The 57671-nt window shown below is 39.8% G+C and carries 53 protein-coding genes and 1 tRNA gene (1 of these 54 only partly in view); 36 read left to right on the top strand and 18 right to left on the bottom strand.

Going from position 1 to position 57671, the window contains the following annotated elements; translation table 11 throughout:
- Both BM015_RS14145 and BM015_RS14140 read right to left on the bottom strand, forming a co-directional pair.
- Nucleotides 1-656: the beginning of a SusC/RagA family TonB-linked outer membrane protein gene (locus BM015_RS14145; protein ID WP_090659661.1), read on the bottom strand. Its footprint begins 2917 nt before the window's first position; the window shows 656 of its 3573 coding nt (coding positions 1-656); the start codon lies at nucleotides 654-656; its stop codon lies beyond the left edge, outside the window.
- Nucleotides 657-695: 39 nt separating this feature from the next.
- Nucleotides 696-1898, bottom strand: a complete 1203-nt coding sequence (locus BM015_RS14140) for a FecR family protein (RefSeq protein ID WP_090659658.1) — start codon at nucleotides 1896-1898, stop codon at nucleotides 696-698.
- 433 nt (nucleotides 1899-2331) lie between these two features.
- On the opposite strand from BM015_RS14140, the gene BM015_RS14135 reads away from it, so the two are divergent.
- The 4 genes from BM015_RS14135 to BM015_RS21875 all read left to right on the top strand — a co-directional run bounded on the left by BM015_RS14135 (nucleotide 2332) and on the right by BM015_RS21875 (nucleotide 4105).
- Nucleotides 2332-2622, top strand: a complete 291-nt coding sequence (locus tag BM015_RS14135) for an RNA recognition motif domain-containing protein (RefSeq protein WP_090659775.1) — start codon at nucleotides 2332-2334, stop codon at nucleotides 2620-2622.
- 161 nt (nucleotides 2623-2783) lie between these two features.
- Complete coding sequence (locus tag BM015_RS14130) at nucleotides 2784-3002, top strand: fatty acid desaturase family protein (protein WP_090659655.1); 219 nt, start codon at nucleotides 2784-2786, stop codon at nucleotides 3000-3002.
- 544 nt (nucleotides 3003-3546) lie between these two features.
- Nucleotides 3547-3933: a DUF892 family protein gene (locus tag BM015_RS14120; RefSeq protein ID WP_245751430.1), complete on the top strand. Its 387-nt coding sequence runs from the start codon at nucleotides 3547-3549 to the stop codon at nucleotides 3931-3933.
- Complete coding sequence (locus tag BM015_RS21875) at nucleotides 3905-4105, top strand: YciE/YciF ferroxidase family protein (RefSeq protein ID WP_245751428.1); 201 nt, start codon at nucleotides 3905-3907, stop codon at nucleotides 4103-4105. Before BM015_RS14120 ends, BM015_RS21875 begins: the two co-directional genes overlap by 29 nt.
- Before the next feature lie 553 nt (nucleotides 4106-4658).
- Here BM015_RS21875 and BM015_RS14110 read toward each other — a convergent pair.
- Entirely contained in the window at nucleotides 4659-5033 is a 375-nt protein-coding gene (locus tag BM015_RS14110) for a hypothetical protein (protein ID WP_090659644.1), read from the bottom strand.
- 186 nt (nucleotides 5034-5219) lie between these two features.
- On the opposite strand from BM015_RS14110, the gene BM015_RS21410 reads away from it, so the two are divergent.
- Nucleotides 5220-5414 carry a hypothetical protein gene (locus BM015_RS21410; protein ID WP_143075873.1) on the top strand — a complete coding sequence of 65 codons (195 nt, stop codon included), beginning with the start codon at nucleotides 5220-5222 and terminating at the stop codon, nucleotides 5412-5414.
- Nucleotides 5415-5439: 25 nt separating this feature from the next.
- The gene (locus BM015_RS14100) at nucleotides 5440-6060 is read left to right on the top strand and encodes a hypothetical protein (RefSeq protein WP_143075872.1); all 621 of its coding nucleotides are present in this window, start codon (nucleotides 5440-5442) and stop codon (nucleotides 6058-6060) included.
- Between the two features lie 645 nt (nucleotides 6061-6705).
- On the opposite strand, the gene BM015_RS14095 is transcribed toward BM015_RS14100, so the two are convergent.
- Entirely contained in the window at nucleotides 6706-7233 is a 528-nt protein-coding gene (locus BM015_RS14095; protein ID WP_177191911.1) for an RNA polymerase sigma-70 factor, read from the bottom strand.
- 205 nt (nucleotides 7234-7438) lie between these two features.
- Between BM015_RS14095 and BM015_RS14090 the strand changes: the two genes are divergently transcribed.
- A complete protein-coding gene (locus BM015_RS14090) occupies nucleotides 7439-7759 on the top strand; it encodes a helix-turn-helix transcriptional regulator (RefSeq protein ID WP_090659632.1) in 321 nt (106 codons plus the stop codon).
- Nucleotides 7756-8145: a helix-turn-helix domain-containing protein gene (locus tag BM015_RS14085; RefSeq protein WP_090659629.1), complete on the top strand. Its 390-nt coding sequence runs from the start codon at nucleotides 7756-7758 to the stop codon at nucleotides 8143-8145. The genes BM015_RS14090 and BM015_RS14085 overlap by 4 nt, the downstream gene beginning before the upstream one ends.
- An 11-nt stretch (nucleotides 8146-8156) precedes the next feature.
- On the opposite strand, the gene BM015_RS14080 is transcribed toward BM015_RS14085, so the two are convergent.
- The 7 genes from BM015_RS14080 to BM015_RS14050 form a co-directional block, all read right to left on the bottom strand.
- Nucleotides 8157-8552 (bottom strand): helix-turn-helix domain-containing protein, encoded by a 396-nt coding sequence (locus BM015_RS14080; RefSeq protein ID WP_090659626.1) that lies wholly within the window; start codon nucleotides 8550-8552, stop codon nucleotides 8157-8159.
- An 84-nt stretch (nucleotides 8553-8636) separates the two neighbouring features.
- Nucleotides 8637-11150: an HD domain-containing protein gene (locus BM015_RS14075; RefSeq protein WP_090659624.1), complete on the bottom strand. Its 2514-nt coding sequence runs from the start codon at nucleotides 11148-11150 to the stop codon at nucleotides 8637-8639.
- 94 nt (nucleotides 11151-11244) lie between these two features.
- The gene (locus BM015_RS14070) at nucleotides 11245-12042 is read right to left on the bottom strand and encodes a GIY-YIG nuclease family protein (protein ID WP_090659621.1); all 798 of its coding nucleotides are present in this window, start codon (nucleotides 12040-12042) and stop codon (nucleotides 11245-11247) included.
- Between the two features lie 34 nt (nucleotides 12043-12076).
- Nucleotides 12077-14017: an ATP-dependent nuclease gene (locus BM015_RS14065; protein WP_090659618.1), complete on the bottom strand. Its 1941-nt coding sequence runs from the start codon at nucleotides 14015-14017 to the stop codon at nucleotides 12077-12079.
- A gap of 22 nt (nucleotides 14018-14039) precedes the next feature.
- Nucleotides 14040-14330, bottom strand: coding sequence for a WYL domain-containing protein (locus BM015_RS14060; RefSeq protein WP_090659615.1), 291 nt, complete (start codon nucleotides 14328-14330; stop codon nucleotides 14040-14042).
- Between the two features lie 129 nt (nucleotides 14331-14459).
- Nucleotides 14460-15140, bottom strand: coding sequence for a hypothetical protein (locus BM015_RS14055; RefSeq protein ID WP_143075871.1), 681 nt, complete (start codon nucleotides 15138-15140; stop codon nucleotides 14460-14462).
- Nucleotides 15141-15353: 213 nt separating this feature from the next.
- The gene (locus BM015_RS14050) at nucleotides 15354-17405 is read right to left on the bottom strand and encodes a TIR domain-containing protein (RefSeq protein ID WP_143075870.1); all 2052 of its coding nucleotides are present in this window, start codon (nucleotides 17403-17405) and stop codon (nucleotides 15354-15356) included.
- Between the two features lie 149 nt (nucleotides 17406-17554).
- Here BM015_RS14050 and BM015_RS14045 point away from each other — a divergent pair, with 149 nt between their 5' ends.
- From BM015_RS14045 to BM015_RS13920, 23 genes are all read left to right on the top strand, one after another.
- Nucleotides 17555-18847, top strand: coding sequence for a DUF3738 domain-containing protein (locus BM015_RS14045; RefSeq protein ID WP_090659606.1), 1293 nt, complete (start codon nucleotides 17555-17557; stop codon nucleotides 18845-18847).
- Between the two features lie 985 nt (nucleotides 18848-19832).
- Nucleotides 19833-21287: an alpha/beta hydrolase gene (locus BM015_RS14030; protein ID WP_143075869.1), complete on the top strand. Its 1455-nt coding sequence runs from the start codon at nucleotides 19833-19835 to the stop codon at nucleotides 21285-21287.
- A 56-nt stretch (nucleotides 21288-21343) separates the two neighbouring features.
- Nucleotides 21344-23224, top strand: a complete 1881-nt coding sequence (locus BM015_RS14025; protein ID WP_090659591.1) for a T9SS type A sorting domain-containing protein — start codon at nucleotides 21344-21346, stop codon at nucleotides 23222-23224.
- A gap of 347 nt (nucleotides 23225-23571) precedes the next feature.
- On the top strand, nucleotides 23572-24879 hold the full coding sequence (locus tag BM015_RS14020) for a hypothetical protein (RefSeq protein WP_090659589.1): 1308 nt from the start codon (nucleotides 23572-23574) through the stop codon (nucleotides 24877-24879).
- A gap of 404 nt (nucleotides 24880-25283) precedes the next feature.
- Nucleotides 25284-25853 carry a Crp/Fnr family transcriptional regulator gene (locus BM015_RS14010; protein WP_090659582.1) on the top strand — a complete coding sequence of 190 codons (570 nt, stop codon included), beginning with the start codon at nucleotides 25284-25286 and terminating at the stop codon, nucleotides 25851-25853.
- Between the two features lie 167 nt (nucleotides 25854-26020).
- Nucleotides 26021-27214: a hypothetical protein gene (locus tag BM015_RS14005; protein WP_090659579.1), complete on the top strand. Its 1194-nt coding sequence runs from the start codon at nucleotides 26021-26023 to the stop codon at nucleotides 27212-27214.
- Between the two features lie 1035 nt (nucleotides 27215-28249).
- Nucleotides 28250-28726 (top strand): hypothetical protein, encoded by a 477-nt coding sequence (locus tag BM015_RS14000; protein ID WP_090659576.1) that lies wholly within the window; start codon nucleotides 28250-28252, stop codon nucleotides 28724-28726.
- 136 nt (nucleotides 28727-28862) lie between these two features.
- A complete protein-coding gene (locus BM015_RS13995; RefSeq protein ID WP_090659573.1) occupies nucleotides 28863-29201 on the top strand; it encodes a DUF4134 domain-containing protein in 339 nt (112 codons plus the stop codon).
- Nucleotides 29202-29211: 10 nt separating this feature from the next.
- Nucleotides 29212-29640, top strand: a complete 429-nt coding sequence (locus BM015_RS13990) for a DUF1896 family protein (RefSeq protein ID WP_090659570.1) — start codon at nucleotides 29212-29214, stop codon at nucleotides 29638-29640.
- Nucleotides 29641-29674: 34 nt separating this feature from the next.
- Nucleotides 29675-35215 carry a helicase-related protein gene (locus tag BM015_RS13985; protein ID WP_090659567.1) on the top strand — a complete coding sequence of 1847 codons (5541 nt, stop codon included), beginning with the start codon at nucleotides 29675-29677 and terminating at the stop codon, nucleotides 35213-35215.
- A gap of 20 nt (nucleotides 35216-35235) precedes the next feature.
- On the top strand, nucleotides 35236-35553 hold the full coding sequence (locus BM015_RS13980; protein ID WP_090659564.1) for a DUF4133 domain-containing protein: 318 nt from the start codon (nucleotides 35236-35238) through the stop codon (nucleotides 35551-35553).
- A gap of 26 nt (nucleotides 35554-35579) precedes the next feature.
- Nucleotides 35580-38048: a TraG family conjugative transposon ATPase gene (locus tag BM015_RS13975; RefSeq protein ID WP_090659561.1), complete on the top strand. Its 2469-nt coding sequence runs from the start codon at nucleotides 35580-35582 to the stop codon at nucleotides 38046-38048.
- 11 nt (nucleotides 38049-38059) lie between these two features.
- Nucleotides 38060-38446, top strand: coding sequence for a hypothetical protein (locus BM015_RS13970; RefSeq protein ID WP_090659558.1), 387 nt, complete (start codon nucleotides 38060-38062; stop codon nucleotides 38444-38446).
- Nucleotides 38447-38449: 3 nt separating this feature from the next.
- Nucleotides 38450-39124, top strand: a complete 675-nt coding sequence (locus tag BM015_RS13965; protein WP_090659555.1) for a conjugal transfer protein TraI — start codon at nucleotides 38450-38452, stop codon at nucleotides 39122-39124.
- Between the two features lie 7 nt (nucleotides 39125-39131).
- The gene (locus tag BM015_RS13960; protein ID WP_090659552.1) at nucleotides 39132-39779 is read left to right on the top strand and encodes a hypothetical protein; all 648 of its coding nucleotides are present in this window, start codon (nucleotides 39132-39134) and stop codon (nucleotides 39777-39779) included.
- A gap of 6 nt (nucleotides 39780-39785) precedes the next feature.
- A complete protein-coding gene (locus BM015_RS13955; RefSeq protein ID WP_090659549.1) occupies nucleotides 39786-40424 on the top strand; it encodes a hypothetical protein in 639 nt (212 codons plus the stop codon).
- An 11-nt stretch (nucleotides 40425-40435) separates the two neighbouring features.
- On the top strand, nucleotides 40436-41644 hold the full coding sequence (gene traJ, locus BM015_RS13950) for a conjugative transposon protein TraJ (RefSeq protein WP_090659546.1): 1209 nt from the start codon (nucleotides 40436-40438) through the stop codon (nucleotides 41642-41644).
- Nucleotides 41645-41675: 31 nt separating this feature from the next.
- Nucleotides 41676-42287, top strand: coding sequence for a conjugative transposon protein TraK (gene traK / locus BM015_RS13945; protein WP_245751426.1), 612 nt, complete (start codon nucleotides 41676-41678; stop codon nucleotides 42285-42287).
- A 10-nt stretch (nucleotides 42288-42297) separates the two neighbouring features.
- Nucleotides 42298-42777 (top strand): hypothetical protein, encoded by a 480-nt coding sequence (locus BM015_RS13940; protein WP_090659540.1) that lies wholly within the window; start codon nucleotides 42298-42300, stop codon nucleotides 42775-42777.
- A 2-nt stretch (nucleotides 42778-42779) separates the two neighbouring features.
- Entirely contained in the window at nucleotides 42780-44090 is a 1311-nt protein-coding gene (gene traM / locus BM015_RS13935) for a conjugative transposon protein TraM (protein WP_090659537.1), read from the top strand.
- Nucleotides 44091-44116: 26 nt separating this feature from the next.
- Nucleotides 44117-44956 (top strand): conjugative transposon protein TraN, encoded by an 840-nt coding sequence (gene traN / locus BM015_RS13930; protein ID WP_090659534.1) that lies wholly within the window; start codon nucleotides 44117-44119, stop codon nucleotides 44954-44956.
- A 59-nt stretch (nucleotides 44957-45015) separates the two neighbouring features.
- Nucleotides 45016-45819, top strand: a complete 804-nt coding sequence (locus BM015_RS13925) for a hypothetical protein (protein ID WP_090659530.1) — start codon at nucleotides 45016-45018, stop codon at nucleotides 45817-45819.
- 76 nt (nucleotides 45820-45895) lie between these two features.
- Nucleotides 45896-46645, top strand: a complete 750-nt coding sequence (locus tag BM015_RS13920) for a hypothetical protein (protein WP_143075868.1) — start codon at nucleotides 45896-45898, stop codon at nucleotides 46643-46645.
- A 32-nt stretch (nucleotides 46646-46677) separates the two neighbouring features.
- Here the strand turns inward: BM015_RS13920 and BM015_RS21600 are convergent, their stop codons facing one another.
- Nucleotides 46678-46851, bottom strand: a complete 174-nt coding sequence (locus tag BM015_RS21600; RefSeq protein ID WP_177191910.1) for a hypothetical protein — start codon at nucleotides 46849-46851, stop codon at nucleotides 46678-46680.
- Nucleotides 46852-46985: 134 nt separating this feature from the next.
- Here BM015_RS21600 and BM015_RS13910 point away from each other — a divergent pair, with 134 nt between their 5' ends.
- Nucleotides 46986-47249 carry a DNA-binding protein gene (locus BM015_RS13910; protein ID WP_090659521.1) on the top strand — a complete coding sequence of 88 codons (264 nt, stop codon included), beginning with the start codon at nucleotides 46986-46988 and terminating at the stop codon, nucleotides 47247-47249.
- 332 nt (nucleotides 47250-47581) lie between these two features.
- Here the strand turns inward: BM015_RS13910 and BM015_RS13900 are convergent, their stop codons facing one another.
- Nucleotides 47582-48856 (bottom strand): site-specific integrase, encoded by a 1275-nt coding sequence (locus BM015_RS13900; protein WP_218148501.1) that lies wholly within the window; start codon nucleotides 48854-48856, stop codon nucleotides 47582-47584.
- A 507-nt stretch (nucleotides 48857-49363) separates the two neighbouring features.
- Nucleotides 49364-49448: transfer RNA gene (locus BM015_RS13895), tRNA-Ser, on the bottom strand.
- Between the two features lie 127 nt (nucleotides 49449-49575).
- Here BM015_RS13895 and BM015_RS13890 point away from each other — a divergent pair.
- The 4 genes from BM015_RS13890 (at nucleotide 49576) to BM015_RS13875 (ending at nucleotide 55152) form a co-directional block, all read left to right on the top strand.
- Complete coding sequence (locus BM015_RS13890; RefSeq protein ID WP_090659513.1) at nucleotides 49576-51396, top strand: ABC transporter ATP-binding protein; 1821 nt, start codon at nucleotides 49576-49578, stop codon at nucleotides 51394-51396.
- Between the two features lie 124 nt (nucleotides 51397-51520).
- Complete coding sequence (locus tag BM015_RS13885) at nucleotides 51521-51925, top strand: DUF3276 family protein (protein WP_090659510.1); 405 nt, start codon at nucleotides 51521-51523, stop codon at nucleotides 51923-51925.
- Nucleotides 51926-52309: 384 nt separating this feature from the next.
- Complete coding sequence (locus tag BM015_RS13880; protein ID WP_090659507.1) at nucleotides 52310-54706, top strand: T9SS type A sorting domain-containing protein; 2397 nt, start codon at nucleotides 52310-52312, stop codon at nucleotides 54704-54706.
- Nucleotides 54707-54861: 155 nt separating this feature from the next.
- On the top strand, nucleotides 54862-55152 hold the full coding sequence (locus BM015_RS13875) for a hypothetical protein (protein ID WP_090659504.1): 291 nt from the start codon (nucleotides 54862-54864) through the stop codon (nucleotides 55150-55152).
- Nucleotides 55153-55803: 651 nt separating this feature from the next.
- Here the strand turns inward: BM015_RS13875 and rplI are convergent.
- The 4 genes from rplI to BM015_RS13850 form a co-directional block, all read right to left on the bottom strand.
- Nucleotides 55804-56250, bottom strand: coding sequence for a 50S ribosomal protein L9 (gene rplI / locus BM015_RS13865; protein ID WP_090659501.1), 447 nt, complete (start codon nucleotides 56248-56250; stop codon nucleotides 55804-55806).
- Nucleotides 56251-56288: 38 nt separating this feature from the next.
- A complete protein-coding gene (rpsR, locus tag BM015_RS13860) occupies nucleotides 56289-56555 on the bottom strand; it encodes a 30S ribosomal protein S18 (protein ID WP_090659498.1) in 267 nt (88 codons plus the stop codon).
- 3 nt (nucleotides 56556-56558) lie between these two features.
- Nucleotides 56559-56912 (bottom strand): 30S ribosomal protein S6, encoded by a 354-nt coding sequence (rpsF, locus tag BM015_RS13855; RefSeq protein ID WP_090659495.1) that lies wholly within the window; start codon nucleotides 56910-56912, stop codon nucleotides 56559-56561.
- Nucleotides 56913-57052: 140 nt separating this feature from the next.
- Nucleotides 57053-57589 (bottom strand): YceI family protein, encoded by a 537-nt coding sequence (locus BM015_RS13850; RefSeq protein WP_177191909.1) that lies wholly within the window; start codon nucleotides 57587-57589, stop codon nucleotides 57053-57055.
- Nucleotides 57590-57671: the final 82 nt, after the last annotated feature.

Genomic DNA, 57671 nt, shown 5'->3' with positions numbered 1-57671 from the left:
GCATGCGGCTTTTCCTTAAGCTTTATCGTTAAAGGAAACTGCGTGTCTTTGGTGATGGTTATTGCCTGAGGTATATATCCAACATAGTTTATTACAATTCCTACACTTTCTGCAACAGGTATTGCGAGGCTAAACATACCGGATTCGTCTGTAGTTGTGACCGTCGATGTGCCTTTAATATTTACCGTTGCATTTACAAGAGGTAACAGGGAAGAATCTGCAACTACCATTCCCGTAATTATTGTATCACCCGTATTCATTTGCTGTTTACCTGCTTTAGCGGTCTGTTGCGCTTCCCCTGGCGTGATGATAATGGTAGCATCCATCACCCGGTAGTTAAAGGGCTGGCTTTTAAACAGCATATTCAATATATTATCCAAAGGCTCTTTACGGGAGTTGATCGTAACAGGCCGGGCTTTTTCCAGTAACGCATTATCGTAAATAAACCTGTAGGAAGTTTGCTTTTTTATCTGCGTAAAAGCGTTTTCCAATGAAGCATTCGTAAGGCTTATTGTTACCGAGTCGGTGTGTAACGATTGATTGGCCTGTGCCTGCGCACCTGCAAATACAGCCATCAGCAATAATATAAGAAAGGTTCTTCCTGCAGGGCAAAGAACAGCCCCTACCCTGCTCCCGGGCAGCGTTTGTTTATTCATTAAAATCGTGTTTTGGTTAGAAAATTATACGCTTACATATCACTTAACATTATAGGGTTTAACCGTGACAGTTTTGTTCTCAATGGTAAAGTTGGCTATGCCGGTAAGCTCCATCATTTCCAGTATTTTGCTAAGCGGTAATGATCTTTTTATTTCTCCTGTAAAAAATTTCTTTTCGGTAAAAGCATTATCATAAACAACGTGCACATCATACCACCGTGCAACCTGTTCCATTACGTCTTCCAGTGGTGTGCGTTCATACATAAACAACCCGTTTTTCCAGGCAACAGCAAGTGATGTATCTACTTTAATTAGCTGCATTACCTTATCATTTGCCTTTACCTGTTCTCCCGGTTGCAGCACTATCGATTTTTGCGAAGCCACAACCTTTATAACACCTTCCGTCAAAGTGGCTTTTATCAGTCCGTTTGAACTGCTATAACCATTCACGTTAAAAGCCGTTCCGATGTCCCGGATCTCCACATCATTCATAATAACCCTGAACGGTTTATGTTCATTCTTTGCCACTTCAAAATAAGCTTCACCTTCCAGCAATTCCACCCGGCGCTCCTTACCATCAAATTGCAGCGGATAACGCAAGGCAGAAGCCGCATTCAGCCACACTTTAGTCCCGTCACTCAACACCGTCATATATTCGCCACCTTTGGGTATATAAAGTGTGTTATAAGCTGCAGTAATATTTGTGGTTGCCTGCTCATAAACCACCCTGCCACCGGCTATGTGTATCGCAAGGCCTTTGTCGTCAAACGCGCTGTCGGCGCCGTTGTTTAAGACAACCGTATTGCCATTGCTTAAAACCAATCTTGCCTTATGTGTACCCGGTAATACATCATTACCATACTTACTTGCAAGTACCGACCCGGCATTTTGCTTGTCGCTGCCAAAGTGCCAAATAACAGCTCCACCAATCGCCAGTATAAATATGGCTGCTGCAACCTGCCACCATTGCTTTAACCTCTTCCGGCCAGCCCTTTCAGGCGCTTTCAATGTTTGCTGTTCTACCCGCTGCCATGCTGCTCCGGTATTCACCTTATCCAGTTCCTGTACCTGGCGTTCCAGTTCATCAGCATTGGTTAATTCCCTGAACAGATCCCGGTTTTGCTTGGAGGCTGCCAGCCAGTTGTTTAAATCCTGTTGTTCCGCATTTGTAAGCCCGCCTTTAAGGTGTTTTACAATAAGCGAGGCGATATAAAAACTTACAGGCCTTTTTGATGTAGCCATGTGATTGTTTTAATAAGTTCCTTCTTTCCTTTCTGAAAAAAATGCAGTGTATATTATAGAGACAATGAAATTGAAAAAACGGATACCGTAAAATGAAGTTTTTTAATTAATGGCAATAAAATCGTTCTCATGAACAAGTGCAGTGTGATAAAAGAAGCATTAACGTAGAAAAGCCATACTGTTATAATTCATTTTGAAAGCTGTTGCTGTAGAGCTAATTCATTATGATTAAAGCTTATCCAGTTATATGAGTTTTACCTGCCTTAACAAAGTTTATAGCTATTCTTCCGATTAAAAGATTACTTTCGTTTTAATTGAGCTGTAAAAGCATATTTTAGATAATCTTATTTTTTACTTGCCAAAGTAAATTTTATCCTTCTCTCACTTTTGTTTCTACTTCCTTCAAGTATTATTAATTAAAAAAATGTTTTTTATGAACATGTATGTTTCCAATTTAAGTTTTCACACCAGTGAAGAAGACCTTAAAGATTTATTTTCAAAGTATGGCAGCGTTGATTCTGCCAAGATTATTATGGACAGGGAAACCAATCGGTCCCGTGGTTTTGCCTTTGTAGAAATGCCTTCTGAAGAAGATGGTAATGCTGCATTAAATGGCCTGAATGGTAAAGAAATACAGGGCCGAGCACTTTCTGTTTCAGTGGCCAGGCAAAGAGAAGAAAGAAGTGGCGGAAGAAATTCATTTTCGCGTAACCGTTTCTTTTAACTACCAAATTTATAAATAAGTTAATTGCAGGCGTATAAAGTACGGCCTGCAATTTTAATTTCAGTCAGATACTATATTGATCATTCTTCTGTTCTTTTTACGCATTGGTTTCTTTTGCTTTTTTTCATTTTTTTTTCCTGCACCGTTATGCATCCCACAAAATGTACACTACATCTAAAACATGGGAAAAGTTTTTTTATTCCCCTACCTGGTTTGTGCAAGGTTCTTCTTTTTTAGTGCCAAGCGCCTGCGGTATAATGCATCGCATGCACCATGCCTACAGCGATATAGAGAAATATCCGCATTCACCGCATTTCTTTGAAGATATATGGCAGATGACTTCATGCTTTTACAACAGGCAAAAACAAGCCTGCCCCTGAATTTGCAAAAGACTACCTACCCTCATGGAATAAGCTTGATAAACTTGCCCGTAGTATGATACTATTCGGGTCTGCTTATACTGCAGTATATATTTTGTTAGACCAATCCATGGTGGTTTTTGCTAATGCCTATTCATTTTTAAATGGGGCCTCTACAAGGCGGCTATTGTTAAGTGGTGCGGCTATAAATATGGATACAGTAATTATGGAGATCATTCAAAAAATATGTTACCGTGGGCATTTCCTTGATGGTTGAATTATTTCAGAACAGTGATCACCATGCCAAATAAAAGCAGGATGGCTTTTATTATGGTTTGCGGATTGAAAAAAAGCAAAGCAAAAATTAAACACCTGCACCAGCTACAAAATTATGTACAGGACTTTTATGCTTTTTTCGGGGAAACAAACCATTCCCTGAATACCAGTTCTCTGACCGATACAAAAGCCCCTACCCACTAAAGAAAACCGGTCTTATCATCTAAACCCTGCGACTATCTTAGAAAACTTGCACAGAATTGGATACACATCTTTAAAAACTATTAATATGGCTAATAAAACAAAAAGCAAAGTTTCTAAAAGCGCGGGCGCCGCTGCTAATGATTCTATGTTGAAAGACTTCTTTCAAGATGAAATTAAAGACATTTACTGGGCGGAGAAAAACATCCTGAAAGCCTTACCCAAGATGAAAAAAGCTGCAACATCATCTGAATTGCAAAACGCGTTTGAGGAACATTATGCCCAGACACAAACACATGTTGAAAGACTTGAAAAAGTATTTGCATTGCTTGAAAAAAAACCACAGGCAAAAAAATGCGATGCTATGGCAGGTATTCTCCAGGAAGGAACAGGCATTATAGAGGAGACAAAGAAAGGTACGGCTACCCGTGATGTAGGATTAATACTTGCAGCGCAAAAAAGTAGAACATTATGAAATATCCACTTATGGCGGCCTTGCTCAGCTTGCAGAGACCCTTGGTCTGAACGAGATAAAAGAGTTACTGGGAAGTACGCTGGAAGAAGAAAAAGAAACCGATGAAAAGTTAAGTGCAATTGCAGAAAACAGTGTGAATTATGAAGCTGCTGAAGAACCTGAAGCTCTATAACTATTTCTGCTATCCGGATATATAAAAGCCCCGCATGCAGGGCTTTTATAGTTATCAATTTGGATTCATAAACGCATCCATGCTGAACTTGTAAAGAATAACAAGCTTTCAGTCAAACCGATAAACTTCTTTTTTGATATAAAAGCCGGTCTGGCCAAAAGCATGCATTAAAAGGAAAAAGAAAATTAAGAATAGCGGTGCTTAAATGAAATAATATTTGTTATACGAAGCTTTTAAAATAAAAGAGCCTTCGTGAATACAAAAGCTCGTTTTCAACCCTAAACCCTTAAAGAATAAAATTAAAGATTTTCTCTTAAATATGCATCATAAATATGTAATCTTTTTAAAAAACGGACTTGCCGAAGAAAAGCCATTTCATCAATGTTGTTTTTAAAACAATCATTTTCTTCATTTTGATTGTAATGATCATGTATTTTATCAACCGGGACCTTGTCTATTACCACATAGGTTTCGATATTAGTTACAAGTTTTTCTATTTATTAGCGGCCATGATTGTCCCTCCGGCTTTAATTATTTTTATGCTTGCGTGAATTTATTGGTTGCCCACCGCGCCAGCTCCTATTTTTCTTTTTTTTGATTCTGCTATCAGATCATATTCTGATACACAATACAGCCGGTTTTGCAGTTCATGAAAATATCGTAACGGAATACCAATTTCTTTCCTTCCGCAAACCTGCACAAAGGTTACTGAATCTATTGCTTTCAGTTCAATACCGGTTGCTGCATGTACCCAAATTTTCCTTCTGCCAGGCTTTTCACTGAACCCACAACCCATCAGGTACATCACATTTAATTTTGTAGGTTTTCCTTCAATCATTTTATCTTTTGTAAGCGTGGTTATTTCTGCATGCAGGCCATCGGTAGTATCAATGAGATTGCCAATCATGAGTTCTTTTGGGTTGATCATTCTAAAGTGTTTTTAGTGAGATAAAATTATATAACAATTCAAACTTAAAGCCTGCAAGGCCTTCATTTTAAAATAATATTTAACTTGTTTCTTAAGATACACACACTAATTTTAAAATTGTGCATAAAAGCAGTTTTATTTTTTTGTATAACTTTGCTGATCGTGTTATCTTTAAAACAAAAAGCAATGAAAAAAGCTAACGGTAAATCTTCGCAAAATGCTGCAAACCGAAGGCGGAAGTTCTGGAAACTGAGATTCGGAAAAAAAATGCATTTTTCATCTTCCGAAGCCGGTGAATACAGGGTTGTAAAAGGCTCTCGTGTTCCAACCACAAACTCGAAAGAAAAGATTCGGGAAGCTGTAAAGGCTGCCATTTATTAACCCGCCACTCTTCACATTTACTGCTTTGCCTTACGAAAATAATGTATTCATCAACTGTCCCTTTGATAAAGATTATAATGAACTATTCTTAGCCCTCGTGTTTGCCATACAGGATTCCGGTTTTAGTCCAAGATGCGCATTGGAATCTTCTGGTACTGAAGCTAACAGGTTAATGAAGATAGCTGACATAATCAAAGAATGCAGGTTAGGCGTTCATGACATATCGCGGGTGGAACTAAGTGATGGTAATAATTTGCCGAGGTTCAATATGCCTTTTGAATGCGGGCTGTTCTGGGGCTGCATGTTATATGCCGATGGAAGTTACCGAAACAAAAGACTGCTTGTGCTTGACAGCATGGAACACCGGTACCGAGCTACTTTAAGCGATATTAGCGGCCAGGATATAAGCGTGCACAATAATTCAGCAAAATTATTAATTGAACGTGTACGAACATGGTTAAGCCAGTATTCAACAGAAAGATTGCCGGGTGGTGAAGCTATATGGAAACATTACCAGGAATTCCAGGAAAACCTTCCAAAGATTTGCCATAGTTTAAATATAACACCTGAAGAATTAGCAACCAATGCTTACTTTGGCGACTATGTTTATGCAGTTGCCACCTGGCTAAAAGAAAAAGGATATTAGGGCTATACTGATGAAGCTTATCATGCAAACAATATGCAGGTTTAAGTAAATGCAACAGGCATTATCGGATATGAAATGATGCTGCTGGGATTGCCAAAAAGTTTTATAGATTGATCAAATATAACGACGACGTGCTTTTTCAATTAAGCTTTGTAAATATGCGAAATAACATTCTTTATAACCTAAATGATGCTTATCGATTCAGAGACAACAGAACGCCGAAAATACGCAACATGATAATTTTAAAATACGCTTTCAGTTTAATCCTTCACAATTAACTGAAGCACGAATTTTTGAGGTGGCAAAAATCCATGCCGAAAAAATTTGCAGGGCTTTTGGCTTTGATAAGGACTATTGCTTTGTAAACAATGAACTTACATTAAAGCACATGCATTATTTCATTTGTAAGCTTAGGCATTGTGAAACCCTAATAAATTAAACTTACTGAATAATGGTTTACTAAAAGATAGTAGCCATCAATCATGCTGATCGAACCTAAGCATCAAGGCCAAACAGCCGAAAAGTCATCAGTACAAAAGCTACATCAAGGCGTAATCCGAAAACGTGCTGAATATCGTTTTCGGAGGTCTTTTTTTGGTACTTTTTTGGACAAGCAAAAAAGTACAGACAATCAATGCGAAGCATTTACAAATGCGCCAGCACCGCAATAACCACCAACCCCGAAACGCCCAGTTTCTTCTTAAGCGCCTTAATGCCATTAAGCTTATGCTTCTTCACGGTGTGAATGGAAATATTTAATTCCTCTGCCACCTGCTTACTGTCTAAGCCTTCTTTAAAGAGCAGGTGCATAACGCGGCGTTGCTCCGGCGGCAGTTGCTGTAAGGCCGCATATACCTCCCGCAGCACCTCTGCACGCACTATTTCGTTGAGGATGAAATCTTCGCTTTCGTATTGGGCAAAATAAGCGAAAGCATGTTGTTTGGCGGTATTGCGTTTTTGTTGCTGAATATAGTTAAGGCAGGCATTTTTTACAGCGATGTATAATATGGCTTTAATGTTTTTGTACTTGCTGAAATTGGGTTTTTTCTCCCATAGTTTAATGAATACATCTTCGGTTATGTCTGCGGCGGCTTCTTCATTGTTTATAATGCGGTTGGCGAAAAAACATAAAGATGGATAGTATGCTTCAAAACTTGTTTTGAAGGAAAGCATTTTGGTTGAATTAAATCCACTGTTAGACTTATAAAGCATACTAATCTACTCGGAATAGAGATAAATAAACTTTTTATGTAGCAATTTAAAGGTAACGAAAATATCACTTATGATATTATTATGAACATCCAAAATGATATAATGATACTTTTAAAGTATATAATATATTGAAAATCAATAAATTGCCCATATATATCTTTATCCAATGGGTAAAGAAAATCCGGAAATAAAGTATAACCGCCTTCAACATATCCTAATTGAGTTTGGTATGGATCAAATAGAATTGGCAGAAGAACTTAATGTTAATAGAAACTCTGTTTCTAGATGGTGCAGAAACTTAGTTCAGCCATCGTTATATCAACTAAGAGTAATAGCAGAATTTTTTGGAATAAATATAAAAGATCTTATAGAGCCAACAACTTGGTCGGATCGAAAAGGACCGGCACCTGTCGAGATATATAAGGCGAAAAGAAAAAAAGAAAGGGAAGCGTTAGCTAAAAAGAAAAAGACATCTAAAAGAAAATGAATCAGCTTTTTATCCTTTCCTGTTATCGTCAGTATAAAAAACTTTCTCTTGAAATGATTGCAAAAGAACTTAATCTTTCCACTGAATCATACAAAAAACTAGAAGAAGGGAAACTAAAAATCAACGAAATTCATGCAAAAAAGCTGTCGGATTTTTATCAAGCACCAATTGAATTGTTTATGCTTAGTGAATTTGGCGTAACTCATCATTTGCGTGCAAATGTTTTATACCATAATTGCACTTTTATCGGTGGCCAAGGAGGCAGTAGTGGTTATGTGAATCACCAATACAATGATCGAGGCATGGAAGAAATTGTGCTTACCAAAAATGAAGAAATAAGGGAACTTAAGCAAGAAATTAAAAGGCTCCAACAAAAGATCAAGTAACTATGCTCACTTTATGAATGAGCCAATTTGCCACCCAATGCTTTTACCAATTCCATTAATTCTGTGTTTTGCTTAATTAATAATTCATTCTGCTCTTTCAAAACTTTCATAGTGGTTTCATCAAACTGATTTGTTTGACTTTGAACAAAACCTATATTGCCATTATTGCTATTTTCTGAAATGGATTTCGATTGAAATGTTACTATAGGTGTTGCCTCGGAAAGCAAGTTAGCAATGCTGACCTTATATAAGTCGGATAACTTTTGCGCTTGTTCGGCAGTTATTCTTGCAGGGTTGGCTTCCAGCCTGGCATACGTGGCCTGGCTTATACCTAATATTTCTTCGGCTACAAAATCCTGCGTGTAGTCATTTACTTCTCTTAATATTTTAAGCGTACTGGTTGCCATAACTGTATTAAATTAGTAAAAACTGAAATTAAAATTCAAATATGACAATTTTTATTCAATATGTGTAAGATTCCCTGCAGTCGATTATATTTCATATTCAGTTTTTTCATCGTAATAAGTCCTAATAAAATTTTCTAACGTTTGCTTTTCATCTTTATCCAAATCTAAATTATCTCTTGCACCAAGATGTATAGCTTTTCCAATAATATAATTTAGTATCTTTCTCGTTTCAGCATCAACATTATTCCTGGAAATATCAGGAATAAATTTTTTGGAAGTAATATTTGTAATGAAGGAGCTAATTTCAAAAATTGAAGCCGATACATCTATATCAAAATTAAAATCCTTTATCAACACGCTCCGCATGAATAAATACTGTTTACTGTCACTTGTTTTCCACCAATAAAATTTATGGTCGCGCTCCGTTTTATTAAAGGGCAGGTACAAAGTATTTTTCCTTCCTTCAAATAATGTAATTTTTTTTACAAAAGCTTTTGTTTCGCAGTCTTTTGAATGGCCAATTTGGTGTAAATCCCTTGTTTCAAGATTATCAAAAATATAAACTGTATTGCGGTCAATACTAGTTTCAGCTAATTCTTCTTGTCTATCTTTTGGTACAATTATAGAAACCCATGTCAATTCATTTTCCATTTTTGTAATAACCTCATCTACATCTCCCGTAAAATTTAAACCATTTAAGAAATCATCTTCCACATTGGATTCAACTAACGGTATTGAAAAATATTTTAACTCAGTACCATTGATATAATCATCTATTTTAAGTTTGGCAGGTTCAACTATCTCCACCAATCCTTTTTCGTCATCATATTTATAAAGAATCTCATCAAAATCTATTTCATCGAACTGTTTAATAAATGGTCTTTTTTTCTTTATTAGAGCATACCCCTCAACTTCTTTTAGATAATCTTTAAAATCAATTTTTATTAATCCCTTATCCAGTGGCTCGGTCAATGCAATGCTCTGTACAATCTTTTCGCTTTTTGTCAAGGATTTATCTATCAATTCAAAAACAATTCCGTCTGTTAAGAAATACTGACTTAAAAATCCATGTACTTCTTTTATATCGTTATTGAAAACTGAAATAAAATCTGAATAATTTAAAACCACTTCGGTTCCATCAAACCTCACATCTTCCGCCTGTGTTAAAGAAGTATATTCATTTCCTTTTTCAAGTTCAATTGTATATTTATATTTTGATCCATAATCTCTCGTTGTAACTTTAGCATCATTAGACAGCATAAAACAAGAAAGAAAGCCGATACCAAAATTTCCAATCGGCCTGTAGTTAAAATCTTTAAGTAAAAAATCAGTGGAATTATAATATGAAACACCAATATTTAAAAAATGCTTTTTTATAATATTGATAGACATGCCAGTGCCGTTATCTTTTATTATTGCCTGATTTTTATCTTTATCTAAGATCACTTTAATTTTTGGTTGGTATTGCTCTTCACCAAATTCCCATTTAAGCTTTTCCGCTTCCTGCCTTATTTTGCAGGAATCAATTGAATTTTGAACAAGTTCCCTAAGTCCCAAAGTTCTACTTCCATAAATTTTTTCACCCATGAGCAATGAACTGATTGCTTTGAATTCGAGTGTCATTTTGTAATCAGAAAACGTATAACCTTCAGTTTGTATATTGACTTCAGGTGTTGTATCATATACCAAATTATATTGAGGTATCATTCCTTTAACAAGAGACACGGCATTGATCAGTTCATCCTTTACCCAACCAATGTAAATCAATAGCTTTCTATGTATGCTTGCATTTGTTGATTTGCCATGAAAAACAATTTTCTTTTGTTGTGTTCTATCGTCAACAGTAATTTTTTCATTATTTGAAATAAGATAGTGCTGCTTCCATTCATCATCACTTATACCTTTGGGTGCAATTAGTTTATATAAATTGTAGGGCGTTCTGTTTCCGTCAATATCTAATATGTCTGCCAAGCGAAGAATTGCAGCAATAAATTGAGAATTAAATTTATAATCGCCTTTTATTTCATGTGTACGCAATTCTGTTTTTATTCGATCATAGTCCCAGGTATGTGCTTCACAAATTAAAGCAAGATCTTGTGCAAAATCTAAAGCAGCAAGTTTAGGAATTAGCAATTTCTCCTTTAGCTCTTCTATAATATATTTGCCAGACAGTGAAGCGTGTATTCTACGTACATATTCTTGTAATGCAAGTTCTTCATTTCCTCCCATGAGTTTTTTCATTGTCGAAAACTTGATATCACAGAAAGGAAAATCGTCAGCCTTAATCGCAGTGATATCTTTATCGCTGATAGCCATTCCAATATCGTGAAGAAGTGCAGCATAAATTAAAAGAGTAATTTCAAGTTCATCAAGCAATTTGTAATCGCTTACTAACTTACTCATGTATTCCATTATTCGAAATGAATGACCCGTATTATGAAGCGTATAGTTTGGAAAGACAAATTGTACTCTGGAGTTAAGAATATCTTTTACTTCTTCATAAACTTCATAAATTTTTGGAACAAAAGGGCTGTTAATATCTTTAAGATGTTTGATAAGGGTTATATCATCCAATTTATAGTCTGTGTCAATATTCATTTGTGCTTAATTGAAAATTTATTCCAAAATTATTTAAATAGGTATTGGCCTATCAGTAAATTAGTGTTACTTGAAATGCAAAATATAATAGCGTTCATGCATATTGGGTCATTAATTCTTTTATATGATTTAGATCGGAAAAATTCAATTTGAACCACTCGCCTCTTAATCTTTTTGCGACAAATGTTTTATGCAAAAATGTTTCTGTAGCTTTTGGGGCTTTCCAGAAAGCTATTGTTTCTATTTTAGGCGATTGGGATTGCAGGGTTTTTTCTCTATGCATGATTGTTTTACTTCTGCCAATTTTAATATGACTGGTGTTTAGATCAAGCAATAAATAAACAACATTTTCATCTTTAGGTTTATCGTAGTTATAGTTATTATCAAAAAAATCTCTGTAAAGTTTCAGTTTGTCTATTTGAGGTACATATAAAATACCTTTAGCCTTTGCAATAAAAGTTACATTTTCTCCTTCTATTTCCGACATTTCCTTATCACTAATCGTTCGATAGTCAAACAATTCTAAATATGATCTTAATTTATAGCTATAAGTATTGAATACATCTATTAAATCAAGGTGCTTATATTCTTTAGTGAGGTGGTTGCAGAATGCCATAGTGATATCAAACTTATACTTATCTTCAATATTTAGATTGATAGCCTCACCTTGCAGCAATCCTTCACCATTGATATAAACAAGCGTGTAATTCGGTGAAAAATCTTCTTCATCGCACCATATACCAAAACAGTCTTTGCAAAGCCCGTTTGCAACATTGCTAACTGCAGCATCTTTAGCTGCCAGGCGCAATATGGCTTCTTCAGATATTAACCTGTAAGCATCATTTAGTTTTTCATTGAGTTCTGTACCTGTTATGTATTCTGTTTGTATCATTTATTAAATAGCTTTTATGTATTCCTTAATTAAATCACATTAAAAAACGCAAATCTGTTATGTTATTTTCCATAACCCAGCTTTTAAATTTTTCTGATAATCCTGATGTAAAATCTGTTTCGAATGGTTCTTCAATGCAGTTACAATCTATCAAATCATCTAAAACCTTTTCAACTGATTGTCTTGTTGTGTCATTGCTTTTAAGTTTTTGATACATCAGCCAGGGCTTGTCTTTTGAACTTCCAGAAATATAATTACCCTTTTCGTCTAACCCAATTCCATTATGGGCTACTTCAAATGTTGAAATAGAAACGCGATGTACAACCCTTAAACCTGAATTTCTGGTATTAATTATAGCAGTGTAAATATTTTCGTTCCCAGACCAGGCGCTATTAGCATTTCCATTTTTATTTTTAGGAAAATCAGAATCATGCAATACTGAAAAATCTACTTTAAAATGTGTAAGCATTTTAATTAAGGGGATTATAGTATATTTTCCTCTTGCTCTTATTAAGATAGGTTTGCAGTTGATATGATATTTTTCAGGTTGCATTCGCATAATCGTATCAAATGCAGCATATTCAGTGTCTCCTTCAATTATAATTGGATATTGACCAAAAAACATTTCTGAAAGGTTTTGATCAAAGCCGTTTAACAACTTTAAATTATCAATTTCTTCTTCAGAAAAAGCAATATCGTCAGATCGGTATGTTTTAGGAGTTGGGTTGCCTTCGCTTCTTGACAATCGTACTATTGTTGTGTGATCTTCAAAAGGATTAATAAAAAGCGGGCTATGTGTCGTAAGCATTACTTGCCAGGATGGATCATTTGCTAATTCATAAAGGTATTTTGAAGCAGCTCTTATTCCATTAGGATGAAGTGCAATCTCTGGTTCATCAATTAGCAACATGTAGCCAGGCAGAGCCAATTCACTATTTCTTTCATCGATAGCTTTTTCAGCTTCAACTTCCTGGGCAAGCTTCAATTCATTTTGCTTTTCATCAATAGCAGTTTGCTTTTCTTGTTTTTTAGTTTCAGTTTTTGCTTTCTCTTTTTCTGCTTCAAGTTTTTTAATATCCTTTTCTATTTGTTTAACTCGTTTTTCATGGTCTGACTTAAAATTCTTGACGGCTTGTAACCTCGAACGAACTTGCAGTAAAGACCAAAATAAAGCTCGTTGAGAACCGGTTCCTTGCTGATCCCAATCAATATTATCTTCAAATTCCTTAATATTTAATTTGGATCCTTTTACTAACGCATCAAGTGGATCTACTTTGAGATCAGCCATACCTATATTTAAATCAATAGAAAGGTTTGGAAAAATTTTGTTATGGCTGTTGGTGATTCTTTGATTTATTTTTTCAATAATCTCTTTATGTTCTTCTACAGGCTTTTTAGCGTGAGCAGTAAAAACTTCTAGAGCCTTACATAACTCAGATTCTTTATCATCTAAATTTAAACGTAAATTTTCAGCAATGGGATCGACAATAAGTTTCAACAAATTTTTTAGTTCAACTTGCGGGTTTTCCAAAGCACCAATTCTGAAGGGAACAGGCAACCTGCTATTGAATACATTATCCAACCCTGCCGCATTTCCATCATCTGAGTAATCCTGAATTTCGGGATCAAAAGTTTTTCGTGTCTTAGTGCCGTTCTGATCCCATTCCCACTTACTTTTTACAACTAATAATTCACCTTTTTTTTCTTTCCACTTTTCGGCAATATTCGCAGTCCCCTCTGGAATATGAACAGATATTTCTACATAGGTATTTTCTCCTTTCGACCTTTTGCAATAATCCTTTTCGTAAGAATACGATTGTGTTCCCAAAGCCAGCTCATAAGCTTTCAAGATTGTTGATTTTCCAGAATTATTATCTCCAACAAGACATAGGATATTGTCCAGACTAACAGATAATCCTTCATTTCCAATGCAACCTAAATTTCCAACAGTAATGTTTAATAGTTTTGATCTCATATGGTTTTTTGTTTACGTAAGTTTAGAGTTCTGCATATATAGTTGGCATATTTTTATCGCCATGTTTATAATCTTCACGAGGCCCATCAAAAGTTTGGTCTGAAATAATGATATCACTAATTTTTTCTAAGTCATACATTTTCCAACCCAATTTTCCAGAAGAGCTATACCCTCCTATTTGATAAGCGCGAAGGCACTCATTTCCAGCTGTTGTTTTACCATAACGATGCGGTTCAACAACTCTTAATTTACCTTCATAATGAAGTTCAATTACATTTAAATTTTTGAGTGCATTAATAATGTCTGTATTCATTTTATTCTATTTTATTAAAAAAATAAGCAGCTTCTACAGTTTGATTATAAATTATTTTATAATACTATTACCTACTTATTACTTTAAAATTGATTAGCATTTTTGTAGTATAGCAGTTTCTTAATAGTCTTAATCAGTTATCGTTGGCCAGGCAGTTAGAATTTCGTTACAGGCAAGCTTTATTTGCATCTTTGCAGTTTGTATGAATTTGGGAGCAGTATATTTTCGACGATGAAATACATCTATTACTATACAATTTTCCGGTTTCAATTTTATTTTATAAAGCGATTCAAGATGGTTTTTAATGCTGGCTGCAATAATATTTGCTTCAGGCAAATCAATATGCCTCGTTTTTGAAAGCACCAGTTTAATAGCGCCTTTAATTTCTTTTGTTTTGGCATCCAGTAAAACAACTTCCGGTTTAATATGTACTATTACATTTTGAATTGTCGTGTTTTGGTTTTGCGGAGGCAAGCCTTTTTCTGCATTAAAGCGCAGATAAGGAACGAGCAAGGTGCTTGAGCAATTAATGAGGTGATCTAACGCTTCGAGGCAACAGGGTATATTTGTTTTCACCCAATCAGATGTAATTTTTTTGCCGGCAACCTGTTGTTTCTTTTTTTCGAAAATACCAATATCATGTTTTTCATCTGCCATAAAATGAATAAAAGCACTTTGAGGTTCAGGATACCGGCCCAGCTTGAAGCTGCTGGGGTATTTCATGGTTTTAAGAATACTGCGTTTTTTAGCCGGAGTGGCATAAACATATTCTCCTAATTTATTTACCGAGATGTGAGGGAAACTAACCATAGTGTACGGGTTATTTGATTGAAATTTTTTTACAAATAAGGGGCAAGAGTTTTTATATCTGTCAATATTTCACTAAAATTATTGGCAATTTAAGAAAAAATCATATAATTGATTATAATAATTCAATTAACTGCCATTTATGGAACTCCTACTGCACACATGGATTTAGGGGCATTAGCTTTATAAGGAGTTCTAGTAAAGGAGCTAATATATTTAGGCACTAACAGTAAACGGGTCTTTCATGCCCGGGTAAAGTGTAACACAGGGCAGAATTTCCAGGGGAAAGCCATCCACCTGCTGCTGATGTACCGGCGCGTCAGCATTTTGTACAATGCCCACACTGCCAATATTATTATTGATCAGCTTTACTATAAACTGAAGCTGGAAATCCCGTTTTGGCCCAGGGTTACGCGCATCAGCTAACAGCAAGCCATCCTGTAACCTTGCTACACTATGTAAAGTTTTTTGTACTAACGGCAGGATGTTATTGTTTAAAGTAAACCCCGTTAAACTCAGTACAGCGGCCGCTGCAATAAGTGCGAGATAATGTTGTCCGTTTTCTTTAAACATAGCATGCTTATGCAAATCAGCCGCGATGATTTTTTTTAAGGCCGCATTCATTTCATCAATACTTTGCCGTACTTCTACTTTAGACCTTGCATAAGCTCCAATACCAAACACCGCAAAACAAAGCTGCAGTGCAGCAGACCACACATCAAAGGGATCGCCTTCCGGACATTGCTGAATAACATTTTTCAATGTTTGTAAAATTGTGCCCGCGGTTGCTTCAATCCAGCCTTTATCTTCCTCTCTTGTTCCACCTTTACATACGTTCTCCAGTTCCAGCAAAAAATGGATAGGGTAACCGGATGCTTTCAGGCTGTTCATATTCGGCTCCCTGGTCCAATCGTCTATATCCCTGAGCACCCGGCCGGTAACAGGATAATTGAGTGCATAGTCCTGCGGCTTCCTGCGCGATAATGGCCCTTCAATTGCAATTCGCTCTTTGGCTGAATCCAGGTTTATCCGTTCAACTTTGGCCGCTCCTATCGAAGCTAGGGCATCAGCAAACCAGGCTTCCTTTCTGCACCAGTCAGAATGATAAAAATTTTCTGTTTCAATTATCAATACCTTATCTGATTTAGCTAAAGAACCAAAAACAAAAGACCGGTTAATTACGCCATGTGGCAGCGTTAAACAATCCAGGAAAACCCCGTGTTCGGCATGCAGTTGCCGCACACTTTCAGATAACACCAGTTTGGCATCCAGGCCCCTGTGGCTAAGAAATATATTAAACCGCCCTTCATTCAATATTGCAGTGCGTGTTACAGATGTTTTAACCTCGTGGAGATGAGCTAAACTAACGGCAACCCACATCAGGTCTGCGGCAGATAAAAGCGGGTTAACAAGGCCCTCCGCTAAAATCTGAACCAGTTTCAACATCGACTCCGGATGAAAAGCACCTACTGTATATTGTCCTTTAGTGACAGTTAATCTCCCGTCGCGCAACGAGGTAATTGTCGGCAATGCTTCCCCTAAAAATATGTCGGGAGGAATAAAAGATGCCAGGGCCGCCAGCGTCCATGATAAGGCAACTACTATTTTCGATAAGTGATCGTACTGCGGAGGTATTTCCAGAAATTCCTTTTCAATATCTATCTGGTTTTTTATTGTCCAGATGTCAATCCAGCCACTGCGGGAAAATTCATGCGGCTGCATTTTTCCATAACCATCCTTGCTGGCAGCTCTTAACCATAACAGGGCATCCCTGCCCAAAAGGGTAGTTAACAATTGCCCGTAAGGCGATCCTGCTGCTACCTGCCGCCTGTAAAGTTCATATTGTAAAGCTAACTCAAAACCCTCCTGCTTATCTCCGCTGTCTTTTCTTTCAGACCGAAGTTGCATTAAGCTATTCAAAAGCATAAAAGCTTTTTCATCCCGGAAACTTAGTTCCATTAAAGTGGGCAAACTATCGCCGGAAAAAGAATCAAGTACTTGGGCTATGATGTTGCTACTCTGAATGAATACAGGCTGAAAACCTTTTGGGAAAGACTCCATGACTTGTTTTAGCCATGCCTGTATTTTATTATCCGCCAAAATTTTTTTTACACTAGGGGTAAACATCACTAACGAAGTTTCTATTTCCGGCCTGTTGCTGTTTGTTTTATAAAAACCTTCCGGAAACAGCTTCATAACACCAATGGCATCGCGCATGATATTCCGTACAAAATTTAGCTCTGAATTTACATCTGGAGGAGTGTTCATAGGTTTATATTTCTTTCATAAAGCAGTCGTGAATATATTATTCAGGCGTGCATTTTTTATTCAGGTAATAGCTTTCATTTTTGCAACACTTCTTTAATGTAATTCCTGAAAATAGTGCAGTGTAAAACTATTTAAAAAAGGAATTACACATGAAATACTTTCTCTTATTACTGTTTTGCCTGACAGTAAAATTTGCTGATGCCCAAAATAAAACAGGTAAAACCATTCATCCTTTAAATGTTGGTGATACGGTTGTTGATTTCACCTTCAGGCAAATGCTTAATTATCCTTCTAAAACAGCCAGGCTTTCAGACTTTAAAGGCAAGCTTATAATTCTTGATATGTGGAGCACCTATTGTGGCTCCTGTATAGAAGCTTTCCCTAAAATGCAGGCTTTGCAGGATAAGTTTAAAGACAGGATACAGGTTTTGCTGGTAAACCCCTATCCTGCTGAGGATGATCCTGACGAGCGGGTGAAGCAGGTTTTGACAAGGGTAAAACAACGCACCGGCTTAACGCTTACCGTGCCGATGCCATTACACGATACCATGCTAAACCATTTGTTCCCTCACGAAACCGTACCGCATGTTATTGTGATTAATGAAAAGGGCCTTATTATTGGCTCAACTTACTCATGGGCCGTTACACCGGAAAGCATTCAGGCCCTGCTGGCAGGAGAAAAAATCCGTTTCCCGGTAAAGAATGATTGGGGCTTCGACAAGAATACACCTTTGTTTGTAGATGGTAATGGTGGTGATGGCAGCAATTTTATATACAGGTCAATCATTACACCTTATAAAGATGGCATCCCTGCCTTTATAGGCAGCCAGGAGCTGAATGAGGGAAAGGCTAAAAGATTTTACGTAATCAATTATCCCCTGCTCACGCTGTACCAGCTGGCTTACCCCGAGGTGCTGAAATATCCTGCCAACAGAACCATAATCGAGGTAAAAGATTCATCCGGATTTATGCTGCATCAGGACGCAGAGAAAGATAATAAAAACAGCTATTGTTATGAAGTGATAGTGCCTGCTTCACCTGTTGAGGTAAAAACATATATGCGACAGGATCTTCAACGAACATTTCATGCTATCGCTTTTAATGAGGAAAGAAACTTGAAATGTTATGTGTTAAAAAAGGTTGGTAATGGAGATACCGTTTCTCTAAAAGCAGACAGCGCAGCAACAGATATAGAAAGAACGTCACTGCATAAGTATATGCACAACCAGCCGCTCTCCCGGTTTATTGACATGCTGAATTATATGTTGCCTGCACCTGTAATTGATGCAACAGGGCTAACCAAAAACATAAGTTTCGATTTTCCATTTGACATATACAGTTATAACGTACAGCAATGGAATGGTTTCTTGTCAAAATATGGCCTTGCTTTAGAGGAAACAGAAAGAAACATGGAAGTAGCAGTGATTAAGGCTTCATGGTAGCTTGGTTTTTCTTGTTTAGACGATACAGGGATTGTTTCTACTTTCCCTGTTTTCAACTCAGCTAACTTTGTGCTGCTTTTGTGATAAATAATTTGAGCATACGCACGACTTAGATATTCAGAAAAGCCAACGCCTTAACAACTCTGTTTTAAGAGCGAGTAGAAATGCCTGATCCATAACGGGAGTTTTCTTATATGCCACAACACTTTACCAGCGGTTGAAAGCTTTCTGTATGTTTTTCTTTGTTCAATTTCTGCTTGCAGAAATTTATAAAGCGTTGAATCTATCTCGCTTTTGGTAAAGCCGGCAGCGAGCAGGTTTTCATATATGTTTTCCTCATTGGATTTTCTTTGCATGACAGGGTCTTAAAGTAGTTTGTTAGTCCGTGAAAGTAACGGCGCCTTCGATTGAAACAGATTATCTGCTTTCAAAAATAAAGCCGGGGTTATATTTATTGATACAATGAATAAATTATTCATAAATGAATATTGCGCTTAAAGATTGAAGAGATATTGATGATTTAAGTTTTACAATTAATCTGTTGCTAGACAACGCCTGCGGCTGGTAATTCAAAACAAAGAAGAACGCGGAAATATTTTACCTCTGGTATTTTTCAACATGCCAGGAGTGGGGCTTATTCGCCTTAGACAAAAAATTATTGGATAGGTATATTTTATTTCAATAGCTTTATGTTACTAACTGTTGCAATCAACTTTAATCCTAGCGCTTATGTTGCAATCACGAAAACAATTCCTTAAAAGTACCTGCTTATTAATTGGTGCGGGTGCATTATTAAAGCACAAGACTTTTTCTAATTATTATCTGCCTTCCTGGCCTGAAGGTTTTTGCAACTATGACCTTGCAAGTGTAGGAATAAACGCATCAAATACAACACAGCTAATAATTTCAATCAGGATTGCTGTATTTTCTTTTTATTGTGAATTTTTATTAGCTTTATTACTTACGATTTTTAACTACCAGCTTTATGAAAACCACCCTGCTGCCACTGCTATTACTAATTTTTTATAGTTCCGTTGCCCAGCCTTGTGCTGATCCATTTAATTGTGAAAAAGACATGAATTTAAGCCCGCATGCCATTAATGGCAGTAACAATATCATCATTATTAATTACGGCAAACAAACAGGCATGCCTTCCACATTCAGCGATGTGCGCTATAAGTTCGGCTGCGGCACTTCGCCAACAAGCACCACTTGCAATTGCGCACCCACAGACCTTTTTTACAGGGTGTTTTATCCAACAGATGTAAATTATACAACCTGTGCATTGCCGGCGGTAATTATGTTTCATGGTGGCGGTTTTGAAGACTGCACCGGCCTCGGCAATGGCGACGATGCAATTACCATTTGCCAGGAGTTTGCCAAAAAAGGTTTTGTAGCTTTTGATGTAGAATACAGGCGAGGCAATTATAATGATGAAGATTATATAACCGCGCAAGGGCCATTGGCAATTTACCGGGCGCAGCAGGATGCCAGGGGCGCTATACGCTGTATAATACAGCGGCAAATTAATTTAGGCGCCAATGTTACCGGCGACCCTTACAGGATAGATACCAACAATGTTTTTCTCGGTGGCAGCAGTGCCGGTAGTATAACCGCCATGATGTGTGCTTATTATTATAGGCAAAGCAAAATTGACAGTATACTGCCTGGTGTAAGAACAGCTTTAGGCGCCTCCATAAACGCCGATTTTTATGACCCTGATACTGCCAAAGCAAATGATGTGTATAACGATACTTTAGATTACAGGCGTTTTATAAAAGGCGTTTTAAACAATTGGGGCAATGTGTTTATACATAAATCTTTCAAAAGCAACCCGGGTGCATTCTTCAGGAATAATGATGGTTATAAACCGCCTGTAATTTCTTTTCACGGGCTAAAAGATTCTACATTGCCGATTGATACCACGGCATTGTTTTATGCACCAGCCAATGCTGTGTACAGCCCTTACAATATTCCCACCAATATCAGCATTCATTCAGAAACGCATTGTGTTGGGGCGTGCCCAGGTACAGGGGTTGCTTACACAGTAAATCCTGATATAAATGGCAACCCGGATATTTATTCAATGGGTTCCCAAAAAATATATACCGTTTTAAAAAATGCCGGCATTGCCACTTTGATATTTGTTGATTGCCAGATGAAGCATGGGCTTGACAGTAATGGAAGCAGCTATGCAAGTAATTTTGGCACCGGCGCTGCAAACAGGGCAGATACTTATAAATACATTGCCGCGAGGGCCGCTAATTTTTTCCAGTTGATATTGCATTACCAGGATGCTGCCAATCATTACACCGGCACTACGGCATTTATAGAATGTGAAGACAAACGGCATTTATGCCAGGTGGCCAACCAGAACGCAGCCTGCTCCAATACGAATAACTGCGATGGGCAGTTTTTTTTAGATCCCGGTGACGAATAATTATTTAACCATTGCCATAAACTGCATAATTTTTTTAATTTTTTAAACTATACAATATGAAATTCTTTTTACTCATTGTGGCCGCTTTAATTGTTGAAAACACAATAAAAGCGCAGCCGGGAACATTAGACAACACATTTAATGACAGCGGAAAAGTTTTGAACTATGGCTTTGGCATAGTGCGGGCAACAGCAATTCAAAGCGATGGGAAAATTTTAATAGCTGGCGAAACGACCCTTACCGATGATACTATGGATGCATTTGCTATTGCCAGGTACCTGCCGGATGGAAAAATTGATGAAAGTTTTGGTGAAAAAGGGATATTGAAAAGCCCCTGGCCTGACCCTCCGGGTGAAGATTTTATAAGCCTTTCTGGCATTTACAATCTTGTTTTATTAAAAAGTGGAAAAATACTTGCGGGGGGTTATGGAGGAGGGCTAAAGCTGGGGTATCCTTCTCCTATATTAGCACAATATCTACCCGATGGTAGCCCCGATCTTTCTTTTGGTAAAAACGGGCTTGTTGGCGTTAATTTTTCCGTTGGACATGGTGTAACTGCAAGGGGCATGGGCGTAATGGAAGATGGCAGGATAGTGCAGGCGGGCAGCGATCAATCACAGAATACCACTGTATTGCGGTATATGCCCGATGGTAGTTTAGACAATACATTTGGTGTAAATGGCATATCAAATGTGTATTTGTCGGGCGTTGACAATATTAACTGCCTTGTATTACAGCCCGATGGAAAGATAATAGTAGGCGGCAGTTATTTTACTGACAGAAATTCTTCAGCCAATTTTTTAATAGCCCGTTTTAAAACAGATGGCACACTTGACAGCAGTTTTGGTTATAATGGCAAACGCATTATAGATTATAACAACAGCACCGATGTGCTTTATTCGCTTGCCCTGCAGCCAGATGGAAAAATACTCGCATCTGGCCGCGTGGCGCCTGCCGGTATAACCACATCAAGTATGTGCGTGGTGCGGTTTAACCCCAATGGCTTTTATGACAGCAGCTTTGGCAATAACGGTATAGCGCTTGCTAATTTTGATGCGTATAATAGTGGTTCAAATGATGTAGCACTGCAACAGGACGGAAAAATTACCGCATGCGGTTTTGCACGCCCTTTACCTGAAGACGACGCCAGGCAAATGTTTTCGGTTGCACAGTTTAATAAAGATGGTAATTTAAATACCGCATTTGGGGACGGGGGAAAAACTTTAACCGATTTTGGATATTATCAATACGCCGCTTCTTTAAGTCTGCAAACTGATGGTAAAATTGTAGTTGCAGGCAATATGCTGATCCCAGAGGGTGGCCCACAGCCATACTACAACCTTGCCTTGGCCCGTTACAACAACGGCAGCACACCTATTGCCAAAAAGATTCAGAAAATACTTAAGTGGTGGCGCAACCGCAATAACAGTATAACCTTAAACTGGCAGAACACAGAATTAAATGGTAGAGATCATTATGTAGTGCAACGTGCCACTGCTTATAATACCATTCAAACTACAGGCACATGGGTAAATATAGGCAGGGTTGTTAGCAGCACTACAGGAACAAATAGTAAAACACAATCCTTTACAGACAATAATCCTTTGCCTGGCACTAATTATTATCGCGTACAGCAGGTAAACCCATCAGGCAATATAGAAACAACCAATGTTGTTGCTGTAACCATAAATGAAGCATCTGCTATCTCTGTTTCTCCGAATCCTGTTCAAGGCATGCTATATATAAAAGGATTGGATGCATCCGCCAGCTATAGTTTGCAGGTATCAAACAGGCAGGGCAATATTGTTGCAAAGGCAACGGTTAAACAAACCTCTTCATATAAGCTGAATGTAGAGAACCTGCCAGAAGGTGTGTATTATCTTGAGCTCGTATCAGGCATTAATACAACGGATTTGAAGTTTGTGAAAGAGCAATAAAAGCCATTATTCTCTTTCAATGTTTAGCATAGAAAACCAAGCCATTATTGTTTGTTTTTAAACAGATAATAATTCTTTCTTCTTAATCTAAACTCTGTAAAGCTTTGTGACGATAAATGATGTCACAAAGCTTTACATTCTGAAAAATTAAAAAAGTACCAGCCACATACTTATTTCTCCCGCATTCATAGTAATGTTTTTAAAACCAGCATGATATTGGTTGGCGTTTAAACTCCAATATTCATTTTTCATACAACAATTGTACTTTGATCTTATGAGGCAATACCAAGCCCATTCATTGATCAATAAAGTTGATTAAGCCTTTTGTTAATCTAAATACCAGTTAGATGAAAAACCTAATCCTCTTTTTAGCGTTAACAGGCATCATAGCATCCTGTACAAAACAAGAGCTATCAATCAATAATCAGGAAGATGCCCATACCAAAGAACCTGATCATTCAGCCAGAATTAAACAGTCTTTAAAGGATAGTTTAAGCGCGCAGGATTTTGCCGCCATTGACTTTAATAAAATGTATTCAAGCGAAGACCCTGTATCAGGCAATTATTTTATCAGGCTCGGATTTTATAAAAAGAATATATCGCAAGATTTTATTCTTCTAAAAACAACTAATGCCGGTGCTATTATGAAAGCGAAAATTATAAATATGCAATGGAATAGCAGTATGGATTCGCTAACAAATAATGTGCGAGTTAAAGTCAGTTCATTGACTAGGGAAAAAACTATTTATCTCAAAAACGGCAATCGCAAGAACTATAGCAGCAATCAAAGCGCAATTGCAAGTTCAGGAGATATTAGCTCGATGATGGAAGAAGAAGGGCCTGCAGGCGAGCAGATACTACCAGATGTTGTTGTAGTTGGTTATACCGATTATGAACCTGTTCCTACTTACTGGTACTTTTATGATGGTATGTTGGGATTGAACAGTGGCGGTATTGGAACTTCCTACACGTACGGAGCATCCGGCCCCGCCGGTGGTGGCAGCGGCTCAATCCCAACCATGCAAATTGATTATGAATTTGCAGAAAACGCAAAGGCCATCGACATTAAGAAGTATCTTGATTGTTTTGGTTCAGTGCAGGAACCCGGTGCTACTTATACAATTACAATTGCAACTGATATTCCCGTGAACGGGGACCCTTCAAGGTTTTTTAATTGGTCAAATGCCACGCCCGGGCACACTTATATAGAACTTTATAAGAATAGTGCAGCAGGACTAATCCAACAAAACATAGGCTTCTATCCTAACACCGGGTGGAAATCAATTAATGATTACTTCGTCCCGTCCAAGATGGTTGACAATGCAAATCATGAGTACAATGCACGATATACAATTTCAGTGAGCAATACGCAATTTCAGGCAGCACTAAATGCTGTGCAAACCTATAGCAGCTATAACTACAATATTGCTACCTTCAATTGTACAGATTTTGCATTGGACATTTTTAATGCAGCAGGGGGAGATTTATATATACCTAAATATCAAATACCCGGTTACCCTAACGGAACCATAGGCAGTAATACGCCGCAGGGCTTGTATATGGAGTTAAATCAGATGGCTTCCGAAGGTGTTTCCGGTGTGGAAATGCCAGGCGTAAAAGGTTATGGCGGCACCAGTCACGGCCCATGTAATTAATAACTAAACGCTGATACATGAAACTTACTCAATTACTATCCCATCCCATCATACAGATCATAAGCTTTTGCATCATCATTGTTGGTAGTGCTAACTTCGGTGGGCCTTATGGTTTCTTCCTCTATCATGCCGTGCAGGAAGGATATATTTATGCTATCATCGGTATAGCAGGCATCGTAGTAACCTTAGTGAGTCTTATCAATAAGAAAAACGCAATAACTATACAATTTATCGGCGTTACGCTAATGGTTATTTCTCTTTTAGTATTCTTTTTTTCTTCGGAGCATTTTATGAATATGTATGCATTCAAGGATGTACTGCCACTGCTTACCTTATTCTTGTTTATTGCGATCATAGCGTTAGTAGTAATAAAGTTTCTGAGAAGATATAAATTCTGACACAATATGCTGGAGTTATTAAAGTTTTTAAATAATATCTATTCAATAACACCGGAAACGCAACAATATTTAAGCAAGGTACTGCGTAAAAAACAGTTGCGTAAGAACCAGGTATGGCTGCAGCAAGATGCCGTATGCGATAAGATTGCTTTTATTGAAACCGGCCTGCTTAAAGTATATTTTGAGTCCGGTGCTAAAGAAGTATGCTTATGGTATAACAGGGAAAACGAAGTTATTATTTCGGCAAGAAGCTTCTTTGCACAAACGCCCAGCATGCTTGCTATACGTTCGGTTTCACAGGCCACCTTATACTATATTTATTATGCAGAACTTCAGGAGCTGTATAATACACACTTCGAGTTCAACATCAATGGCCGGAAAATATTGGAACACTATTACAGCTTATCAGAACAACATGTTTCTTTATTGCTGCAGCCTGCAAAAATGCGTTACTTACTGCTTACACAACTTTACCCCTGGATGCTTACCGATAAACGAATTACAGACAGCATGCTGGCCTCCTATTTAGGAATGACCAGGGCATCTTTTTATGCCTTAAAAAAAGATGCTGCCTGATGCTGTAAATTATTTGACAAAGAATCTTTATTTCTGTCCGATTTTATACATGATACCCCTTTATTGCTGTTGTAGTTTTACATCATTGTTATTGGGAATATCAAACATTTGTTCCTACTGTTATCATTTTGTTTTGCGGTACTTGTTGCCATGCAAAAAGAAGGATTATGGGAGAAGGTTATGCACTGGAATGGCTGGACAACCTGATTACGGTTACATTAAACCCGGTAAATCCGAAACATGTAATTGCTTCACCGGAAGATATTGCAAAATTGGAAAGGCTTGTCATAGAGGAAAAGAATAAGGTTGAAGAAGCTATTAAAACCCAAGTCTTTAACCTAGATGATGATGTAAAAATCAAGAGCTCCATCAATAAATATCATTCAAGCCTTGTTAACTTATTGGAGCATGCATTTGAAAACCGGTCACGCATCTCAAAGCATAAACCCCTAAAACAGGTATTTAATACAACTATCGCCTGTATGGATGAACTGCTTGCCTTAATTGAGCGCAGGTTCAACCGTTACCTGAGTAAGGATGAACAGGTTCCCTTTACTTATTTAATCGCTCAAAAAAAAGCGCTTGCCGGAAGGCTGGAGGTTCTGGCCAGTGAACCGTATTTATCATCTCAACCGGCATTCGGTATAGTAAAAAATGAATTGGAGAAATTCTTAAGTTATGCTGACGTTGAGCATACTTATACATTCAAGGAACTGCTTTATATTAAGGATTTGTGCATTGATCTGAAAAAAGTTAAAACTGTTCATGAACCCGCTATTTATACACCACTTGATGAATTACTTATCCGACTGAACTTTAACAGCAGGCCTTACATTCATATTCTTTGCAAGCAATTAGCCGACCTTTTAAACAACATAGAAAAACCTGAAGAAAAAATGAGTAACCTGCTCCTTTATTTTAAAGCCTTCAGGCAGGTTAATAGAAAGCCTGGCGCAGTGTTTAATGCATGCGATGCCAGCTTGCATACACAGGTGGCCACCTGGCTCAAGCAAGAAATTTCCTATACTAGAAAACAAATACAATATTCAGGCAGCCTATTAAAGGAAGCTGTAAATTCAGACAAAAGAAATATGAAGCATAAGATTGCAGAAAAACTGCTGGTCAAATTATCTGTTGACCAGATAGCATTGGTATTGAGAGCGGCGGACGAAATAAAAATTATAGTGGCACGATCGTTAAACAGCGTGTTTAAAAGTATCGTACCCCATTTATCAACGCCGGGCCATGAGGATATATCATATGACAGCATGAGAAGCAAATCTTATGCTGCTGAACTTCGCGATAAAGAACTTGTGATTCAAACACTTCAACAAATCATTAAGAAGATAAGGGAATATTAAGTCTTCATATCGCTATAACGGAATTGCTTTCATTTACATTTATTAAAGGGGTGTAGTATAAGGTTCGCAATTTGCTATTGCTTGTGGAAGCGGTATCTGGTTCACAGATATTATCACATCTCCTGGTTTCAAATCTGTATCGTTTTCAAAAACAGTATCAACAACATAACTACTCCCCAGCTCTCTAATCGCAAAAGGAAGAAAAACAGCACTATCATTTAATAATGACAGTTGTCGTTCCGGCAATGTAATTGCTGAATGTTCGTCTGACAGATAAGAAACAACCGGCTTTATCAGTTTAAGAGCTGAATAAGGCTTAATGAATCTTTGATGCTTGCATTAATGAAATCAAATACTTTTTTTATTAATTACCAGGAGTTAATTCACTATAAGGATTGGTATGAACATTAAATATCTGTTGCTTTAAAAAGGCTATATCTTGTTTTAATTCCGGAGCTGAAAATTTTTTATCAGCAACATTTTGTTGTCCAAATACCAGGTTGATGTTGCAAACCAACGCAAATAACAAAACGAATTTCATTAAGTGGTTTATCGACACAGACGTTTTTTTACAGATGGTTCGTTACAACAACGTTTAAATTTCTGTTGATAATAAAGAATTTCATATCGGTGTATGGGGGCATTAGACAACTCGTTGAGTACGGCATTTACAACAGCTTTATAAGCAAGCCTGGCTTGCAAGATCACTTCCATAGTAGTCTTTGTATAGGCAATTGTGCGGTTCAAAATTGCTATAAATGGATGAGCCATCCTGTTTTATTACTTGATTCTTACATACTGAAACTTTTGTATCTCATTTATTACTTGGCCCCAACAAATTAGTTTAAAAATAATTCAGTTGTTATCCCTCCCATTTGTAATTAAGTATCAAGGGGTACAGGGGTACAACTTTGGGTACAACAAAAAGTTGGACTTGAAACGTCTTCCTTATCGTTGTTTTTTTGCTCCCGGAATAATAAATAACGAACGGTTTTAAATACCTGGATTAAAAAATATAAAATAAAAATGAGGAATATGATAAGGAATATCTCATGGAATGACTACATAGTTACCGTTGCCATAGGTTTAGCAATGTATTACCTGTTTATAAGCTTACGGTATTATTCAGCAGAAATAAAAAATCTTCTTTCGGGGAAACAAAAAATAAAATTCAGAATTGCGCGAAATAGTATTGGCAACAACCAAAGGGAATTTGTAGAGCCGGATATTGACATAAATAGCAGCTTCACAGGTACAACCGATAATGAGTTTGACGAGGTAGAACAGCTTATTGAACGCCTTAAAACAGTGATAGCCGGTGCTTCTCGCAGGAAGCTGATACCACAGGAGTTGAAGCAATACCTGGGCCTGGTGCTTAAAGAATATCCTTCCCTCCGGTATTCCCCTTTGCGCTCGTCCATAAACGAACTGATCATAAGCGAATGTCAAAAATATGGCGCCGTTACACTAAGAGAGGAAGAAGCGGAATTGTTATGGAAGGAAGCCGTGTAGCAGCCTGTCAACGGAGCTGAGCTTCCCCGTCCGTCCCGGTGCGTAAGGGCAAATGGTGAAAGAAGAGCGGGTAGTGTGATGGCGAAGCCGCTTCGTTTTTTAAAAGAACTGAATTTAAAATCTTAATAAACGTGTTATGAAAATGAGGAGCTGGAAAACGAGGAAAAGAAATAGGGAAAAGATATACCGCCTTATCGCTTTGCTGGTCATTGTAACCATGCGCCTGGAGGGTTATGCTCAGGATGGTATCGAAGGCATCAACGAAGCCAACAGCAAGGTACGCAGTTATTTTGATGCAGGCACCAACCTGATGTATGCCGTTGGTGCACTGTTAGGATTGATAGGCGCAGTCAAAGTGTACCAGAAATGGAATGCAGGCGACCAGGATACCGGCAAAGTGGCGGCAGCATGGTTCGGCAGTTGCATTTTTCTTGTTGTGGTAGCAACGGTCATTAAATCATTTTTCGGCGTATAAACAGACGATCATGCAAAACAGGTTAATGGAAAAGCTATGGACCTATATCGTCCATAATAATCCCGAACTGATGCTTCGCCTGCAGGAGCAGCAAGGTGTTACGCAATACCTGGAGGAAAAAGTCAGTGGTATCATGCCGCAGGTAATGCAACTGCTGGAAGAAGGCAAACCGCTTTATATCATCGAAGAAACAGCACTCGAAGAACTGACAGCAGGCCTGAAACCATCCCGCTACTTGTATCTCCTTTCTGTTTTAGAAGAAGAATTTCCACAGGATTATAAGCGGCTGAAGGAAAATGGAACGCTTACCTACGAGATCGTCAACCTCATAGAAGCTTGCAAAGACATCTTTAGTGATTTTGATTTCAATACAGACAATGAAGATAACAGGCATTTGAGATATGCCATCATTGGTGAGGTACATAATTACTTCAACTGAGCCGGAAGAAAAGTGAAGAGAGAAAAACTGTGTTATGGCTTATAATGTTTCCCAAAAATTACAGGATAATATTCGTGCAATACGTATAGCGTTGGACCATGCGAATAGCCGGCCGCTTGCTGCGGACGATGCTGATAGCCTGAAAAGATATGCAGGCTTTGGAGGCATTAAGGCTATATTATATCCTTACGGAACCCAGGAAGAGTGGCGGACCAATGGCGCTACCAGGGAAGACCTTCGGCACCATGAAGAAATAATGGCATTGCATGACCTGCTGAAAGAACATTTTGCTGACACTGCATACAAAGAATTGATCGCTTCCTTACGTAACAGCGTATTAACTGCCTTTTATACTCCCGAAATTGTACCTCAAACGGTCTATAAAGTGCTGGCAGCGCAAGGCATTCATCCTAAAAGGATGTATGAGCCATCTGCCGGAGGCGGCGTGTTCATCAGCGAAGCGGCCACCATATTTCCAGACATAGAACAAATTACCGCAGTAGAAAAAGATCGGCTCACAGGATTGGTATTATCTACCATCAACAGTACGCTCCCGGTCAAGGCAACCACCCATGTCAGCGGGCTGGAAGAAGCGCCGGTAAGTGATAATGGCAGCTATGACCTGGTCGTCAGCAATATACCCTTCGGTAATTTCTCCGTTTATGATGAAGCATATCCTGATAAGGAACTTTCCGGTAAGATACATAACTATTTTTTCGCAAAGGGGTTAGATAAACTGTCGGATGGCGGCCTGATGGCCTATATAACAACGGATGCCTTCCTGAATAACCCCTCCAATCATACGGCAAGGCAATACCTGTTTGAACGCGCTGATCTTGTTGCAGTCGCTGTGATGCCCGATAACCTGATGAAGGATACAGGCAATACGGAAGCGCCCAGCCACCTGCTGATCGTTCAAAAGCATCATAACAAACAACAGCTTTCTGATAGCGAACAATTGCTGCTGGATACCACGGAGCTGAAGAACCAATTCGGCAGTTACCACCAGAACCTGTACCTGTATAATCATAAAGAAGCGATCATCGGCGACAAGGTAGAACCCGGCAAAAACCAATACGGGCAGGCACATGAAACCGTATGGCAGGAAGGGGCCATTCACCTGATTGCCGGTAAGCTGGAAGCTGAACTGTCGCAACAGTTTAAAAAACGCTTCCGTAAAGAGCTATATCAAAATGCTCAAGCCATATCCATATCTAAAAGCAGTAATGAAGGCAGGAAGCTGACCTACCTGCCCATGCCGGAAGGCAAAGCAGGCACATCCTCTGCGCAATTGGGATTGTTCGATACCGTGCCAACGGAAAGCATCAATCGTGCGAATGCCTATATCAGGGAACAGGATGAAAGCATTATACAAAAGGATTCGGCGCGTATCATAGGTACGATACGCACTACGGATAAACCCGAACATGAAAGCGTGGTGTTGCTCACCGCCAGGCAGCACAAAAGCAACCGGTTTTTATATAAGCTCTGCGCCAATATCAAAGAAGCAGGCCATCTGCCTGCAAGCTGGATGGACGCCCGCCTGCTGGGCCATGAACTGACCGGCATCTCCAATTACCTGCAACAGTTTGACCACAGCTTTAAATACGAGGGCGACCGGACACTGGAAGGTTTTTTTCGTTTTGAGCAAAGTACGCCACTGCCCTTTATCGGGCTAAAGCCTTATTACCAGGAAGGCACATTAGTGGTACATAACGGGCAGGCTGGAACTATAGCCAATCCTGACCAGGAATTTAAACAAGCGATATTTCAGCCGCTTGGTCTGCATGGAAATATTCATTTCTACGAACAATACATTTCACTGCGGGATGCATACCTGGAATTATCCGCACAGGAGGTCGCAGGAGCAGCCATTAACGAATCCGACCGGGAGCGGCTCCATGAACAATATGAAACCTTTATTGCTCAATATGGGTTATTAAATACACCGGACAACCGCCGACGTATTTTAGAAGATACCGCATTTGGCATTATCGCCTTATCGTCTTTGGAACGCAGGGAAGGCGAACACTTTGTGCAAGCGGATATCCTCACCCGCTCCCTTCACCAGGTAAAGGAACGGTTCATCACCGATGACCCTATAGAAGCGCTTGCCCATAGCCTGAACGATACCGGGAAAGTAGATATGGGATTTATCAGTGCAGCTATGGAACTGGAGGAAGCAGAAGTGATCCGGTGCCTGGGCAATCATATTTACCTAAACCCTGCAGGTAACGAATGGGAAACAGCCGATCAGTATTTAAGCGGGAATGTGGTAGAGAAGCTAAGGGAAGCGGAACGCATAGCCGGACAATTCCCCGACAACCTGCAATACAAAAGAAGTTTAGAGGCGATCACAAAAGTGCAGCCGGAACGCATCCCGTTTGAACTGCTTGATTTCAATCTTGGTGAAAGGTGGATACCCACCTCATATTATGAACGTTTTGCTACCGCATTATTTGAGCAGGATACCACCATCAACTATTTCCCTTCGCTGGATGCGTTCAAGGTAAGCACCGGGATGAATATCAAAGTGTCGAGGGAATTTGCCGTAACACCTAAAAGCGGCAGGACGACCTACGGTTATACACTGCTGGAACATGCGCTGGAAAATACGACCCCGTTTTTCACCTACGAAGTGTCCGTTGGCGATGGTAAAACCATACGCCTGCCGGATAATGAAGCCATACAACTGGCGCACCAGAAGATAGAACAGATACGCAACGGTTTTGTGAGCTGGCTGAATGAACTGCCGGGCGAAGAGAAAAAATATATTGAAAGCCTTTACAATGATACGTTCAATTGTTATGTGCTTCGGGAGTTTGACGGGAGCCATTTGAAGTTCCCGGGGCTGGACAAAAAAGCCCTGGGCATTGAAGATTTGTACACTTCTCAAAAAAATGCAGCATGGCGCATCCTGCAGAACCGCGGCGCACTGGTGGATCATGAGGTAGGCTTAGGCAAGACCCTGACCATGATCGTTGCTGCCCGGGAAATGAAACGCCTGAACATCGTTCATAAACCCATGATCGTTGCATTAAAGGCGAACGTCAACCAGATCGCGGAAACCTATAGAAAAGCCTATCCTAAAGCCCGCATCCTGTTCCCGGGACAAAACGATTTTACACCGGCACAACGGCTGCGCATCTTCCATGAAATAAAAAACAATAACTGGGACTGCATCATCCTCACGCATGACCAGTTCGGCAAGATCCCGCAGTCACCGGAGATACAAAAGGAAATTTTTGAGCATGAACTGGATTGTACGGACAGGGACCTGGACACGGTGAGAACATTGGGCGGAGATATATCCAAGAAAATGCTCAAGGGGTTGGAGATCAGGAAAAGCAACCTGGAAGGCAAACTGAAAGCAGTACTGAAAGACATAGAGGAAAAGAAAGATGCAGGCATCAACTTTCGGGAAATGGGTGTAGATCATCTTTTCGTGGATGAATCCCATAAGTTCAAGAACCTCACTTTTACCACGAGGCATAACCGTGTGGCAGGCTTAGGTAACGTGGAGGGCAGCCAGAAGGCGCTCAACATGCTGTTTGCCGTACGTGAATTGCAGCATCGTTTTAATGCAGACCTCTGTGTTACCTTCCTTTCCGGCACGCCTATTTCCAACAGCCTCACCGAAATGTACCTGCTGTTCAAATACCTGCGGCCAAAAGAAATGGAGCGGCAGCATATTGAAAATTTTGATGGCTGGGCAGCGGTATTCGCAAAGAAGACCACCGATTTTGAATTTTCTGTTACCAACGAGATCATCGCCAAAGAACGTTTCCGCCATTTCATTAAAGTGCCGGAACTGGCATTGTTCTACAACGAGATCACGGACTATAAAACCGCTAAACATATCAACCTGGATAAGCCAGAGCTGAACGAAACACTGGTCAATATCAAACCAACACCGGAACAAACGGAGTTCATCAAAAAGCTGATGCAATTCGCCAAGACCGGTAATGGGGAGCTGATCGGGCGCCGCAGGTTGACACCGGAAGAAGATAAAGGCAGGATGCTGATCGCTACCAATTATGCTAAAAAGATGGCTGCCGACATGCGGCTGATCAATGACGCTGTTTACAGCGATCATCCGGATAATAAAGTGAATAGCTGTGCGCGTAAGATCGCGGAGATACATAAAGAAACGGAAGCGCACAGAGGGACCCAAATTGTCTTCTGTGATATAGGAACACCAAAGTCGGATGCATTCAATATTTATGATGCGCTAAAGCAAAAGCTGACCCGCGACCTCGGTATCCCGGCAAGGGAGATCACCTTTATACATGACTGGACGGACAAAAAGAAGCCTGAGCTGTTCAAAAAAATGAACCGCGGCGAGATACGCATCCTCTTAGGCAGCACCGATAAAGCAGGCACCGGGTTAAATGTACAGGAACGGGTGGTAGCCATGCACCATTTGGATATTCCCTGGAAACCATCCGAACTGGAGCAACGCAATGGCCGTGGCGCACGCCAGGGCAACCTCATAGCCAAACAGTATTACGATAATAAAGTGCAGAATTATGTATATGCTGTGGAGCAATCGCTGGACAATTACAAGTTCAACCTGTTGAAGAACAAACAAACCTTCATCTCCCAGATGAAGAATTGCGAACTGAATGTGCGCACCATTGATGAAGGGGCTATCGATGAAAAGAGCGGTATGAATTTTTCTGAATACATCGCAATACTATCAGGTGACACTTCTCTACTGGAGAAATCAAAGCTGGAAAAGAAGATCGCCGTGATGGAAAGCCTGAAAGTATCCCATTTCAGGGAAGCAGCCCGTAATAAATACCAACTGGAAGATAAACAGAATGAAAGGGCGAATACCTTAAAAACGCTTGATAAGCTGAGAGCAGATGAACGGGAATATAAATCAAAGCTGCAGACAGATAAGGACGGGATCAAGGTCAACCCTATACAATTAACAGGTATCAGCACGAATGACAGCGAAGCTATTGGTAAATATATTATTCAACTATACCGGGACTGGAAGCCTGCCGTTGCAGGTGAACAGAAAGAGCAGATAGGAAAATTGTATGGCTTCGATCTCTATATCCGCAGGCAGCAGGATGCTTATGAAGAAAACGGCCTGTTTGAATACAGGTATTCCAACAGCTTCTATGCACAACGGATGGAAGACGGTATTAAGTACACCTATAATAATGGCCTGCCCAATACAGACAACCCGAAGCTGGCAGCAAGACATTTTTTAAATGCCATAGATCGCGTGGAAAGCCTGCGCGAAAAGTATGAGCGCAGTTTAGCTGAATTGGATAACACCATACCTAAGCTGGAACAGCTTACTGCAAAACCATTTTTGCAGGAGACTGAATTACAACAGATGAAAACGGAGCTGGCAAGCCTTGAAAGAGAGATCGCTATTAAGATACAGGAAAATCAACTGAAGCAGCAACAGGAAGCAATGAACGAACAGGAAGATATTACAGAGGCGCCTGTTATTGAACTGACGGAAAATATAAACAAGGAACATACGGCGGCAAAGGAAATAGCACTGGTGCCGCCAACCTTAAATGAACGGCCACGAAGCAGGATGAGATTATAAAAAAGTAAAGCAGATATTATATGGCAAACAGTGTATATCAAATTAATAAAGGCATTAACCAGAGTATAGAGTTCAAAGGTTTGAAAGCGCAATATATCTGGTACCTGGGAGGTGGCGTAGTAGGGCTCCTTATCGTATTTGCCGTGATCTATATTATCGGCCTGCCTATCTACCTGTGCATCGGGATCATCCTCGGGTCAGGGACTTTTCTTGTGGTGAAAATATATCGCATGAGCCGTCAATACGGGGAGCATGGACTGATGAAAGCTTTGGCGCGAAAGCAAGTGCCGAAAATTATCAAGTCAGGAAGCAGGAAAACATTCATGAAAAAAGGATAGTGATTTTATTTAAGAAATGAAGTGAGATGGAAAAAGTGCTGGACGATATATTACCAATTATGGATGTGGAGCATGACTGCATTTTAAGCAGGCAAGGCGATGTGACGGTTGTCTATAAAGCAGAGCTGCCGGAACTGTTTACCTTATCAGACCAGGAATATGAAGCTTTTCACCAGGCATGGATCAAGGCCATCAAACTATTGCCTAAATACACCGTATTTCATAAACAGGACTGGTTCCTTGAAGCTAAATACCAGCCTGATTTTACAAAAGAAGATACCAGTTTTCTCAGCCGCGCCAGTGAACGGTTCTTTAACGAACGGCCTTTTCTTGACCATAGCTGTTATATCCTGCTTACAAAAAAGCCGGAAGGGAGAAAGACAGCAACATCTATGTTTTCGAGCCTGCTGCGCAGGTCCATTGTGCCTGAAGAAATACTGAAGCCACAGTTATTACAGGATTTTCTGGATAGTGCGGGGCAGTTTCGGCGCATTATGGAAGATAGTGGATTTGTAAAGCTAAGAAGGTTAAAAGAAAAAGAACTGCGCAGCCAGAGCCGCAGGATGGGATTAATTGAACAATACTGTTACCTGTCTGAAAAGCATGATGAATTCATTATTTCCGATATCGTCTTCGATGAAAGCCTGCAGGTGGGAGACAAACATTGCCAGCTTTATACCTTAGGCGATGCCGCCGATCTTCCTGCCTTATGTGGCAGCCGGATCAACTATGATAAATACAGCACCGACAAAACAAAATTCAGTATCGGTTTTGCTTCCACATTAGGGCAATTGTTACCCTGCAACCATATTTATAACCAGTACATCTTTATTGAAGACGCGCAAAAGACCATTCAGAAATTAGAGTCCAAAAGGCTGCGCCTCCAATCCCTTTCCGCCTATAGCCGTGAGAATATGATCGCAAGGGATGCGACCAATGATTTTTTGAATGAAGCCATCGGCCAGCAAAGGCTGCCTGTAAAATCGCATTTCAATGTACTGGTATGGACAGATCGAAAGGAAGAACTGAAAGACCTGAAGAATATGGTATCCTCTGCTTTAGCGCAAATGGATGCCGTGGCCAAACAGGAAACTGTCGGCGCACCGCAAATATTCTGGGCTGGCATCCCGGGCAATGCAGCCGACTTCCCGATGAACGACACCTTCGATACGTTCGCCGAACAGGCGGCCTGTTTTCTCAACCTCGAAACAGGCTATCGTTCATCCTTAAGCCCGGTTGGTATCCGTATGGGCGACCGGCTTACCGGCAAGCCCGTGCATGTGGACATCAGCGATGAGCCCATGAAGATGGGTATCTGTACCAACAGGAACAAATTCATACTCGGGCCATCCGGCAGCGGAAAATCCTTTTTTACCAACCACATGGTGCGCAGCTATTATGAGCAGGGAACGCATATCGTGCTCGTGGACGTAGGGCATAGCTATAAAGGGTTATGTGATATGGTAAAAGGATATTACTTCACGTACAGTGAAAACAATCCCATCCGCTTCAACCCATTTTATATCGGCGAAGGCGACAGCCTCGATACGGAAAAGAAAGAAAGCATCAAGACCTTGCTATTGGCACTCTGGAAAAAAGATGATGAAGCATTTAAGAGAAGCGAATATGTAGCGCTGTCCAATTCTATTAGCGGCTATTATGCATACCTGGATAAGCGCCCGGAGGTATTTCCCTGCTTCAATAGTTTTTACGCTTTCCTGCGAGATCAGTATATACAGGTATTAAAAGGTGACCGGGTGAAAGAAAAGGATTTTGACATAGACAACTTCCTGTATGTGCTCCGGCCTTATTATGAGGGCGGGGAATTTGATTACCTGCTGAATGCTACCGGAAACCTCAACCTGTTACAGGAACGCTTTATCGTATTCGAACTCGACAATATCAAAGACCACCCGATCTTATTTCCCGTGGTGACCATCATTATCATGGAAGTCTTCATCAACAAGATGCGCAAGATGAAAGGCATCCGTAAAATGATATTGATAGAAGAAGCCTGGAAGGCGCTGATGAAAGAAGGCTTTGCGGAATACATTAAGTACCTGTTCAAAACAGTCCGCAAATTCTTTGGTGAAGCGATCGTGGTAACACAGGAAGTGGAGGACATCATCTCTTCTCCCGTGGTAAAACAGGCCATCATCAACAACAGCGACTGCAAGATATTGTTGGATCAAAGCAAGTACCAGAACAAGTTTGACCAGATACAGGAACTGTTAGGATTAACGGAAAAAGAAAAGGCACTCATCCTTTCCGTCAATAAAGCAAATGATCCAGCTAAAAAATACAAGGAAGTATTTATCAGCTTAGGAGGTATGCTCAGCAAAGTATACCGCACCGAAGTAAGCCTGGAAGAATACCTGGCATACACGACCGAACAGTCGGAAAAAGTGAAGCTGATGGAATATGCCGCCAGGTTTGACGGAGATATAAAGAAAGGTATTGCCGCAATGGCGGATGATATAAGAAGCAAACATTAAAACAAACAGTGATGAAACGGACGAATGTGTTTCAGGATATATATGCAGTAGTAAAAGTTGCCTTGCATTTTGGCTGGCAGCACCATGCTGCACTTACCATGCTGCCGGGGGTATATAACAAGCAATTACCGCAGGACGCATTACGGATTGCTGGTGTGGAAACAACACTTTCCATACGATCAGCGGGAAGCCTGTACCGGGTAACCAGGACAGAATATACCGGTGACCAGGTAACCGATGAATACAACTGGCTGGCTATCTATAGCCGGGGTGAGCATCTCCTGGAGATCGGTGGCTGGCGGTGCTGTTTTATGGAAACAGTCTCCCGATCCATATACCTGGAAACATTGACAGATAAAGGAAATATAACCGTTGAATTATTCATTAAAACACTATAGGATATGAAAAAGATATGGTTGATCACCCTGTTATCTACAGCATTACTAACGGTAGCGCCCACGAAGCAAAGCCATGCAATTGTCTGGGTGGTCGTGAAAGCGGCCATCAAGAAGGTGATCAAGGCGATGGACCTGCAGGTGCAGCGCCTGCAGAATAAAACGATCTGGCTGCAAAATGCACAGAAGACATTGGAAAACACGCTTTCCAAACTAAAGTTGGACGAAATATCGGACTGGACTCAAAAGCAGAAAGAACAATACCGGCAGTATTATGAAGAACTGGTGAAGGTCAAAGAGATCATCACCTATTACCAGCGTATCCGTGACATTACGCGAAAGCAGGCAGCTATCGTGGATGCGTACAAGAGGTCGTGGTCACTGATCCGGCAGGACAGGCATTTTACGGCCGCAGAGATCGCCTACATGGGAAATGTGTATTCCGGCATACTGGATGAGAGTATGAAAAACGTGGAGCAGATCAGTATGGTCATCAAATCCTTTACTACCAAGATAAGTGACGGCCAAAGGCTGGAACTGGTTAACGATGCGGCTGACCGCGTGGACAGGAACTACGATGACCTGTCCCGTTTCAATAACCAGAACATGCTACTCAGCCTCCAAAGGGCTAAGTCGATCAGCGAAGTGGAATCAGTCAAAAAATTATATGGCCTTCAATAGATCAGTTATGAAAAAGACAGGCTTGTTTTTAGTGCTTTTGTCCATTGGGATAAATACAATTAACGCCCAGACCTTCAATGAATGGTTCCGGCAAAAGGAAACACAGAAGAAATATCTGCTCCAACAAATTGCAGCATTGCAGGTATATATGGGCTATTTACAGAAAGGATACAAGATCGCTAAAGACGGGTTGCATACCATCAGCGGTTTCACAAAAGGAGAACTGAACCTGCATACGGATTATTTCAATTCATTGAAGACGGTCAATCCCTCCATAAAACGCTATGCAAGGGTCGCAGACATTATAACCCTGCAGGTGAAGATCGTTCAGGGTTACCATAGTAACTATAAGCAGCTATGTGGCACGAATGCTTTATCCGGTGATGAACTCACTTATATCAACGAAGTATTTGCAAAGCTGCTGGATGATTGCGCGCAAACACTGGATGCGTTAATAACGGTTACTACGGACGGCAAAATAGCAATGAAAGATGATGAACGATTAAAACGCATAGATCAGCTTTATGCGGATATGCAGGATAAATACAGTTTTTCACAAAGTTTTTCCAATGATGCCAAAATACTGGCAGCATCCAGGCTACGGGAACAAACAGATATTCAAACCGGCCGTGCATGGCTGGGCATTCAAAAATAAATAATCATGAACAGGATAATCATTATTGCAGCACTTTCTCTTATAGCAACATTTCGTTGTTTCCATGCATCCGCACAGACAGATGAGCTGGCGCAGTTAGCATTGGATATAGAAAAGCTCAGCCAGTTCAAACAGATACTCAGCGATATGAAAGCCGGGTACCAGGTACTGGAAGGCGGATATAATACCGTGAAGGATATTTCGAAAGGTAATTTCAGCCTGCACAAAGCATTCCTGGACGGTCTTCTGGAAGTTAGCCCGACTGTTCGCAATTACTACAGGGTTGCTGATATTATCAATGGGCAGCTTACGCTTGTAAAAGAATATAAGAATGCCTACGGGCGCTTTAAGCAGGATAATAACTTCAGTGTGGACGAAATAGCTTACCTGGGAAGCGTGTACGATCACCTTTTTAAAGAAAGCCTGCGCAACCTGGATGAATTGCTTACCGTGATCACGGCGGGCAAAGCGCGTATGAGCGATGACGAAAGGCTGCAGGCCATTGACCGGATCTATGCCGACATGGAAGACAAACTGATGTTTTTAAGGCATTTCAATAATAACACCACCATACTGGCCGTGCAAAGGGCGAAAGAAAAGAACGATGCGCAGGCTGTTCAGCAACTATATGGATTAGAACATTAAACAAATAAAATATGGCAACGTGCAGAAAGGCCGCATGGATAGCGGCAGTGGGAATGGTATTGCCCTTTATGAGCCATGCGCAGGGTATCGCCGATGAGATGAAAGGAATGCATGGCGTACTGGAACAATTATATGACGAGATGATGCCGCTATGCAGCCAGTTGGTAGGCGTAGGACAGGGACTCGCAGGGTTTGCAGCCATGTGGCATATCGCAGCAAGGATATGGAGGCACCTCGCCAATGCGGAACCTATAGATTTTTACCCGCTTTTCCGGCCCTTCGTCATTGGCTTTTGCGTATTGATCTTTCCGTCCGTTTTAGGCATCATTAACGGAGTAATGAAACCCACCGTAATAGCCACTGCCGCTATGGTGGAAAATTCAGACAAGGCTATTGCCACCTTACTGCAACAGAAAGAAGATGCCATCAAACAATCCGATACATGGCAGATGTATGTAGGACCAAGCGGCGACGGCGACCGTGATCGCTGGTATAAATACACACATGATAATGCGGACCCTTCCGGTGAAGGCGTATTCGATGGCATCGGCAATGACATCAAATTCGCTATGGCCAAGGCATCCTATAATTTCCGGAATACTATTAAAGAATGGATGAGCGAAGTGCTGCAGGTGTTGTTCCAGGCAGCATCCCTATGTATTGACACTTTACGAACTTTTCAATTAGTAGTGCTTTCCATACTTGGCCCATTAGTTTTTGGTATCGCTGTGTTTGACGGTTTTCAACATACCCTCACTGTCTGGCTGGCACGCTATATCAATATTTTTCTATGGCTTCCCGTAGCTAATATTTTCGGCAGCATCATCGGCAAGATACAGGAGCAGATGCTGAAGCTTGACATCACCCAGGTACAACAATATGGCGATACCTTCTTCAGCAGTACCGACGTAGCCTATCTCGTATTCATGATCATTGGCATCGTTGGATATTTTACCGTTCCTTCTGTGGCCAACTATATCGTGCATGCAGGTGGTGGCGGCGCATTAGGCCACAAAGTAACCAGCATCTTCGGCAATACTTCCAGGAGTGTTGTGAGTACTGCTTCATCCGGTGCAGGAATGGCAACAGATGCTCTTGGTAATGCAGCAAGCCGTGCATGGCAAAGCATGGCCGGCAGCAGCCAATCCAACCCTTATTTCAACGAAAAAAGCGGAGGAGGTTCCGGATATATGAATGATAAATTAAAAGGCAAATCATAGCCAGTTAAGGAGGAGCAATATGTTCAAAAAAATGAAAAATATAGATACGGCCTTCCGGCATGTCAGGAGTTTTACCATGCTCATGATCGCGGGATGTGTGCTTATCTGCTGTTTTGCGCTCTATAAAAGCTTCCGCCTGGTATCCATGATGCAGGGCAAGATATATATCCTTGCCAACGGCAAAGCATTAGAAGCTTATGCGTCCGAACGAAAGGATAATATACCCGTGGAAGCAAGGGATCATGTAAAGACCTTCCATGAATTATTCTTTACGCTTGACCCTGATGAAAAGGCTATACAGGCTAATATTACCAAAGCCTTGTACCTCGCGGACGGCAGCGCCAAGCGCATCTACGATGACCTTAAAGAGAACGGCTATTATGCAGGGCTGATATCCGGCAATGTCAACCAGACCATTGCGGTGGACAGTGTATTCGTTGATATCAATAAATACCCCTACAGGTTCCGTTGCTATGCTACCCAGAGCATTATACGCCCAACCAGCATCACTACACGTAGCCTGGTAACGGAAGGGGCTTTGCGCAATGTGTCCCGAAGTGACAATAACCCGCATGGTTTCCTGATAGAAAGATGGAATACCGTTGATAACCGCGATCTAAAAACAGTAAGCAGGCATCCGTAAAACATAGGTTATGAAATTTTCATTGAAAAGAAAGAAAACGAAAAAGGTGCATCCCGGCCTGCTGCCCGGTATAACGCAGATAGCATTTGCGCATTTGCAAACAAAGTGGGCAAAATGGATGACAAAGCGCACCCAAAGATTTTCGCGTAATACATGGAAGCTACTGTTGGCATTGTTCGTCCTGACGGCAGGTGGATATAGCATTTACCTGGCAATAGATGCATTCATATCAAAGGGTAGCAAAAGCATCGCAGTTACTCCCATAAGAACACCCGCTCATATCAACGAAACCGGCGACGTGGTGACCTCAACCCCGCAAGTGACAGACACAGGCTATAACCGGATCAAAAACTTCAGGATGTATATGGACAGCCTGGCAAGAAGCCCTTCTGGCAAACCCATTTATGACAGCATTATGAAGCATCGTCCCGGTTTACCGGACAGTGTGCGGATTATTGAAAATTATTATCAACAGCTAAAACAAAAATAAATATGAAGAAGAAGGAAATGACCCCAAAGATGATCCGGCAACGTAAATTCCTGCTGGTGTTGCCCTTACTTGTTTTGCCGTTCATTACGGTGATCTTCTGGGCGCTGAGCGGAGGGAGTGTGCAGGCTGTAGCGGCACAAACAAAAAAACAGGAAGGCATCAATATTGACCTGCCCGATGCCCATATAAAGGATGACAAGCCGATGGACAAGATGAGTTATTATGACCTGGCACAGGAAGACTCTGCAAAGTTCGAAGAACTCAGGAAAAATGATCCGAACTACCGGGATATGAACGCAGCGGATACCGACAGTATTTTATTGGAACAAAACGACCTGTTGCCGGAACCCACGTACACAAAAGGGCTTAATACATCATTGTCCGGAAGACATGACGTTGATCCTAATGTTGATAAAATATACCAGAAGCTTTCTGATCTGAATAATGAGATCAATAAGCCGCTTACACCGCCAAGCGATTACAGCAATAATGGTACAGTTCCCGAAAGCGTGCTGGGTGATAATAATAGCGGAGCGATGAATTCGTCCGATATAGACCGTCTGGAACAAATGATGCATACGATGAACCAGCCTGTAACAAATGATCCCGAAATGCAGCAGTTAGATGGGATGTTAGATAAAATACTCGATGTGCAGCACCCGGAACGTATGGAAGAAGAATTAAAGCAGGCTTCTGAAAAAAGAAAAGGTCAGGTACTTGCAGTTATGGCAAAGCCAAAGGGTGATAATATTTCCCTGCTTCATAATGATGCCATTCCGGGTGGAGAACGCAATGGGTTTTATCTGCTTGATGATACGAACACAACAGCCGATGCACAGAATGCTATTCAAGCCGTGGTACATGAAACTCAAACCATCGTAGACGGCTCTACCGTAAAATTGAGGTTGATGAATGACGTATTCATTAACGGAGTGCTTATCCCGAAAGGTAATTTCCTGTTTGGTACCGCTTCGTTGAACGGCGAACGATTGAATGTTAGGATCAATAGCGTACGTTATCATAATTCCCTGTTCCCCGTTGAATTATCGGTATATGATATGGATGGACTGGATGGGATCTATATACCCGGCGCTATCACAAGAGATGTCGCCAAACAATCCGCAGACCGTTCCATGCAAACCATTGGCTTAACCAGCCTTGACCCATCCTGGCAGGCCCAGGCTGCAGGTGCGGGCATCGAAGCCGCAAAGACCTTGTTCTCAAAAAAGGTAAAGCTTGTAAAAGTGACCGTAAAGGCAGGCTACCAGGTATTGTTGCGCGACGAAAAGCAAAAACAAGATACATCCAACTAAATATTAATCATTTAAAAATTCCAGAGATGAGAAAGATCAGTGTAGTAATGCTAACGGGATTTCTGATATGCGGCATTGTAAATGCGCAGGCCCAATATCTCCATGAACAACAATTGAAAGTGATAGCGCCTTACCATGTCGCTATTTCTTATGCCGTGACCACCAATATTATCTTCCCTTATGCGATCATCAGCGTAGACCGTGGCAGCAGGGATGTGCTGGCGCAAAAAGCAAAAGGAGTAGAAAATATACTCCAGCTAAAAGCAGCGAGGGATAGTTTCCCGGAAACGAACCTTTCTGTCATTACGGCTGACGGCAAGTTAACATCCTTCATGGTTGACTATGCCAGTCAACCATCAGGGTTGAATCTTTCATTGGCGGACACAGCACCTAAGAACGCAGTAGCTGTTCTTGCAGGGAATACCAATACAAAAGAGATGGAGCAGTATGCAGGCATAGCCGCCATATCGAAAGCAAGGCTGAGAGGAGTCAAAGATCACAGTTATGGTATCCGGTTCCGGATGGACGGACTTTTTATCCATGATGAAACTATGTACCTGCGCTTCCGCATTACCAACGAAACCAATGTAGACTATGATATAGACCAGTTGCGCTTTTATATCCGCGATCAGAAAAAGGCGAAACGCACCGCTACACAGGAAATAGAGATACAGCCTGTCCATGTGTCCAATAATACAAACAAAGTCACAAGGGCCACAGATCAAACCATCGTCTTTGCAGTGCCCAAGTTTACTATTCCCGATAAAAAGTACCTCGCTATCCAACTCATGGAGAAAAATGGTGGCAGGCATATGGAACTGCATATAAAGAACAGGGACCTGCTAAAAGTCATTTCAATAAACTAAGCGCCTATCTCCATAAACAACGATCATCCATTTAAATAACATTCAAAAACAAAAAGATCATGAACCAGAAAAATTTTGAATACCTGAAAGAACAGGTAAAATATACCGGTTTCGGTGAAGGTTTGGAAAACGAACTGAAGCAGAAAATAGAAGAAGGCAAACCGGAATTCAAATTGCAGCATCAAACCAAATACGGTGACGATACGGTAACAGCTACATTAAATTTCAGCCAGTCCAAACAAAGTGATATGTACTTTTTAAATTCTTACCAGGTGGCCTTGCAAAAAGAAGGTACTGCTGAACAAATGGAACAAACCTTCTATATCAACAAAGGAAACAACATCACGCTGAAAGAAGCCTATAACCTGATGGAAGGACGGTCTGTAAATAAAGACCTGACCGGTAAGGAAGGACAAGTGTATAACGCATGGATTCAAATGGACTTCAAGCAGAGTGATGATAACGGCAATTTTAAACTGAAGCACTATCACCAGAATTATGGATATGACCTGGAAGCCGTATTGTCCAAACATCCTATCCGCGAACTGACAAATGACGAGTTCAAGAAAAGCCTGATGGATTCGTTGAAGAAAGGCAACCTACAATCAGCCACGTTTCAGATCAATGGCGCCAACCAGAAACAATATATCGAAGCCAATCCCCAGTTCAAGACCATCAACATTTATGACGGCAATATGCAAAGGATCGATACCCGCCAGGCGAAAAGCGAACAGCAGTCTGAAGGCGAATCGAAATCTGTTAAACAGGACAATAAAAAAGAAAAGCAGGCGCCTGCAGAAGATGATGGCCCGGAGGTTCCTTCAGCATCTAAGAAAAAAAGGAACAGGCAGAAGATCAGCTAAACGCTGATCTGCCCCGTTGCTTATTGTCAGGCGACGGTATTTAATACAAATCCATTCACAACTGAAAGCAAACAAAATGAACAAACAAATAATAGTGATGACCATGATGATCTCAGTTTTCGTTTCATGTAAAAAAGAAGATAATACGGATGTTGCAATATCACTGAACGTTGATGTTGATACAGGAAATGTTATGGCTATATCAACGCCTGAAAACCTGCTTAATCCTTACGATAGTACAGGATACCTGCATAACCGCATCGTTGCTTATTTATTAAGTTGTAAAGGCAATACGCCTCCTGATGCGAATGTGTCGACACAATATGTGCTGAAATTTTATGAACAGTCGTATGGTATTGATTTGCCTGCAACATTCTTTGCAACAGTAAGCAGCACAGTAAATAAGAGTCGCGCAGATATACAAAATATCATTGCTGGTTGTTCTTACGATCAGATGCTGAAATTAAAGCTGGATTCATTGATGCAAATAATCAATAAGCTTTCAGATGATAACAGCCGCTATTCTGTTATTAAAACTGCCATTGCCGGTTTTGAAAATGAAATAATGCTGGATAAGTTATTGTCGGCAGAAGATAGTGAAGCCATTCTCAAAATAACATCTATTGCGAGGTTCTCTATTTACTACTGGATGAATGTTTTCAAAGAGCCTTTTTCAAGTGCGACCTTCAGTATTAAAAATATCGTGAAATGGATCGCCGCAACGACAAGTGATATCGCGGGTGCTATTGTGAGTGGCAATGATGTAGTATACGCTGCTGATTGCAGTGCTTATGCCTATGACCTTATCACTTACAGTATGCCTTGATCAATGTAATAATAATGGATCAGTTAAAGATGTTAAGCGATTTCTTTTCGGCAATCCGTGATGATGGCCGCATCAGCATTACACATATCGGCATTTACGCCGCTTTGCTGCAATACAGGATTCACTGTGACTTCGCGAATCCCATCCAGGTATTTGGCCATGAGATCATGAAAATCGCAAAAATATCGGCCCCTATAACCTATCATAAATGCGTCAAGGAATTGAGTGCATATGGGTACATCCATTACATACCTTCTTTTAAACGTAACCAGGCAAGCAGGATTTATTTTCCTGTCGATTGAATTGGATTAACAATGAATCAATCTAAAGTAAGATAGAAATGGAAGATGCAGTGACAAAAGACGATTTAAGGCAGTTCGGTATGCTTTTGATGAATGACATACAAAAATTGCTTGAAAAGATTACTTGCGAAAACCAGGGCATGCATCCTGAATGGTTAAAGAGCAAAGCTGTGCGAAAGCTAATGGATATGTCTGCAGGTTCGTTGCAGAATTTGAGGATAACAGGAAAGGTTCGTTACAAGAAGATTCTTGGTTCTTATTACTATAACAAGAGCGATTTGCAGGCTTTGTTCAATGAGTAACTTATAAGCAATGAGCCTGGCAGAATTATCAATATATCTATCCTTATTTGAAAAGGACCAGAGGTTGACGGTTTGGCACTTCGCTATATTAACTGCTATCCTGTATTTAGGTTACCGGCAAGGTCAGAGAAAAACAATTAAGGTGAGCAGAAGTAAGATCATGTCACTGTCACACATAGCTACTTTACCAACGTATCACAAATATTTTAAGGACTTGCAACAAATGGGATATATAAAATATACACCGTCGTATCATCCGGGTTACAAAAGTGAAATTGAAATTTTAGTATAAGACCATAATGTGTAATCATTATGGTCTTAATATTTTCTCTTTATGCAACACTTGTGTATTGATCGGGAAATGAAGATTGGTCACTATTTTGCTTGGCAAGCTGCTTTTTTAATTCTTGTATCTCCGCTTCAAGTCTTAAAATTTTATCCGATGAAAGATTAGGATTGTTAATTTCCTTTTTGTTCAGCCTGTTCTTCAATTCCTGCATTTCCCGGCCTATAGCCTGTTCTTCTGTGAGTGCATATTGCTCTGTCTGCTTAACAGAATGATGGCCGAGCATTTCTTTTACAACATGGATAGGTACATGGTTATTTAATGTTACAGTACTGCCAAATGTACGTCTTGCTTTGTGCGTATTAAGTGTACAATCCAGTTGACACAAGTCCGCAATTTCTTTCAGGTATTCATTCATTTTTTGATTGGAACTCACTGGCAGTACCGAACCTCGTTTTAGACATATAGGATGACACCTATATTTTTCCATGATTTCCACTGCTTTTGGCAACAGAGGTATATTAATAGGACTGCCTGTTTTTTGTCTTGCCGAAATGATCCATTGCTCTCCGTCAATACCTGTTTTTATATCCGATTTCTTTAAATTAAATGCATCAATATAAGCAAGGCCTGTATAACATTGAAATATGAAAATATCTCTGACTGTTGCCAAACGAGGGGTTGAGAATTGATGATTTTCAAGAATAGTTAACTGCTGCCTGCTCAGGGGTTTTTTCATAAGCTTTGTTTTTTTACCTCTGAACCTTTTGAATGGATCGGTAGTTATGATTTCTTTATCGATTGCCCTAAGAACGATTTTCTTGAAATTCGATATGTATTTTAAGGTAGTGTTATTACTGCATTTCCTTACAGTTTTCAAATAGAACTCATAATCCTTGATAAATTCATAACTCAATTCCCTGAATTCCATATCATCAACGTGATACTTGAATTTGATAAACTCCCCAACATGTGAACGCGCAGTCACAAATCGTTCATGTGTACCTTTCGCATACTCTTTTGGCACCAATGCCAACATTTCATCATTGTGCAATTGAAATTCCTCCAGAACTTTTGCTTTTGGTGCAATTCTGCCCAAAACATAATCCATGATCTTTTGAGTAGTAATCGTCTGCTCGTTGTATATAAGGTCACTTTTGCATTGATGCACTTTCATTACCATTGAATCCAGAAAAAAATTCAAGGCGCGTGCATCTTCTTTATTTCCGGTCGCTCTTTCTGTCTTTTGATCCCAGCGGTTAGCATCCCATTTGCGTTTAGTGGATGTTTCTTTAGGAATACCATCAACTGTAATTCTCATGTAGACATATCTTATGTCTGTCTTCCTGTGTGTGGTTATTTTTTTCTGCGGACTCTTAAGGAAGAATGTAAGTCCAAAACTACTCTCCAACATAATTCAACTTTTAAGATGATTAAATGTCGAATTATAGAGTCTTTAAATCAAGTCGTTAATGTGCTTTACTTGTTGATAATCAATTGATTAAATCATTATTTGTGGCAATTTTTTTCAAATTTTAAGATTGCCACGAAATTGCCACAGAAACTTTGAGCGTTTTTGCAAATTTTGAAGATACAGGTACAAATAAAAAACCTGCAAATCACAAAATTTGCAGGTTTTATGCGCCTTTAAGATACTTTAAGGACTTTGAAATTTTTGTTTGGCGGAGAGAGCGGGATATGAACCTTTCTCTTGAAACCCCGCGTCAACATTGATTTCTTTTCCTTCAAAAAATGAATTGCCACAAAATTGCCACAACTTTTTTGAAGTACTTTATTGAAGTGTTTTTATTGCTTCAATTTGACCTTGCGGAGGGAGAGGGATTCGAACCCCCGGACCTGTTACAGTCAACGGTTTTCAAGACCGCCTCATTAAACCGCTCTGACATCCCTCCGGCGCAAATATAAGATGCGAATCTTATCAGCAAAAAAAATGTATAACCATTTTATGAAATGCTTTGAATACCGAAAACATCTTCATGCATTCAAAAAATATCTATCGCCTACCTTTGCCCATTTTAAATGAAACATCTTGCAGCTTTAAATAAATATTTCTGGAAGTACAGGGTTCGTTTACTGGCGGGTATCTTCTTCGTTGTATTGTCCAACTATTTTACGGTGATGGCACCTGAAGTTACAGGCTATGTTGTGAGCCAGGTGCAGCAATATATTTCCGGTCAGCCTGGCAAAACAACCGAAAATTATTCCGCTTCTGTACTAGCGTTGATTAACTGGTTGCGGGATTTTAGTTTCAGCAAAATTGTTTTAATAAGCAGTATCGTAATCCTGCTGCTTGCTTTATTACGTGGCATATTTATGTTTCTTATGCGGCAAACCCTTATTGTTATGAGCCGTTATATTGAATATGATCTGAAAAATGCCATATATAATCATTACCAGCAGCTTGATATGGGTTTCTTTAAAACTCACAGTACCGGCGATATGATGAACCGCATTGCTGAAGACGTAAGCCGCGTAAGAATGTATTGCGGGCCTGCCGTTATGTACACGGTAAACCTGCTGGCGCTTATTACACTTTGCCTGGTAAACATGCTGCGTAAAGATTTTCATTTAACGCTGGTTGTAGTAGCGCCCCTGCCCCTGCTGGCTATTACTATTTATTTTGTAAATACTATCATTCATAAGAAAAGTGAGCGGGTGCAGGCTTTGCTTTCAGACCTTACAACCAATGCCCAGGAATCTTATTCGGGCATACGTGTAATAAAATCTTTTGTTCAGGAAAAAGCTATGCTTGGGTTCTTCAGTAAAAACAGCGAAGCTTACAGAAAAAATGCTGTGAGCCTTGCCAAAGTGGAAGCTATTTATTTTCCAAGCATGACATTGCTGGTTGGTTTAAGCACACTGCTTACCATTCTCATCGGAAGCAAAATGGCGTTAACCAATCCTGATAAAGTGGGCATTATTGTAGAGTTTGTTATTTATATAAACATGCTCATGTTTCCTGTGAGTGCTATTGGCAGTGTTGCCAGCATGGTACAAAGGGCTGCGGCTTCACAAAAAAGAATTAATGAATTTTTAGATACAAAGCCACTGGTTACAGATCCTGTAAAAAATAATGCAGGTGAAACGTTCAGCGGAAGCATTGTTTTTAAAAATGTAACCTTTACGTATCCGCACACAGGCATAAGGGCTTTGCATAATTTCTCACTTAAAGTAAAGCCCGGAGAAAAAGTAATGATCCTTGGCAAAACAGGAAGCGGCAAATCAACACTTGCGCAATTGCTGCTGCGCTTTTATGATCCTGATGAAGGTGAAATTTTTATTGGTGATAAAAATATTCGTAATGCTTCTTTACCTGCACTGCGTAATTATATAAGTTATGTGCCGCAGGATGTTTTTCTTTTTAGTGATACGGTTGATAATAATATTCGTTTTGGATTACGTAATAACAATAATGATATTGATGTAGGAAAATATGCTGAATATGCTGCAGTTAACAATGAAATATTGTCGTTGGATAAAGGCTATGAAACAATGGTTGGCGAACGTGGTGTTACACTAAGCGGCGGGCAAAAGCAGCGTGTTTCCATTGCAAGGGCATTGCTGAAAGAAAGCCCTGTAATGTTGTTTGACGATTGCCTTAGCGCTGTTGATGCAAAAACGGAACATAAAATTGTAAGCAACCTGAACAGTTTTCTCCAGAATAAAACGACTATTATAATTACACACCGCATTTTTCTTTCCATAAAATTTGATAAGATTATAATCCTGTCCAATGGCGAAATTGCCGAAGCAGGAACACATGCAGAACTATTAGCGAAAGACGGCTATTATGCGGAATTATATAACCTGCAATTAAGCGAAGAAAAAGCACCGGTTTAATTAGCTTGTTTCAAATTGCAAACAGCAACTGTATGCAAAAAGTTTATCAAAATTTTGGTAATTGTAAAACAATATTATATTTGCTGCTTGCAAGCAAACATTAATCATCAAACCAAACGAAAAAGTGGCTTACGAAAATAACGACAAGAAAATGGAAAGCGTTTACAGCAAACGCATAAAAGCAGGGAAAAGAAGAACTTATTTTTTTGATGTAAGAGCTACCCGCGGTAACGATTACTATCTTACAATTACCGAAAGCCGTAAAAGGTTTAATGATGGCGGCTACGACAGGCACAAATTATTCTTGTACAAAGAAGATTTCAACAAGTTTACCAAGGCATTGAATGAGGCTGTTGATTATGTAAAAACAGAATTAATGCCCGATTTTGATTTTGATGCGTTCAACCATGAATATCCTGAAAATGGTACATTGGCAGAAGATACAGCGGCGGTTGAAATAGAAATTGAAGCAGAAACAGAAGATATTCCAAGCGCTTCTTCCTCCGGCGAAGAAGTGGATAAATGGTAAAAAAGATATTCTTTTATAAAAAGGGCTGTTTGATAAAACAGCCTTTTTTATTACAAAAGTTTTGCTGAATCCATAAAACAATTTTTTATTTCAGTCGTATTTTTATTACGTATAAATTGTGGCGAATAAAACCAGGCATAATAATCTATTACAACAGAAAAATAGCAAGGTTACATTTGGCCATTGAAAAACAAATATGCACGAATGAAACGCCTATGTAAAATGCTTTTCATACACAGGAGAATGTGCACCAAGGCGTTCCATGAGGCCATTGAAGAAACAAATATGCACGAAATGAAACGCCTATTGTAAAATGTTTTTCATACACAGGAGAATGTGTACCAGGGCGTTCCATGAGGCCATTGAAGAAACAAATATGCACGAATGAAATATACCAAACAACTTTTCGTGAGCATTCTGCTGCTGCTGCTTGCAACTGCTTTTTCAACTGCCCATGCCCAGCTTTATAAGATTGAGCTTGCAGATAAAATAAAAAAAGCCTCGCACATTGTTGAAGGAAAAGTTACAGAACAGTATTCATTCTGGAACGATGAACACACCGTTATTTATACTTCAAACAAAATACATGTTTATAAACTTTTTAAAGGCCAGGTTATTGATAAAGAGATTGAGGTATTAACGCTTGGCGGCACTGTAGGTAACAGGTGCCTTAAAGTGAGTGACGTTTTGCAATTGGATAAAGGCAAAACAGGTATGTTCTTTCTGTATGAGCATGCGGGCAAACTGCGTTCACCCCAAACAAAAAATATACTATTTGATGTTTACAGCAGTTCCCAGGGGTTTTTGCAATACGATAAAGCACGAAAAAAAGCATTTGCCCCTTTTGCTGCTTACGATAATATTCAGCAAACACTTTATAAACTAATAAGCCAATATACAGGCGCAAGAGAAAAAATAATTGACAATAGTTTTTCAAACATTGCGCCCCGGGACGAAGTAACCGGACCTGTTATAAGCAATGGCACAACCGCAGTTGCCATAACCTCTTTTTCACCAACTACTGTACACGGCGGAGCAATAAATGATGCGACCAATAACATTCTAACAATTAATGGCTCAGGCTTTGGCAACAACCCTTCCGGCAGTGCGGCAATTAATTTTAAAGATGCCAATAATGATAACACTACCCCTGATTATGAAATTGCCTACAACTCTCCTTATATTATTTCGTGGACTGACACACAGATAAAATTGCATGTGCCGGATCGCGCCGGTACCGGCAAATTTTCGGTAGTTGTTACTGATGGCTCTACCGCAACAAGCGCCGGGCCTTTAGAAGTTTTCTTTTCTGTTATTGATGCGCTTTTTCAAAACGATAATGATGATTACGTAATAAAAGAACCAAGATTAATGAACACCAATGGCAGCGGAGGTTATACAATTTTCTACAGCACAAGCACTGCAGGCAAAGGCATTAACTTTTCCCAATCGCCTGCCAAGGCAGCTTTTGAACGCGCTCTTGCAACCTGGAAAGAAGTGGCAGGCGTTAATATTATTTCCGGCAATACAACTACTTATCAGAAAGTTGCAGATGATAGCCTGAACCTGGTAGTTTTTGATAACACCAATTCAGGTGTGGCACACATGGCAGATGGTGTTTTGGAATCCACTTTTAGCTGGTTTTCAGCCTGCCAGCAAAACGGGCAAATACTGATTGCCCAGAAAACAGGCTTTGATATTGTATTAAGAAATGAAGCTGTTTCCACAGGCGATGAACTTTCTATTGAAAACGGGCCATGTTTTCCCGCACAAAGTTCTTATGACCTGGAAATGATCATCCTGCACGAACTTGGCCATGCGCTAAATCTTTCGCACATAAATGATGATTTTGAAAATGGCGGCGGCGGATATGTAACAGTCAATCCATCAAAGCTTATGCATTATGCTATACTGGATTATGTAGGAAGAAGGTCACCCGATGCTTCCGCCTACCAGGGTGTTTTGTATGACATAACGCCTCAGCACAATACGTATGGTAATTGCGGATTGTATGCCCAGGAAATGGCGCCCTTATCCGTTACGGCGCTCACCACAGATGAATGCCCTTCCTCTTTTCCTTCTTCTCCCATAGCAGCCAACACTACCCTAAGTTTTGACCTTGTGCACGCTACCAGCAATAAATTAAAAGATCCCTCATTCAGGCAAGTTATGTGCGACGGCACAGGCACTTCAGTTACCAATAATGTGTACTATGCTTTTTCAACCGGCACGGAAACGGAAGTAAAAATTGATATAAGCGATTATACTACGGTGCCTGCTGAATTAAGCTCATGCGCAGGACAAGGTATCAGGCTTGCGTTATATGATGTGCAAACCTGTCCTGAAGGACAATCTTATCCATCTCCTGTTTTTTGCCAGGCATTTAATACAGATGGAAAAATTAATATTACCGGGCTTGAGAAGAACCATAAATATCTTCTGTATTTCGATGGAATAAGAAATACAAAAGCCACATTCTATGCCACTTTCAATGCAAATGGTTCAAATCCCGGCATTGAAACCACAGTTAGTGTTACGCCAAATCCGGTTATGAACGGATCTGCAAATATTACCATCACAAATACTACAGGTGCATATTACCAGTATGGGTTGTTTGATGCTATGGGCAGACAGGTTTTAACCGGCAGGTTAGATGTAACTTCACCTACCCAAACTTTTAGTATCACAATAAAAAACGCTTCCGCCGGTGTTTATTTTTTACGGATTACAGACGAGAAAGGAAAGACTGTAATTAAAAAGAAGGTTATCAAGTACAATTAATCTAAGCTAAGTGTGTCTTGTCAATTAGTGATAGTGAGGTATTTACAATTAACTATTCACTCTGCCCGCCTGGCAGCCATAATATCAAAAATTAATATTGGAAAGGGTAATCTAATATTAATTTGCATTATCATTTAATGTAAATTCTAATCAATATGAAAAGGGCTGCAGACAAACCTGTACATCCAAAAAGAGAATTCAGAAAAGAACTTGCCGCTAAACTTGCACCTGTGCTGGGCGAATTGAAAGGTTTAATAAATGAAGAAGAATTTCAGAACAGGCTAAAGAAAGCGGTCAAAATGCTTACGCAGGGTTTGCATGGAAAAGATTTTTTGAAGCAGGCAAAGCCTGTTGAAGAAAAAATAAAACAAGCGCCTTTACAAATAAAAACTGTTCATAAAAAAGCAAAGGCTTTAAAGAAAGCTGCGGTTAAGAAAAAAGCCTGATTATTTAGGTTATAAATTTAGACAATTTATGAGTTGTGCGTCATTTTTGGCAACCCTTTAAATGGACGATAGATTATCAAATAAAAGCCTTAACACTTGCGACGAATGCAACAGCAAATATTACTCGGACACTTCTCAAATGAGTAACCTTTGTCCTGAGTGCGCTCACATTTTATATGGCTGCAGAAATTGTGAACATCAATTTGAAAATGGAAGGTGTATCTTTTGTTTTTGGAATGGTAACACAACTGGCTACATCAATAAACTAAAAGGCAAAAGACTTGACAAAAGCAAGAGAATATTAAACATTGTCGAGTTTCTACAAAACAAATATGGCGCGGCAAATATTCTTATAACTGACTGTTGTATATTGACACAACATTTAAAATTAGATAAGTAAAACAAAGCCACAACAAAAGGTAAAAAACTGGCGACAGTTCGCGACATCAACTTTTATCTCGCTATTCAGCTCTTGTTATCTGCACAACGTTATAAATTTGGCGACATCAATAACAATGAACTTTTAATTATAAATTAAGCAATGGTTCAGGCTAGACGAATTTCAAATGCCTGTTCTTCGCCAAGCCTTGGCTGATATAAATAAAAAAGCCGGCTCAATTATGAACCGGCTTTTTATATAAGTTTAACAGGTTACTCTCCTATCACTTCAAACTCAACTTCTGTATTGTTACCATTACCAAAGTCGATAGTTGCTTTGTAGGTGCCAAGCTCTTTCACTTCATCAGGAAGTGTAATGCGCTTGCGGTCAATTTCATAACCTTTCTGGTCGCGGATAGCGCGGGCAATTTGTAAGGAAGTTACACTGCCGAATATTTTTCCGCTGGTGCCGGTTTTAGCGCCAATTTTAATTGGAGATTCTTTAAGCACCGTAATCACCTTGTTTATTTCAGCCAGCATTGCCGCTTCTTTTTTAGCCTGAACTTTCATGCGCTCATCCAGTTGCTTTTTATTGGCAGCATTAGCTTCAACGGCAAATTTGCCCGGAATAAGATAGTTGCGCGCATAACCGTTCTTTACGTTTACCAGTTCATTAGCAGCGCCAAGATTATCTATATCCTGTATTAATATTACCTGCATTTTAATTAGCTTTTAGCCTTCAGCTTTCAGCTTTCAGCTTATTTTAATAAATCAGTTACATACGGTATCAGCGCCATCTGGCGTGCTTTTTTTATTGCATCGCTTACTTTACGCTGATATTTTAAAGAATTACCTGTTAAACGGCGGGGCAATATTTTTCCCTGGTCGTTCACAAATTTTTTCAGGAATTCAACATCCTTGTAATCTATATACTTAATACCATATTTCTTAAAGCGGCAGAATTTCTTCTTGGGCTTTTCCGTCTTTATGGCGGTAAGGTATTTTATCTCGTTTGCTTTTGCCATAAATTAACCCTCCACTTTTTCAATTCCTGTAGGTACGCCACTTCTCTTTTTTGCATTGTACTCAACGGCGTATTTGTCGAGTGCAGTTACGAGGTGACGAAGCACCTGTTCGTCACGTAAAAGCTGAATTTTCAACTTTTCATTGAAGCTGGATGGCGCACTGTATTCCAGAACCCAGTAAATGCCTGTGGTTTTTTTCTGGATAGGATACGCCAGTGATTTTAGGCCCCAGGGATTGCTGTGCACAACACTTCCTTCGTTTTCTGTAACGAAATCAGCATACTTTTTCTGAACGGCTTTAAATTCATCGTCAGAAAGCACAGGGGTAAAAATCACCATCAATTCATAATTGTTCATTACCCTGATTGTTTTAATTAATAAATAAATTTTGGGCGGCGAAGGTAAGAAAGAAAGCTGAATTGCAAAACTGATTCTATAAAAGCTTAACAGTTATGTGTTTGTAAGCCCGGCGAATTCATAACGATAAGTTGGCATTATTATTCCTTCACTGCAGAAACTTTAAGGCTCACATCCACATTACTGCCCATAACGGCACTGCTTCCGCCAACGCCAAAATCTTTACGGTTAATGTTGAACTCACCTGAAAATATAATCTCATCTGCGCTTCGGTTTACAGTAAAGGGAATTGATATTGACTTGGTTACAGCTTTTATCGTCAAATTCCCTTTAGCAATATAACTGTTCCCGTTTTTTTCTATAGAAGACGATACAAACCTGATTAGCGGGTATTTCGCAACATCAAAATATTCTTCTCTTCTGAGATGGTTATCTCTACCATCTACACCGGTATTGATAGTATTTACGTCAACAGTAACATTAAAAGAAGACGCCGAAAGATTGGCCGGGTCGAATTTTATTGTTCCCTTCAAACCATTTAACGTGCCATTGGTATTAATACCAAAATTCTTAATTGTGAATTTCACTTCACTTTGTTCATCAACCGGTTTATATTGCTGAGCATTTAGCGTAAAAAATCCTGTCAATAAAACTATTGCTGTAAATACTGCTTTCATTCGTGCAATTTTTTTCAGTTGTCTCATGAAACATCGCCATGTATTTTTACCCGGGTGAGAAAATTATCATACACGTTTCATT

Origin of the sequence: Parafilimonas terrae (assembly GCF_900115755.1) — a bacterium.
Classification (GTDB): domain Bacteria; phylum Bacteroidota; class Bacteroidia; order Chitinophagales; family Chitinophagaceae; genus Parafilimonas; species Parafilimonas terrae.
The sequence above is the reverse complement of the archived record's forward strand: the minus strand, read 5'-3'. Positions and strand labels throughout refer to the sequence as shown.

Bases quoted from the DNA above. Each gene is read 5' to 3' on its own strand.
- BM015_RS14140 (WP_090659658.1), bottom strand. From the start codon at position 1,898: ATGGCTACATCAAAAAGGCCTGTAAGTTTTTATATCGCCTCGCTTATT.
- BM015_RS14135 (WP_090659775.1), top strand. From the start codon at position 2,332: ATGAACATGTATGTTTCCAATTTAAGTTTTCACACCAGTGAAGAAGAC.
- BM015_RS14130 (WP_090659655.1), top strand. From the start codon at position 2,784: ATGTACACTACATCTAAAACATGGGAAAAGTTTTTTTATTCCCCTACC.
- BM015_RS14120 (WP_245751430.1), top strand. From the start codon at position 3,547: ATGGCTAATAAAACAAAAAGCAAAGTTTCTAAAAGCGCGGGCGCCGCT.
- BM015_RS14110 (WP_090659644.1), bottom strand. From the start codon at position 5,033: ATGATCAACCCAAAAGAACTCATGATTGGCAATCTCATTGATACTACC.
- BM015_RS21410 (WP_143075873.1), top strand. From the start codon at position 5,220: ATGAAAAAAGCTAACGGTAAATCTTCGCAAAATGCTGCAAACCGAAGG.
- BM015_RS14095 (WP_177191911.1), bottom strand. From the start codon at position 7,233: ATGCTTTCCTTCAAAACAAGTTTTGAAGCATACTATCCATCTTTATGT.
- BM015_RS14090 (WP_090659632.1), top strand. From the start codon at position 7,439: ATGGGTAAAGAAAATCCGGAAATAAAGTATAACCGCCTTCAACATATC.
- BM015_RS14085 (WP_090659629.1), top strand. From the start codon at position 7,756: ATGAATCAGCTTTTTATCCTTTCCTGTTATCGTCAGTATAAAAAACTT.
- BM015_RS14080 (WP_090659626.1), bottom strand. From the start codon at position 8,552: ATGGCAACCAGTACGCTTAAAATATTAAGAGAAGTAAATGACTACACG.
- BM015_RS14075 (WP_090659624.1), bottom strand. From the start codon at position 11,150: ATGAATATTGACACAGACTATAAATTGGATGATATAACCCTTATCAAA.
- BM015_RS14070 (WP_090659621.1), bottom strand. From the start codon at position 12,042: ATGATACAAACAGAATACATAACAGGTACAGAACTCAATGAAAAACTA.
- BM015_RS14065 (WP_090659618.1), bottom strand. From the start codon at position 14,017: ATGAGATCAAAACTATTAAACATTACTGTTGGAAATTTAGGTTGCATT.
- BM015_RS14060 (WP_090659615.1), bottom strand. From the start codon at position 14,330: ATGAATACAGACATTATTAATGCACTCAAAAATTTAAATGTAATTGAA.
- BM015_RS14055 (WP_143075871.1), bottom strand. From the start codon at position 15,140: ATGGTTAGTTTCCCTCACATCTCGGTAAATAAATTAGGAGAATATGTT.
- BM015_RS14050 (WP_143075870.1), bottom strand. From the start codon at position 17,405: ATGAACACTCCTCCAGATGTAAATTCAGAGCTAAATTTTGTACGGAAT.
- BM015_RS14045 (WP_090659606.1), top strand. From the start codon at position 17,555: ATGAAATACTTTCTCTTATTACTGTTTTGCCTGACAGTAAAATTTGCT.
- BM015_RS14030 (WP_143075869.1), top strand. From the start codon at position 19,833: ATGAAAACCACCCTGCTGCCACTGCTATTACTAATTTTTTATAGTTCC.
- BM015_RS14025 (WP_090659591.1), top strand. From the start codon at position 21,344: ATGAAATTCTTTTTACTCATTGTGGCCGCTTTAATTGTTGAAAACACA.
- BM015_RS14020 (WP_090659589.1), top strand. From the start codon at position 23,572: ATGAAAAACCTAATCCTCTTTTTAGCGTTAACAGGCATCATAGCATCC.
- BM015_RS14010 (WP_090659582.1), top strand. From the start codon at position 25,284: ATGCTGGAGTTATTAAAGTTTTTAAATAATATCTATTCAATAACACCG.
- BM015_RS14005 (WP_090659579.1), top strand. From the start codon at position 26,021: ATGGGAGAAGGTTATGCACTGGAATGGCTGGACAACCTGATTACGGTT.
- BM015_RS14000 (WP_090659576.1), top strand. From the start codon at position 28,250: ATGATAAGGAATATCTCATGGAATGACTACATAGTTACCGTTGCCATA.
- BM015_RS13995 (WP_090659573.1), top strand. From the start codon at position 28,863: ATGAAAATGAGGAGCTGGAAAACGAGGAAAAGAAATAGGGAAAAGATA.
- BM015_RS13990 (WP_090659570.1), top strand. From the start codon at position 29,212: ATGCAAAACAGGTTAATGGAAAAGCTATGGACCTATATCGTCCATAAT.
- BM015_RS13985 (WP_090659567.1), top strand. From the start codon at position 29,675: ATGGCTTATAATGTTTCCCAAAAATTACAGGATAATATTCGTGCAATA.
- BM015_RS13980 (WP_090659564.1), top strand. From the start codon at position 35,236: ATGGCAAACAGTGTATATCAAATTAATAAAGGCATTAACCAGAGTATA.
- BM015_RS13975 (WP_090659561.1), top strand. From the start codon at position 35,580: ATGGAAAAAGTGCTGGACGATATATTACCAATTATGGATGTGGAGCAT.
- BM015_RS13970 (WP_090659558.1), top strand. From the start codon at position 38,060: ATGAAACGGACGAATGTGTTTCAGGATATATATGCAGTAGTAAAAGTT.
- BM015_RS13965 (WP_090659555.1), top strand. From the start codon at position 38,450: ATGAAAAAGATATGGTTGATCACCCTGTTATCTACAGCATTACTAACG.
- BM015_RS13960 (WP_090659552.1), top strand. From the start codon at position 39,132: ATGAAAAAGACAGGCTTGTTTTTAGTGCTTTTGTCCATTGGGATAAAT.
- BM015_RS13955 (WP_090659549.1), top strand. From the start codon at position 39,786: ATGAACAGGATAATCATTATTGCAGCACTTTCTCTTATAGCAACATTT.
- traJ (WP_090659546.1), top strand. From the start codon at position 40,436: ATGGCAACGTGCAGAAAGGCCGCATGGATAGCGGCAGTGGGAATGGTA.
- traK (WP_245751426.1), top strand. From the start codon at position 41,676: ATGAAAAATATAGATACGGCCTTCCGGCATGTCAGGAGTTTTACCATG.
- BM015_RS13940 (WP_090659540.1), top strand. From the start codon at position 42,298: ATGAAATTTTCATTGAAAAGAAAGAAAACGAAAAAGGTGCATCCCGGC.
- traM (WP_090659537.1), top strand. From the start codon at position 42,780: ATGAAGAAGAAGGAAATGACCCCAAAGATGATCCGGCAACGTAAATTC.
- traN (WP_090659534.1), top strand. From the start codon at position 44,117: ATGAGAAAGATCAGTGTAGTAATGCTAACGGGATTTCTGATATGCGGC.
- BM015_RS13925 (WP_090659530.1), top strand. From the start codon at position 45,016: ATGAACCAGAAAAATTTTGAATACCTGAAAGAACAGGTAAAATATACC.
- BM015_RS13920 (WP_143075868.1), top strand. From the start codon at position 45,896: ATGAACAAACAAATAATAGTGATGACCATGATGATCTCAGTTTTCGTT.
- BM015_RS21600 (WP_177191910.1), bottom strand. From the start codon at position 46,851: ATGATAGGTTATAGGGGCCGATATTTTTGCGATTTTCATGATCTCATG.
- BM015_RS13910 (WP_090659521.1), top strand. From the start codon at position 46,986: ATGGAAGATGCAGTGACAAAAGACGATTTAAGGCAGTTCGGTATGCTT.
- BM015_RS13900 (WP_218148501.1), bottom strand. From the start codon at position 48,856: ATGAGAATTACAGTTGATGGTATTCCTAAAGAAACATCCACTAAACGC.
- BM015_RS13890 (WP_090659513.1), top strand. From the start codon at position 49,576: ATGAAACATCTTGCAGCTTTAAATAAATATTTCTGGAAGTACAGGGTT.
- BM015_RS13880 (WP_090659507.1), top strand. From the start codon at position 52,310: ATGAAATATACCAAACAACTTTTCGTGAGCATTCTGCTGCTGCTGCTT.
- BM015_RS13875 (WP_090659504.1), top strand. From the start codon at position 54,862: ATGAAAAGGGCTGCAGACAAACCTGTACATCCAAAAAGAGAATTCAGA.
- rplI (WP_090659501.1), bottom strand. From the start codon at position 56,250: ATGCAGGTAATATTAATACAGGATATAGATAATCTTGGCGCTGCTAAT.
- rpsR (WP_090659498.1), bottom strand. From the start codon at position 56,555: ATGGCAAAAGCAAACGAGATAAAATACCTTACCGCCATAAAGACGGAA.
- rpsF (WP_090659495.1), bottom strand. From the start codon at position 56,912: ATGAACAATTATGAATTGATGGTGATTTTTACCCCTGTGCTTTCTGAC.
- BM015_RS13850 (WP_177191909.1), bottom strand. From the start codon at position 57,589: ATGAAAGCAGTATTTACAGCAATAGTTTTATTGACAGGATTTTTTACG.